The organism is Streptomyces sp. NPDC026522 (assembly GCF_055567555.1).
The window spans coordinates 449,803-507,117 of record NZ_JBVHQF010000003.1 but is presented as its reverse complement, the minus strand read 5'-3'; the positions used below and the strand labels follow the sequence as shown (position 1 = coordinate 507,117).

Here is a 57,315-nt window from a genome sequence, read left to right as displayed (position 1 = left end):
ACCAGCACATCTCGCAACCGGCTCTGACCGGCTGCCCTATCGAGTGGAAGGAAGTGCCCAGTGAACGAACTGGGTGAACTGAACGAAGCGTCGCGCTGGCTCAACGTCGTGGTGTGGCTCGGCCTCGGCCTGATCGCCCTGTGGGCCGTCGTGTGGGTGGTCCGCTACCTCAGAGCTTCGCCGATGAAGCGGGTCAGCATCCGACAGGCGGTCAGGATCCGGCGGAGCTGGAAGCGGCTGGCGCAGATGTGCGGGCTGTCGGTCACGGACAAGATGCCCACCGCTCTTGCCTCGCTCGCCAACACTGACGGCAAGAACCCGCCCAAGCCGCGGATCCTGGTCCCGGCGCTCAAGGTCACTCCGGACGACTTCGGGGTGATGGCGTGGGCGAACTGCCTGCCGAAGGTGGGTCTGGCGGAGTTCCAGAAGGCCGCCCCCTACCTCGCGGACGCCTGGCGCATGACGCGCGTGTCGGTACTGCCGGGTGACAAGCCCGGGCAGGTCATGCTGCGCGGGGTCCGGGTGGACCCGCTCGTCACCCCCACCGCGCACGTTCCCAGCGGTCATCCGCCGGAGGAGTCGGCGATGTGGGAGTTGGGGGTGGATGAGTTCGGCATGCCGGTCTCCGTGCACCTGAAGGACGTGCCCGGGGTCGCGATCGGCGGCCTGCCCGGGTTCGGGAAGACCTCGTGCGTGAACAAGCTGGTGTGCGACTGGGCCCCCTCGCCGGCCACCCAGTTCGTCTTCTTCGACGGGAAGGTCTCCCACGCCTACGAGGGCGACTACGCCGACCTTGTACAGCGGGCGTTCGACTTCTGCGGGGACGACCTGGAAGAGGCGAACAAGAAGCTGAAGGACCTGGTGCAGCTGCGCCGCGCCCGCTCGGCGTCCATCCGCCGGGTGCTGGGCGTGAAGAACATGTGGCATGTCGGGCCCTCGGCGGACTGGCCGCTGGTCGTCGTCATCATCGACGAAGCCCACACCTACTTCCGCGACCACAAGGGCTCCGACGCGGCCACCAAGAACCTGGCCGCACTCGCGGCGGAGAACGCCCGGCTGGTGGAGGACCTGGTGAAAAAGGGACGCTCGGTCGGCATGCTGACCCTGCTGACCACGCAGAAGACCACCGGTGACGCCATCCCCACCTTCATCCGCGACGTCTGCCCGGTCGGCCTGTCCTTCGCGCAGAAGACCGCCGATGCCGCCGTGGCCGCCCTCGGCGACGACATCCGCGAGTGGCCCGACGCAAGCCCCGTCACCCTCCAGGACCCCGCATACGTCGGCGTGGCGGTCATGTCCCAGCACGGCCGCCCCGGCTTCATCCGCATACGCACCCCCTTCGTCGCCGACGAGCACGCCGCCCACGTCGCCGAAGCCACCACCCACCTGGTCCGCCACCCCGCCCGGCTCCTGGAAGACCTCACCACCCGCACGGTCGTGGACCTGGGCAAGGAGAACGACGACCCTGAGCCCCCGGCAATGGCGGCCTGATATGCGCCCCCACATGAGAAGGATCTACATCCGGGCCATGCGCCGGGTGATCACCGCCGGGGACCTCGACCTGGCCCGTCGGATTGGAATCGCCGCGTACCGGGTCGCCAACGCCGACGAACGCCGAGTCCTTGAGACCTACCTCGGGCCGAATGCCGCCCGTCTGGCCGGCTTCGCACCCGACAGCTGACCGGCCGCTCCTCTGCCCCGACTCGACCTGTGGAAGGAGGTGAAACCTCTCATGTCAGAAGACCGGATCACTCAGCGCACGGTCACCGTGGTCATGGCGGTCATCGCCCTGCTGGCCTTCGTGTTCTCCTTCGGCAACGTCTGGAGCCTGGCCCTACGCCTGGGCATCCCCGACCCGATCGCACCCCTGATCGCGCCCATGGTGGACCTGTCCGTCCTCGGCCTCCTGGTCGCCCTGCGGTACCTCTCCCTGCGCGGCGTACCCGCCGAAGACCTCACCGCGGCAACGCGCCTGATGCACGCCTCCGGCCTCTTCACCCTCGCCCTCAACGTCGCCGAACCCATCATCGCCGGGCACTACGGCCGCGCCTGCGTGGACGCCGTGGCCCCGCTGCTCCTGCTCGGATGGGGCGCCGTCGGCCCCGCGCTCCTCCGCCACTTCCACGCCGTCACCACCCCGGCCCCTGCTCCGGCCGTACCCCTGGCCCCCGCTCCCGAGCCCGCCCCGGAAGCACTGCCACAGGACACCCCAGCCGAAGCCGCACCCGAGTCCGTCCGGGAGCCCGAACCCATCCCGGAGCCCGCTGCCGAACCGACGGCACACCCGGCGCCCGCCCCGGCACAGGCCCCGGCTCCCGTCTCGGCTCCGGCCGTCAAGGTGGCACCGGCCCTGCTAGACGCCGCCCGCGAAATCGCCGACGCCCACCACTCGGCAAACGGTCAGGCGATCACCGTGCCCCAGCTCAAGGCCCGCCTCGGCGTCAGCCTCCCGCTGGCCGCCGCCGCGCACGCCGCGCTGTCGGCCTGACCCACTCTCCGCCGGCCTTCCGGCTCCCCCCTCCTGGCCCCTGGGCCTGGCCCGTCATGCCCTCGGGCAGCACCACACCCACCTGCTGGTGCTGCCCGGGGCCCTCCACCAGCGGAAAGGGTCCTCCTGCCGATGCCCCGCAACCTCGACCTGCGGCACGTGATCAGCCCCGCTGTCCGGGACCTGATCGAACTGGCCAACCTCGACAACTTCGACCGCACCCGCGAACAGGTCACCCGTCTGCGCGGCTGCACCCGCCCCGTCAACCTCGTCGGCCACACCCACACCCGCAACGCCGCAACCGGCGAAACGATCCGCTCGTACTCCACCAGCGACGAACCCACCGGACGGCTCCTGACCACCTGCGGCAACCGCCGCGCCTCCCGCTGCCCCGCCTGCTCCCGCACCTACGCCGCCGACACCTTCCACCTCGTCCGCGCCGGACTCTGCGGCGGCAAGAACGTCCCCGAGACTGTCCGCACCCACCCCCGCGTCTTCCTCACCCTCACCGCCCCCTCCTTCGGCCCCGTCCACAACCGCCCCACCAACAAGGACGGCAAGCCCCGCGCCTGCCGCTGCGGCGACCACCACCCCGACAGCGCCCCCGAACTCGGCACGCCCCTGGCCCCCAAGACGTACGACTACACCGGCGCCGTGCTGTGGAACGCCCATGCCGGAGCCCTGTGGGCACGCTTCACCCTCAACCTCCGCCGCGCTCTGGCCGCTCGCTTCGGCATCACGCAGAAGGACATGAAGCAGCTCCTGCGCGTGTCCTTCGCCAAGGTCGCCGAGTACCAAAAGCGCGGCCTGGTCCACTTCCACGCCGTCGTCCGCATCGACGGCCCTGACGGCCACACCAGCGCCCCTCCAGCCTGGGCGACCGTGGACGACCTCACCCACACCATCCGCACCGCCGTACCCCGCACCGCCCTCACCGTCACCTCCGACACCGTCGGAGACCACGAGATCCGCTGGGGTGACATGCTCGACGTTCGCGAGATCACCGCACTCGGGGACGGCGAACTCACAGACGCGGCCGTGGCCGGGTACGTCGCCAAGTACGCCACCAAGAGCGCCGAGGACTCCGGCACCGTGGACCGCTCCTTGGTCTGCCGGACCTGCTCCGGCCGGGGCACTGTCGGAGGACGCGTGAAGGATCTCTGCCCCGACTGCGAAGGCACCCGCCAGGCCGAACCTCTGCGGGAACTGCCCGTGCACCGGCACGTCCGGCAGATGATCCGCACCGCCTGGGACCTCGGCGGCCTGTCCGAATTCGCAGACCTCAAGCTCTGCAAGTGGGCACACATGCTCGGCTTCCGCGGCCACTTCTCCACCAAGTCCCGCGCCTACTCCACCACCCTCGGAGTCCTCCGCGACGTACGCCGCGCCTGGCGCCTCGCCCAGGCCGACGCCGCCCGCGCCGGCCACCCCACGCCCAGCCCGGACACCGCGCTCGTCACCGAGTCCTCCTGGGCCTACCTCGCCTCCGGCTACCGCCCCGGCGAAGAACTCCTCGCCGCCCAGACCCTCCACGACATCAACCAGACCCGTGCCGACAAGGAACGGGCCGAGACCGAAGGGGAGGTCTGGCAGTGACCGCCGCACCGACCACCCGCATGCTGACCATGGTCGAAGCGCTGGCCGAGCTGCGCATGTCGCGGGCCGCCTTCTACCGGCTCCGCGCTCGCGGGAATGCGCCCCGCTGCCTCAAGCTCCCCAACGGGCAGATCCGCATCCGCCGGGCCGACCTCGACGCGTGGTTCGAGGGCTGCGAGGTGCCCGCGTGCTGACCTTTGACGTGCAGATCTGGGGCATCCGCAAGCGCCCCGACCGCGCTGCGGCCTATCAGCTGCGCTGGCGAGTCGGCGTTCAGCCGTTCTCGAAGAGCTACAAGATCAAGGCTCAGGCGGACGGCCGCCGCTCCGAACTGCTGGCCGCGCTGCGCAAGCGCGAACAGTTCGACACCGAGACCGGCCTGCCGGCCTCCGAGGTGCAGGCGGCCCAGTCCCCAACCTGGTTCACCCACGCACGGGAGTACGTGGCGATGAAGTGGCCGAACGCTTCGGCCAAGCACCGCGCGAGCATCGCGGACGCCCTCGCCACGGTCACCCCGCGCCTGGTGAAGGACAACCGCGGTGCCCCCGCTCCCCGGGTTCTGCGGACCGCCCTCTACTCCTGGGCCTTCCGCCTCGTCCTCGACCAGGACGGCGATCTCGTAGCCCGGATCGATGCCGAGGAAGCACCCGAAGCCATCGTGGCGGCCCTCGACTGGATCGGCCGGAAGTCCGTGGACATCTCGGCCCTGAACACGCCGACGGTCGTGCGGTCCGCCCTGGAAGCGCTGGCCCGCAAGATGGACGGGACTGCTGCGGCGGACAACACGGTGAACCGCAAGGTGCCCGTGTTCAGCAACTGCCTACGCTACGCCGTCGAGCTGGACCGCCTGCCCTCCCTGCCCCTGACCAAGGTGGACTGGACGGCACCCGAAACGGACGACGAGATCGACTTCCGTTACGTCCCCGGTCCGGCGCTGGCCCGCAAGCTCATCAATGCCGTGGGCGAGCAGGGAGACCGTGGCCGCCACCTCAAGGCGTTCTTCGGGTGCCTCTACTACGCGGCCACCCGCCCCGGCGAAGCCGTCGGCCTCCGTGAGTCGGACTTCACGCTTCCCGAGGAAGGCTGGGGCCAAGTCATCCTGTCCTCCAGCTCACCGCGCGTCGGTTCCGGCTGGACCGACTCGGGGGAGTCCTACGACTCCCGGGGCCTCAAGAAGCGCGCCCGGAAGGCCACCCGCGAGGTACCGATCCCGCCGGTCCTGGTACGTCTGATCTGCGGCCACATCGCGGAGTTCGGCACGGCCGAGGACGGCCGACTCTTCCGCGCCGCACGCGGCGGCGGCCTCCTGAGCAAGGAGTATGGCGACATCTGGAAGGCTGCTCGCCGGGCCGTCCTCACCAAGCAGGAAGTCAAGACGCCCCTGGCCGAGGTCCCATACGGACTTCGCGCCGCGTGCGTCTCGCTCTGGCTGGAGTCCGGCGTCTCCCCGGCCGAGGTCGCCCGCCGCGCCGGCCACAGCATCGCCGTTCTGTTCCGCTTCTACGCCAAGGCCATCCGCCGCAACCAGCAGCACGCGAACAGTCAGATCGAAAGGGCACTTGAAGCTGAGTAGATCGCACTCCTCTCTGCGCCGGCACCGACTCTAAGGAATCAGCCATTGGCTACGTACTGCTCGTCCCCGCGGTGGGGAAGAGATACGGTGATGGAACTTTCCTGGAAACTTGGAGCTTGGATGCTGTTGCTGCCTGACCCTCCGCGCTACGCCATGGGGCGAGCACCGCTTGCTCAGGTGATCATTCAGGTGAGCTTCCCAGTACTGGCCCGCCTTCAGACACTTGACGGCATCGCACCCCTGCAAGACGCGCTCTTTGACCTGTTCCCCTACATGAATCGGAACCGGGTTCAACAGGTATCCATGCTGGTAGGACCTACGGGCCCCGCCGCATCGGACTCAAACGAGATTTGGATCAACGAGTTCACCAACGACGACGGGTGGACGCTGACGGTGACGGAGAGTAGCGCCAGCTTGAGCGTGGGCGGCAGTGACTACCCGGGCCTGCAGGACATAGAGGACATGTTCGAACAGGTTTGCACGGCGCTCACCGAGGCCATGAACGTTCGTAGGTGCGACAGGATCGGGACGCGTTACATGAACGTCGTCCGAACCGACCGCCTCGGCTGGTCAACATGGTTCAAGCCACAGATCATCGGATTCGCGGATCCCGAGCTCACACCACCGGAGCACCTCGTGGCGACGATCACTGAGACTCGGCTACGGCGGCCTCCTACGGGCAACTTCGCCTGGGCCTTGGACAAGCCAGTTGAGGGGATCACTCGATACGGAGTGGTGCCAGCCGGTAGCGTCATCGCTGGGGTGCCGCCCCGCCCGCTCGATGCGCCGTCTCTAGTCCTGGACATCGACATGTTCATCGCAGCTCCGCAAAAATTCGACCCCAAGGCATTGGCCGAACAGTTCCATGAACTGCACACCGAAATCGAGAAGATTTTTTTCTGGGCGGTCACAGATGCCGGCAAGGAAGAGTTCGAAGTAACGGTCCGAGGGGAGGAAGGAAATGAGTAGCACCACCTGGCCCTCGCAAGGGCTTGGGAAGTCAGGCTACAGCGACCCAGACTCATTCGGGATCTCTGCCGAAGTGCTGGGGAACGCCACAAACTCCAACCCGTGGGTCCGACTCGCCCCCCAGCAGAGCACGGGGCGAAACTTCCTGAGCGATTTCACCCGGTGGGTGGAGATTCCAGAGAGTGCGGATGAGGTCGCCTCACCTCTCCCACAAATGATCCGCGAGATTAGAAGCTGGACAGGCTGGTCCCAGCGCTATCTCGGCGAGGTTCTAGGAACCTCTCATACAACTGTGCGAAAACTGGAGACAGACGGCACCGTCTCCCCGAAGTCACGCCCAGCCGCAACACGCGTCCCCGCGCTACACAATCTCATGCGCCGTCTTTATCAAGCGGCCGGCGCGAATCCCAATCGCCTTTCCGTTGCACTAGAAATACGCGGGAACGATGGGCAAACGGCCATTGCGCTCCTCGTCTCGGAAAACTTCCCCCGCGCTTACAGCCGCGCGCTTGAGGCACTACACGGCCCCCGAGAGGACATGCTCACCTCTGGCAGAAACACTCCTCTGCCCGATGCGACCGTGGAGATGATCTGAGCGCCATCGACGTGCACCGCGAAGACGAGCCAGAGTGCGCTCCGACTTCCCTTCGTTCCAGGGGTTGGCGACAGGGGTGCCAACTGCGCCTCCCCCTGCCCCTGTCCTGGGTTTCCGTAGCAGATGGTCGGCCACAAGAGCGCCGAGAAGTGTACGACGAGTGGGTCGTGGTGGCTCAGGATTGCGAGCTTGCCTGGAAGGCAACCCTCGAAGAGGCATGCCCAGTGCTGGTTGAGCTGCGCCCTGTACTGCGCGAAAACCCCCCATCTGATTGGGGAATCCGCAGCCAGTTTTTTCGGCTCGACAGTTCCGGCGCCCATATCGATAACAATCTACCGCGCCTTCTAGTACACCCATTGACTCTGGCTGCGGCGGAACATCTAACGTGTACACCCAATCCGCGCCGCCTCAAGACTTGGCTCGGACTGAGGTACGATCGACCGGCCATTCCTCAGCAATATGTGAAGCTGGCCGACTCGCTCATCAAGAAAGTCAAAGCGAAGCGGACCAGAAAAATTGCAGCAGAGGCCCGAGATATTCTTGCAACTTTCGGGACCACGCCTACAGGTGTCAGCTACGAAATAGTTGCAGTGCTACCATCCGGCAGCCCCGAGGAGAGTCGCCTTGAAATCCTAGATTGGATTTCGCAAGTCGCCCTTGAAATCCCTCCGGAGCTGGGAATAGCCACCCGCATCGACGCGCGCCCAGACACTCAAATCTCGCTCGAATTCATCGAGAGATCGTTCGCGCTCGATGCCAGTTCTCTCAGTTGGCCCGTCAATAGTCCCGACCTGACGGGCAACTTTCGCCCGTAGGGCGCTTGCCTGACCTTCTGGCTCGGTCGCCGGCCTTCACCTCCCGCGTCCGCGCGCCCGACTCGTCGCGCCCTGTGTCGCATCTGCGCTCAGCCTCGCACTGGCCACCAACTCGTGGTTCTGCTGAGGCGTCAGTGCCTCCTGCGCCCGCTCCTGCCGAGGCCACCTCCAGCGAGAGGCTCAGCTGGCGGGATACGACCCGGGTCCTGGTCCACGCCTGGTCCACACACGATGATCCAAAGCGGTACAGGGGCGGGTCAGGGTGAGACAAGCCCGCATGACGAAGGGGTGCCCCTGGTCGGGACACCCCTTCTGATCAGCGCGTTGCCTGATCTGGTGCGGTGGGTGTGGGATTTGAACCCACGGTGACTCGCGCCACGACGGTTTTCAAGACCGTTCCCTTAGGCCGCTCGGGCAACCCACCTGGCCGGTACAGAGTACCGGGCGGTGGGGGCCGGTGGGGGCGGGGTCAGGCCGCTTGGGCCTGGTCGTAGGCCGCCTTGGCCTCGTCGCCGAAGTACGGGCCGAACATCGTGTTCGGCAGGAAGTTGTAACCGAAGCTGTTCACCGAGACCTGGGTGCCGAGGCCGGTGGCCTCGTTGAAGTCCTGGAACCAGGGGCCGCCGCTGGAGCCGCCCGTCATGTTGCAGGCCAGGCTGTGGTCCTTGGTCAGCAGGAAGTCCTTGCCGGTGTTCGCGCTGCAGTAGGCCAGCTTGGTTCCGTCATAGGGCGCGGCCGCGGGGAAGCCGAACGAGTACATCTTCTTGTTGTAGCCACCGTTGAACTGGATGCCCTGGGCGCCGACGACCTGGCTGAGCTTCTGGCCGTTCAGGGGTGCGACGACGGCCAGGCCGACGTCCATGTTCATGTCCTCGCTCGCCGCCCACTGGGTGGTCGCGAAGGTCTTGGTCGCCGCCCACTGACCGTACGGTGCGTTGCCGTTGTCGTACGCCGGGACGAAGATCCAGTTGGTGTGCCAGGCGCCCTGGTACTTCACGCAGTGCCCGGCCGTGATGACCGTGCTGCCGTTGGCGCTGGTGATGGAGTCGCCGGAGCAGGAAGCGGTCCGGCCGTTGAAGGTGAAGAACACCCGGCCCGAAGTCTTCACGACCGCGCCGCCGCCCGTCCAGGCGCCGCCCGGCTGCGGGAAGGAGGCGGGGGAGGCTGCCACCGGCGTGGCGGGGACCGAGGTGGGGCGGGTCGTGTGGGACGGCGAGCGGCGGGACCCGGATACCCGGGCCGCCGTGACGTCCAGCGGGGTGGCCGCCCGCATGCGCTCGGCGGTCCAGAAGCCGGGCGTCTGCTGCTGCCGGAAGGAGGACGGGGCGGGCGGGGTCTCCATTGCGGCCGAGGGGGTGGCGGCCGTCAGGGCACCGGCGAGCAGGGCGCTCGCCGCGAGGAGAACGGATGCGACCGTGCGGTGTCGATTCACGCAGGACTCCTTCTGCCGTGCCCGGTCCGGTCGGAACCGGGCAGGGTGGGGGTGAAGAGTGGTCGGTGCGGATCGGGTGCAGGGTGGCACGGCAAGGGTGAGATGTCAGGCCGCAGTCGGAACGTTCGGTCGGTTCCGGCCAGGAAATGGCCAACTCCCTTCACTGCACCCCTCATACGGTGAGCAGTACGCCTCCGTAGGAGACCCCGGCGACCACCACCCAGGCACCGAGGCCGAGCACCGCCGCGCGGCCTCCGGTCCGGGCCAGGGAGGGCAGGTGCACCGCGGTGCCCAGACCGAACAGGGCGGCGGCGAGCAGCGCCTCCTGGGCGGTATGCGCCCCGTCGAGCGCCGGGCCGGGCAGTACCCCGGTGGCCCGCACCGCGGCCGCCAGTAGGAAGCCGGCCACGAAGAGCGGCACCGGGGCGGGCCGCCGTCCCGAGGCCGTACGCACTCCGCGCCGCCGGGCCCGTACCGAGAACGCCACAGCCGCGACGAGCGGGGCCAGGAGCGCCACCCGCATGAGCTTGACCAGGACCGCCTCGCCGAGTGCGCCGGGTCCCGCGGTCTGCGCGGTCGCCACCACCTGGCCGACGTCGTGGACGCTCGCGCCCACCCATCGGCCGAACTCCAGGTCGGAGAGGCCCAAAGGATCCTGGAGGAGCGGAAGTACAGCAATGGCCAACGTTCCACACAGAGTCACCAAGGCGACGGAGGAGGCCACGTCCTCCTCATCGCTGCCGGACACCTCGCTCACCGCGCCGATCGCTGAGGCCCCGCAGATCGAGTACCCGGTGGCGATCAACAACGGCTGGTCCCCCGGCAATCCCAGGCGCCGACCCAGCCACAGGGTGCCGAAGAAGGTAGCGGCGACCACCGCGCTGACCATCGCCACCGTCGACCAGCCCAGCCGGAGCACCTGGCCCAAGCCGAGCGTCAGGCCGAGCAGGACGATGCCGATCCGCATCAGCCTGCGGCCCGCCAGGGACAGTCCTGGGCGCGCTGGCCCTCGTACGAGGGCCCGGGTGACCGGGAGATGCGCGACGCAGATGCCAAGCACCACCGACGCAGTCAGCATCGGTACGGCCGGTACCACCAGGTGCAGGCACCAGGCGAGGAATGCACCGAAGGCGGCGAGCGCCAGCCCGGGCCACGGGGAAGGCGAAGTTTCACGTGAAACAGGAGCGGTCGGCGTCGTTTCACGTGAAACATGGCGCAGCCGGTCCCATACCGGGCGGTGGGTGGGCCGGTTCAGCAGAGCCATCAGCCGGCCGGAATCGCGTAGACGCGGCGGACGCTACTGCCCAGGCGGGACACGTCGGCGCCGTAGACGTGGATGGATATCGCCGTCGTACGACAGGAGTTGCGGACCTTGTGGATGTCACCGGGCGGGGCGAACCCGCAGACGTCGCCAGGTCCGTTCACGACCTCCTCCGTCGCTACCAGGCGCGCGCCCGCCGTCGACGTGGCCGGGGCCAGCCGGTAGCGGAGCTCGCTCTCGGCCCCTTCGTAGACGCCGGCCACGCACCATGCGACGTGGTCATGGATGGCGGTCTCCTGGCCCGGTAACCAGACCAGCGCCACCACCGAGAAGCTGCCGTCCGGCTCGGCGTGCAGCACGTGCTGCCGGTACCGGTCCGCGTGCCCCTCGCGCTGCTCGGGGGTGAGCAGATCATCCCCGCGCAGGTACGGGGCGAGCCGCTCACCGACCAGGTGGGCGGTCAGGTCGGGGACGAGCCCACGCTCTACGACTACGCGGATCTCATGGATGAGGGCGGCCATCCTCGTGGTCGTACGGGCCGGTGTGGTGGTGGTCATACAGGGAGCGTCCGGCAGCCCATCCATCACGTCCAACGACAGTTCTGACCTGAAATTCCAAGCTGCGCTTATGGATCTGGGTGGCCGTAGCCCGCCGGCGTCAGCAGCCGATGCGGTTCTCCGCCACCCGTTTCAACTCGTCCAGGACCACCGCCGTCGCCGGGATCCGCAGATGGTCCCGGTACACGTACGCGGCGATGTGGCGGCGCGCGGCCGGCTGGAGCGGTCGGCCGCAGACCTTGGTCAGCGACAGCGAGGGCAGCACCAGGGCGGGCATCATCGCCACCCCCAGGCCCTGCGCCACGAGGCTCTGCACCACGAGGTTGTCGTCGGTCGCGAACCGGATGTCGGGGACGAACCCGAGTTCCGCGCACTCGTGCAACAGGTTGGCGCGGCAGCGCGGGCAGCCGGCGATCCATCGTTCCCCGGCGAGGTCGGCCAGGTGGACGGCCCGGCGCCGGGCGAGTGGATGTCCGGTCGGCAGGAGCACCGTCAGCTGGTCCTCCAGCAGTTTGACCTCGGCTACCTCCTCAGGAACTTCCTCGTGCAGCCCGGGGTAGGTGAAGGCCAGTGTGATGTCGCATTCACCTCGCTGAAGCCGCCGCAAGGACTCCGGCGGCTCCCCCTCCAGCAGCTCGACCTGAATGCCCGGGTGTTCCTTCGCCAGCCCGCTGAGCGCCTCGGGGACGAGTGTGACGTTGGCGCTGGGGAACCCGCAGACCCGCACCCGCCCGGTGCGCAGCCGCGCGTACGCCTTGAGCTGCGCTTCAGCGGCGGAGAGGCTGCCGAGGATGGATTCGGCGTGCCGGGCCAGGGACTCCCCGGCTTCGGTGAGCTGCATCGTCCGGCCGACCCGGGTGAAGAGCGGGGTGCCGACGGCGCGTTCCAGCGCCTTCATCTGCTGGGTGATCGCGGGCTGGGTGTACCCCAGGACGCGTGCGGCCGCCGAGTAGGACCCGGAGGCGACCACTTCGTGGAATGTCCGTATGTGCCGAGAATCGAACACGGAGGAAGCATAAGCGGACGTTGGGAGGGGCCGTAGGCGGAATCCCGCCCACGGCCCCTCTCCATCAAGCCATTGCCCAGCGGACGTTGAGCGCTCGCCCGGGCCGCCACTCGGTCAGGGCTTGTCCCCCACCCGCGAGCCGAGCGTGATGTCCACCGTGTTCGGCTTGCCGTCGCGCACGTAGGTGAGCTTCACCGTGTCACCCGGCTTGTACGTCCAGATCTCGCTGATCAGGGTCGGACCGCTGTCGATCGGCTTGTCGCCGAACTGGGTGATGACGTCCCCGGGCTTGAGGCCCGCCTTGCCGGCCGGACCGTTGGGGTCGACCAGCTCGTTGGCGGAAGCGCCCTGCTCGGAGATCTTGGCGCCTTCGACCTTGGACTGGAGGTCCACCGAGACCGAGATGATCGGGTACACCGGCTTGCCCGTCTTGATCAGCGACTGGGCGACGTTCTTGGCCTGGTTGATCGGGATGGCGAAACCGAGGCCGATCGAACCGGCCTGGCCGCCGCCGAAGCTGCCGTTCCCGGCGGACTGGATCGCCGAGTTGATGCCGATGACCGCGCCATGGCCGTCGAGGAGCGGGCCACCGGAGTTGCCCGGGTTGATCGAGGCGTCCGTCTGCAGCGCGCTCATGTACGAGTTCTTGCCCCCGGAGCCGTCACCGGAGGCCACCGGGCGGCTCTTGGCGCTGATGATGCCGGTGGTGACCGTGTTGGACAGGCCGAAGGGGGCGCCGATCGCGATCGTCGAATCGCCGACGGCGACCTTGTCGGAGTCGCCGAGCGCCAGCGGCTTGAGCCCGGCCGGCGCGTTCTTGAGCTTGATCACGGCCACGTCGTAGCCCTGGGCCCGGCCCACCACCTCGGCGTCGTACTTCTTGCCGTTGGAGAACGTCGCGGTCAGCTTGCCGCCGTTGGCGGCGGAGGCGACGACGTGGTTGTTGGTGAGGATGTGGCCCTCTTCGTCGTAGACGAACCCGGTGCCCGTGCCGCCCTCGCCGTCTCCGGCCGAGGCCTCGATGGTGACCACGCTCGGAAGCGCGCCGGCCGCCAGGCCCGCGACCGAGCCGGGCTCGCGCTTGAGGTCCTTGGGGGTGCTGGCGGTGATCGTGGTCGAGACGGAGCCGTCGTTGTTGCGCTCCGCCGCCCAGTAGCCGACGCCACCGCCGACGCCGCCGGCCAGGAGGGCCGCGACGAGCACGGCCGCGATCAGGCCGCCCCTGCCCTTGGGCTTCGGGTCCGGGGCCCCGTGCGCGGTCAGCGGGGCACCCCAGGTACCACCGCCGTGTCCGCCGTCGGTGCTGTACGCCGGGACGGCGGGCGGCGGCGGGGGCCAGCCCTCCGCGCCGTGCGCCCCCGGGGCGGGGGCCTGGCCGTGCGGTGCCTGAGCGTGCGGGGCGTGCCCGTACGGGTCCTGCGCACCCGGGGCCGGCTGCCCGTAGCCCGGAGCGGCAGGCGGCGCGGCCGGAGCGGTGTGCGGAAGCTGCTGGGTCGGCTCGGCACCGGCCGCGTGCGCCGGAGGCTGCACCGCGGGTGCGTCGAAGGGCGCGGCCCCGGGCTCGGCGGGCGACGAGGGCTCGGGGGTGGACGAAGCGGCCAAGGGCACAGGGGGTGCGGGCGGGGCCGCGGGGGGCGTCGGGGCCGCGGTGCCCTCGTTCTCGGTGCTCACAGCGCTCTCTCCTCGTTCACACACACGGCTACTGGTGCTGGATATCTGGTGATACCGGTCCGACAGAACGTTCGACGTGCCGCACAAGTTCCAGTACAGAGCCTTTCCCATGACCCGTCAGAGCACTGTAAGCCGGACCTGTGCATCTCCGTCCATTCTTTATATCCGACATTTCACCCGCATCAGCAGGACTCACCCCGACGCGTGAGGGCCCCTCGGTGGCACCATGACCCGGTGACCCATGCAATGCCGCACCCCATCCAGGTCGTCGCCCACCGCGGCGCATCGGAGGATGCCCCCGAGCACACCCTGGCCGCCTACCGGAAAGCCATCGAAGACGGCGCCGACGGCCTCGAATGCGATATCCGGCTCACCGCGGACGGCCACCTCGTACTCGTCCACGACCGGCGGGTCAACCGCACCTCGAACGGCCGCGGCGCCGTCTCCGCCCTGGAACTGGCCGACCTCGCAGCCCTCGACTTCGGCTCCTGGAAGGACCGCGACGAGTCCCCCGACTGGGACGCCGACCCCGATCGCACCTCCGTGCTCACTCTGGAGCGGCTGCTGGAGCTGGTGTCCAACGCCGGCCGCCCGGTACAGCTGGCGATCGAGACGAAGCACCCCACCCGCTGGGCCGGACAGGTGGAAGAGCGGCTCCTGTTCCTCCTCAAGCGCTTCGGACTGGACGCCCCGGCCGCCGAGGGACCGCACCCCGTCCGGGTCATGAGCTTCTCCCCCCGCTCCCTGCACCGGGTACGGGCGGCCGCTCCGACGATCCCCACCGTCTACCTCATGCAGTTCATCTCGCCGCGGATGCGGGACGGGCGGCTGCCGGCCGGGGCGAGCATCGCCGGGCCGGGGCTGCGGATCGTACGCAACCACCCCGCATACATCCGCCGACTCCATGCAGCGGGCCACCCCGTGCACGTATGGACCGTAAACGAAGCCGATGACGTTCAGCTCTGCGCTGATTTGGGCGTAGAAGCCATCATCACGAACAGACCCCGTCAGGTTCTGTCACAGCTGGGGCGCTGACGTCCCGATTTGCACACCCGCCCCCACCACCCCTTCCGTAACAGGGTGTGCACCGGCGCATCCGCTCCGCATCCGTCCGTCGTGAATGCGTCAGAGGGCCCATCCGTGGCGGTTTCCGGTCCAGGCCATTGGGGCATCCAGATCATGGCGTGGGGCTAAGGAGGTTCCGGGGGTGGCGTTGGTGATGGCACAGGAAGTGCCCACGTCGTCGTGCATGGGCGTACGCCATGGTCCTGCGGGCGTGGGCGAGGCGAGGCGCCGGATGCGCAGAGAACTGCGGATCAGCGGGGTGTCCGAATCGGTCGTGGACGACGCCGTTCTGATCCTTTCCGAACTGCTCAGCAACGCTTGCCGACACGGCCGGCCACTGGGCGCGCGGGAAGTCGGGGACGGGGAGATACGCGCCGCATGGGGCGTCGACAAGGCAGGACGACTGACGGTCGAGGTCACTGACGGCGGCGGACCCACCCGCCCGATTCCGTCCACACCATCGGTCACCGCGCGGGGCGGCCGGGGGCTGAACATCATCAGCGCCTTGGCCCAGGACTGGGGTGTCCGGGACGGAGCTTCGGGTGAGGTCACCGTATGGGTGATCGTCGCCTGTGGGACCCGGCACGAGGATTTCGCTACGCGCGTCGCATCCCCGGCGATCGACTTCACCTCGGCCTTCGACGACCTCGATACCTGAGGAGGGTCCGCGCGCGAAGGAGGTTCCCGCGAAGAGACACCGGAATACGGCTCGCAGGATCCGGCAGAGCAGCCGGCGGCCGTCCGGGAGCGCACGCCGACCGTGCTCCCGGCCGCACCCCACCGGTTCCGGCGGTACCAACGGCTAGGCTCGCGCCCAGAACCCGCCGTACCGCCGCAACCGGGAGACACCCACGATGGCAAAGAAGCGCCCCGCCGCGAAGACCGCGAAGCCGCAGCTCCACAACGGGGAAATCCCAGTGGTGGGCGCCCGCGAGCCCTGTCCCTGCGGATCCGGGCGCCGCTACAAGGCCTGCCACGGCGCCGCGGCCGCGCACGCCGTCACCGAACACGTACAGCGCCCGTTCGAGGGCCTGCCCGGCGAATGCGACTGGGTGGCGCTGCGCGAGCTCGTCCCCGCGGCCACCGTGCCGCTGACCCTCAAGAACGGCCTGCCCGAAGGCGTCCCGTCCGTCACGCTGGTCACCGTACTGCCGATGGCATGGCCGGCCCTGCGCCGCGAGGACGGTTCCGTCCTGCTCGGCCTCCAGAACGACTCGAGCACCGGGGACCTCGCCCGGGACATGGCGGACACCCTGGAGCGCGCACTGACCGCGGAGCCGGGATCTCCGGTTCCGGCGCGCCGGGTTCCGGCCGAGGGTCCCCGACTTCAGGATCTCCTGGACACCGACGGCGTTTTCGAGCCGGTTGTGCACAGTGGCTTCGAATTCTGGATTCCGGATGCGGAGAGCGCTCAGAACGCCTCCCCGGAGGTCGCCGCCTCGCTGGAACGCGCCAACGCCGCCGCCATCCCGACGGTCAAGCTGACCGGCGTGGACGCCGCCTACTGGTGCGAGACCCCGGAGAAGAACCACCTGCGCTGGGTCATGCCGCACCCGGAGGAGAAGCTGCTCGACGCCCTGGCGCGGCTGCACGCGGCCGGTACCTCCTCGCTCGGCGAGGGCACCAAGCTCGTCGGGTCGTTCCGCGCCCACGGTCTGATGGTCCCCGTGTGGGACCTGCCCACCGGGGTCTCGGCTGACGACGTGGAGAAGCCCGCCGCGGAGCTCGCGGAGCGCCTGGCAGCGGCCCTGGCGACGACCGCCCCGCTGACCCCCGAGGAGCGCCGGGCGCGCGGCGGCCTCACGAACCGTCAGGTGACGCTCAGCTGACCCTGCCGCACCCCTGCGGTTCCGGTGACCGGGGTCACAACTCCCGCTAATCGCCTGCAAATCGGTGTCTGAATATCAGAGATCGAATTTGCGTACAGGCGATCTCTTGTTACCGTTCTTGTAGCCCGGTCGCTGGTGCATCCCCCGTCGCCAGCGACCGGGCCCTTCCATTTCCGGTGGTGCTCAACCACCCTTCGGTGCCGGTGCGTTGCTCCCGGACCGCAGTAGCAGTGCCCCTTCATCATCCGGAACTGCAAACTCCGCTACGGCCGAGTAACCGTTCGCGGTGCCCGCCGACGCCTCCCTCGGCGTCTCGCACAGTCCCGGCTCGTCCCCCGCGCCCACCGCGCAGCGGATCTGCACCGTGCGCCCCGCAGGCCCCATCACGGTCAGTACGGCGTCCAGCGCGCGGCCGCTGGTGTTGCGGTAGTAGCTGCGGCCCCAGGTGCTGCCTTCGCTCACCAGGACGCAGGTCTGGGCCTCCAGGCCGTGCGGCGAAGTGAGTTCGGGACCGCACCGCGCATCCGTCCGGGGCTGTTCCGGTGGGCCCGGATGAGCCGGGCGGGCGGCGGCCCGCGCCTTGTCCGACGTACGGGAAGCGTCGGAAAGGCCGAGCGACGAGAGCAGCCCGCCCGCCTTCCCGTCACCCTGACCGGCGAAATCCGGTCCGGCGATCGCTCCTGCAAGCGGAAGCGACAAGATGATCAGCACACCGGCGCCGATACCGATCAGGCGGAGATTCATTCGCCGAAGATAGCGATGCCGGAATGGGGCACGGAGATCCCCGCGCCCAATTCCCCTGCAAACCGCGCTCGCCGACACCCGTAAGAGTGATACGGCAGGCGCGCGGCGTCAGTACGCGAGCCGGCTTCCGCCTCCGGGCGCCCCGCTGCTCGCCTCCACCAACGCGTGGACGAGTTCCTCGACCTCGGGCAGCCAGAGGCCCTCCGGACCGGTCGACGGCTCGCGCTCCCAGTGGACCTGCCCGCCACCGGACGCCGGAGAGGGCGGCAGCAGCAGGTAGCCGCCTTCGCCGTGGAAGCGCAGGGAGGAGGGCACGTGGTCCTTGGCGTAGAGGAGTTCGCCGAGCCGCTCCAGCGAGTAGGGCGCCACCAGGAGCGACCAGCGGGTGGGCGACGCGACGATCGGGCCCAGCCGCATGCCCTGCGCGTCCAGCCGTCCGACGGCGCGCGCGGCCGCGACGGCGGGGAGGCTGACCGCGCACGGCGCCGGGCCACCGGTGGCCATGAGGACCGGGGCGGCCGGCCGCCTGGCCCACCACCAGCCCACCATCCGGGGGTCGGTGGTCGCCGCGAGCAGGCCCGGATCGAAGGGATGCGCGCCGGGCACCACGCAGTCGGGGTCGGGGCAGGCGCACCGGGCGCTGTCGGCGCCGGCCCGGCCCACGCCGGGCAGTACGGGCCACCGCCATACGGTGGCGCAGGTCAGGGCCGCGTCGAGCAGGAAAGCGGCGCCGCCGTCCGGGTTCCGGGCGGCGGGAGAGGTCGGGAAACGGGATTTCAAGCGATCGCGGAGCCGCTGGAGACGCCTTCCGAGGATCTCGCGCATGAGCGCTCGTTCCTTTCCGTTGAACGCCGAGGGCCACATCACACCACGTAAGCGGTGTTTCACCACACGTACACGTTTCGCGTCACTGTCCACCGGAAGCAGGTTCACACGGTTCGTGCAGTTTTCTTACGGGTCCATCCAACGTACGGCGGGGCCGAGCGCAACACCCGCCGGATGCCGAGACCGGCTGCCGCCGCTAAGGACGACGGCACGCGCCGGGCGGTTCCCGGCAGATGCCGGGAGGCGTCAACTGGCCCCGAGCACCACCGTTTACGTACCCGGACCCGCTGGGACGCCCGCTCAGTCGATCGCAAAAACCGTTCGCTTCCGGCTTTTTCCGGCCAAGTTTTGCCCTTGGCCGGACAGCGAGTTGTGGACCTGCGGACACCAGGATTCCCACCTGGGCAATGCTGGACATCGCTCCTCGTGTGCGTGTAGATGTGGATCCATTGATGGCGGCGCAGCACGATCTGGGGGTTTGCGATGCTATATGGCGAATCGCACCAGGTGGAAAGGCGGACGCCATGAGCGCCTCGCATCTGCCGAAAGTGGCTGGAATCGATCCGGCAGTTACCGCGTCACCGCACACTGCGGCGCCCACCGCGGCCGCTCCCGCACGTACCGCCGCCCCCGTTCCGACCGTGCCGCCTGCCGCGAGCACCGTCATCCAGGACCGGCTGGCGGGCATGGTCTCCGACCTGACCACCCTCCACGAACTGACCGAACGCCTCGCACGGGCCGTCGATCTCGACGCCTCCCTGCGTGAATTCGTGCGGGCCGGCGCGGCGCTCGTCGGAGCCCGCCGCGGCCTGGTGGTCCTCGAACCGTCCGACGGGCTCGGTCCGGCCACCACCATCGGCCTCGGGCTCGGCCGCGCGGACCTCGGCCACATCGAAACGGTGCCCCGCAGCGCCACCTCGTACGGCCGCATCCTCGACGGACTCCCGGACGCGCAGGGCGGCAGCGACGTGCTCCCGGAGCCCGGCGCCGCAGCGGCCGGGGCGGGCGCGTTCGCCGCTCCCGTCGACCCCCGCCACCGCGAGGTCGCCGCCCGGCTGGGGTACGCCGCCAGCTACGCGCTGCCCCTGACCGCGGAGGCGACCGGCCGGCTCGGCGCGGCCGTCTGGCTCTACGACGAGCAGGCCGAACCGAGTGAACGCCAGCGCGACCTGGCCGGGCTCTACGTCCGCCACGCCGCCGAGCACCTCGCGCGGATGATGGAGGTGGAGCGCTCCCGCTCCCGGCTCGCCACGATCGCCGAGGAACTGCTGCCCAGCCGGCTGCCCCGGATCGCCGGGGTGCAGCTCGCCGCCCGGCACCACACCGGACCGCGCGGCGGCGGTGACTGGTACGACGCGCTGCCGCTGCCCGAGGGAGCCATGGGGCTGGCCGTCGGCTCCGTCAGCGGCTCGGGGCCGAGCGCGGTCGCGGCGATGGGACGCATGCGGGCCTCGCTGCGCGCGTACGCGGTCATGGAGGGCGAGGACCCCGTCGCAGTCCTGTCCGACCTCGAACTCCTGCTTCGGCTGACCGAGCCCGCGCGCTCGGCGACGGCCCTGTTCGCCTACTGCGAGCCTGCCTCCCGCAAGGTGATCCTGGCCGGGGCCGGTCACGCCCCGCCGCTGCTCATCGGCGAGCGGCGCACCGAGTACGTGGAGACCTCCCTGTCCGCGCCCCTGGGGATGCTGGCCTGCTGGGAGGCGCCGAGCGTGGAGTTCGAACCCGCACCCGGAGAAACGGTGCTGCTGTACACCGACGGGCTGCTGCGGCGTACGGGCGACCCCATGGACCGGGCCTACGCGCGGCTGCACGCCGCGGCCGCGGGGGTTCCCCGCAGCGCCCGGGACGACCCGGCGGCGATCTGCGACCACATCCTGCGCACGGTGTTCCCGCCCCAGGACGGGGGCCCGGCGAACGGCGCCGCCGGGGCGGACCCGGCCGAGGACATCGTGCTGCTCGCAGCCCGGTTTGACTGATTTGTCACATGACCCGACGTGGGTCTTCCGCTCACCCATACGATGGATGAGGTCCACACCCGGTCCGTTCTGTCGTAGCTGAGGAGAAGACGTGGCTGACGAGCTCACCCCGGAGACCCCGGAAGAAGAGCAGCCCCAGAAGAAGCACAAGCAGCGCAAGAACGGGCTGTACCCGGGCGTCAGCGAGGAACTCGCGGAGAACATGCGTACCGGCTGGGCCGACACCGAGCTCCGCGGGCTGGAGCCGATCGCCCAGGCCGCGCACACCGCCGCGCGCCGGGCCGCCCTGTCCGCACGCTTCCCCGGCGAGCGGCTGGTCGTCCCCGCGGGCCGGCTGAAGACCCGCTCGAACGACACCGAGTACCCCTTCCGGGCGTCGACCGAGTACGCGTACCTCACGGGCGACCAGGCCGAGAACGGCGTCCTGGTGCTGGAGCCCACGGGCGAGAGCGGCCACACCGCCACCGTCTACCTGCTGCCGCGCTCCAACCGTGAGAACGGCGAGTTCTGGCTGTCCGGCCAGGGCGAGCTGTGGGTCGGCCGCCGCCACTCCCTCGCCGAGGCCGAGCAGCTCCTGGGCCTGCCCGCCAAGGACGTGCGCGAGCTGCCCGAGGCGCTCGCCGAGGCCACCGGCCCGGTCCGCTTCCTGCGCGGTCACGACACCGTCATCGAGAAGGCGCTGACCGACAAGGTCACCGCCGAGCGTGACGAGGAACTGCGCGTCTACCTCTCCGAGGCCCGCGCCGTGAAGGACGACTTCGAGATCGGCGAGCTGCAGAAGGCCGTCGACTCCACCGTCCGCGGCTTCGAGGACGTGGTGAAGGTCCTCGACAAGGCGGAGGCCACCTCCGAGCGCTACATCGAGGGCACCTTCTTCCTGCGCGCCCGCGTCGAGGGCAACGACGTCGGCTACGGCTCCATCTGCGCCGCCGGTCCGCACGCCTGCACCCTGCACTGGGTCCGCAACGACGGCGACGTGCGCTCCGGTGACCTGCTGCTGCTCGACGCCGGCGTGGAGACCCACTCCCTCTACACCGCCGACGTCACGCGCACGCTGCCGATCAACGGCACCTACACCGACATCCAGCGCAAGATCTACGACGCGGTCTACGAGTCCCAGGAAGCCGGCATCGCCGCCGTGAAGCCGGGCGCCAAGTTCCGCGACTTCCACGACGCCTCGCAGCGCGTGCTGGCGGAGAAGCTCGTCGAGTGGGGCCTGGTGGAGGGGCCGGTCGAGCGGGTGCTGGAGCTCGGCCTCCAGCGCCGCTGGACGCTGCACGGCACCGGCCACATGCTCGGCATGGACGTCCACGACTGCGCCGCCGCGCGGACCGAGGCGTACGTCGACGGCACGCTGGAGCCGGGCATGTGCCTGACCGTCGAGCCCGGCCTGTACTTCCAGGCCGACGACCTGACCGTGCCGGAGGAGTACCGCGGCATCGGCGTGCGGATCGAGGACGACATCCTCGTCACCGAGGACGGCAACCGGAACCTGTCGGCCGGCCTGCCCCGCGCATCGGCCGAGGTCGAGGCCTGGATGGCGCGCCTCAAGGGCTGATCGGCTGCCGCACCGCGCCGGTGGGCGGGTTCCCGTTGGGGGCCCGCCCACCGGCGTACCCGGGTGCCTTCCGGCCGGTCCGGCCCCGCCGGGAGGACGCGGCTACGAAACCCTGAGCAGCGCGCCCTCGCGCCACTTGAGGACCTTGTCGAAGCTGACCACCGCGCCCCGGCCCGGCCGGTTGCGGAGGCGGACGTGGTCGGAGAGCTCCGCGATCAGTCCCAGGCCCCGGCCGTGCTCCTTCTCCGACGGCTCCGCGGGCCGGGGTCTGTGCCCGGCGACCGTCGAGGCCGGAAAGCCCGGACCCGAGTCGGTCACCTCGATGCGGCAGTGGTCGCCGTCCAGATAGGCCGTGACGCGGTACTCGGCGCAGACCGCGGGGTCGGGCTTCCCGGCGCAGGACGGGCCGGCGGCCGGCCCGCCGTGCTCGACCGCGTTCGCGCACGCCTCGCTCAGTGCCACCGACAGGTCGAAACAGATGTCCGGGTCCACCCCCGCGGTCTCCATCGTCCCGAGCAGCAGTCGCCTGGCGAGCGGCACGCTCGCGGCTTCGCGCCTCAAGTGGAGAGACCACCAGATGCTCATACGGTTACCTATTGCCGCCCTCGGTCACCCGTAAGCCCCCGGCGGCTGCCGGAGCCCTCATTCGGCCGATGCGGCTCTGCGGGCGCCGGTGTATGCGGCCGTTCGCGAGCGACAGGCGGTGGGGTCAGTCCGGACAGTCGGCCGGGGCAGTCGGCCGGGGCGGTTCTCCGGAGCGGGCGCCGCTCGAAGGCGCGTGCTCGAACCCCGCTCGGGCTCCCATGGGGACGGATGGGATGTTCCGGACCTGCCGCATGGCTGTCCTGGGGGCAGTGCGATGATGGCCCGGCCATGACTGCCCCCCACACGACGCATGCCGGAGCAGGCCTCCGGACGATACGGGCCGCGGTGTTCACCGCGGTCTGCGTCGTGTTGTCCGCGGTCGGGCACGCCTTGGCGTCCTGCGCCACCGTGCCGTGGTGGGCCCTCGGCCTCGGCTTCCTCACCCTCTTCGCGGTCACCGCGCCGCTGGCGGGGCGTCGGCGTTCGCTGCCCGGCATCGCCGCCTCGCTCGCAGCCGGCCAGCTGGCCCTGCACACGGTGTTCGGCCTCGGTCAGCACGGTGCCGCGGCGCCGGTCGACACCGCCTCCTCGGACTCCTCGATCGCCGCGCTCGCCGCGCAGCTGATCTGCGGGGGCAACTCCGTACCGCCGAGTCCGGAAGATGCCCGGCTGATCCTGGAGACCGCCGGGCTGGACCCCGCCGTCATGGCCGCGCAAGGACACATGGCCCACGCGCACATGGCCCACGCCCCGCAGACCGGCCTGTTCAGCCCCGCCATGCTGATCGGTCACCTGTTGGCCGCGCTCGCCGGCGGCTGGCTGCTCGGGCGCGGCGACGCCGCGCTGTTCCGGCTCCTCGCGCTGTCCCGGCTGTCCACCGAGGCGGATCCGGTACGTCCGCTGCGTACGGCCCTGACGCTGGTACGAGCCCTCGTGTCCGGCCTGCCCGGCGCGCCGGAGCGTGCGGTGCGGGCGCCCAGGGGCGAGGCGTCGGCCGAAGTCTCCACCGGCCGTGGAGCGCTCCAGCACACGGTGATCAGGCGCGGGCCGCCGACGGCGGCGCTCACCCTCGCAGCCTGACGCGGCACCTCCACTACCCGGGACGTCACGGGAGCACCGGTGCCGTGAACCCCGCGCGCGCCCGCACGCGGAGCCATGTCACCCCTGTTACCCGTGGAGTGTTCCTGCCATGAAGACCTCTCGTGTCTCCTTCGCCGCCGCCCTCGCCGCCGGCGCCGTCCTCGTCCTCTCCGGTCCCGCCTTCGCCCACGTCGGCGTCCAGCCGGGCGAAGCCGCCAAGGGCGGCTACGCGGTGATCAACTTCAAGGTCCCGAACGAGCGGGACAACGCGTCGACCACGCAGCTGGAGGTCAACTTCCCGATCGACCAGCCGCTCACCTCCGTCATGCCGCAGGACATCCCCGGCTGGACCGTGAGCGTCGAGAAGAGCAAGCTCGACAAGCCGCTGACCGTGCACGGCAAGCAGGTCAACGAGGCCGTCACCAAGGTGACCTGGAGCGGCGGCAAGATCGAGCCCGGCAAGTTCCAGCAGTTCCCCGTCTCCATCGGCAAGCTGCCCGACAACGCCGACCAGATGGTCTTCAAGGCGATCCAGACCTACGACAACAACGAGGTCGTGCGCTGGATCGAAGAGACCAAGGCGGGAGCTCCGGAGCCGCAGAACCCGGCGCCCGTCCTGAAGCTGACCGCGGCTGCGGCGGGCGACGACGACCACCACGACGACGCCGCCGCCGCCGCCGCGAAGAAGACCGACGACGCCAAGGGCCACGAGGACGGCCACGCTGAGGCCGCCACGAGCGGCTCCGACACGACCGCGCGCGCCCTCGGCATCGCCGGCATCGTGCTGGGCCTCGGTGGCGTCGCCTTCGGCATCGCCTCGCGTCGCCGCGCCTCCTGACCGACGGGCCCCGCGGGCTCTGTCATTGAGAGACCATCCGAAACCCCGATCCCAGGGATCCCACCCCATGCGCACCACACGTGTGACGGTCGCCGCGTTCGTCGCGGCGGCCGCGCTCGCCCTCACCGCCTGCGGCGGTGAGCCGGCCAAGTCCAGCGGTTCGGTCACCCAGATCACCGGCACGAACAAGGCCGGATCGGCGACCGTCCTGGACCGCCCCTTCGACAAGCCGGACCTCGTCCTCACGGACACCACCGGCAAGCCGTGGAACCTGCGCGAGCAGACCAAGGGCCGTCCGACGCTCATCTACTTCGGCTACACCAACTGCCCCGACGTGTGCCCCCTGACCATGAGCAACATCGCGGTCGCCAGGAAGGCACTGCCCAAGGCGGACCAGGAAAAGCTCCAGGTCGTCTTCGTCACCACCGACCCGGAACGGGACACCCCCGAATCCCTCGGCACGTGGCTCAAGGCCCAGGACCCGTCCTTCATCGGGCTGACCGGGGACTTCGCCACCATCCAGACCGCGGCGCGGTCACTCGGCATCGGTATCGAGGCCGCCAAGAAGGAGGCCGACGGCAGCGTCGTCTCCATGCACGGCGCCCAGGTCATCGCGTTCTCGCCCAAGACCGACGAGGGGTACCTCCTCTACGGCGAGAGCACCACCGTCGATGACTACACCAAGGACCTGCCGAAGATCGTCAAGGGGGAGAACCCGTGAACGCCCGCACCACCCGCACCATCGCCGCCGCGCTCTCCCTGACCGCAGCGCTCGCGATATCCGGCTGCTCCTCCGAGTCGGAGGGCAAGACCCAGGACGCCACTCCGAAGCTGACGGTCGGCGGCGCTTTCATGCCCGAGCCCGTCGACGACAAGATGGCCGGCGCCTTCATGGTCATCACCAACGACTCGAAGACGCCCGACAAGCTCACCGGCATGACCAGCCCGCTCTCGGACGATCTGCAGATCCACGAGACCAAGGACCAGAAGATGCGGCAGGTCTCCTCGCTGGACGTGCCCGCGAACGGCCGCCTCAGCCTGGAGCGCGGAGGCAGCCACGTCATGTTCATGGGGCTCAAGAGCAAGCCGAAGGTCGGCGACAAGGTCAAGGTCGAGCTCAAGTTCGAGAAGGCCGACCCGGTCACGATCGAGCTGGACGTGAAGGACCGTACGTACACCGGGCAGAGCTCCAACGCCCACTGACGGACCGAGGAACTGACACGCCATGACGGCCACCGCCCCCACCCCGGCCCGCGCTCACGCCACGGCACTCCTGCCGCGGTTCGCGCTGGTCCTCGCAGCCCTGCTGGCAACCCTGTTCACCGCGGCCGGTCCGGCCGCGGCACACGCCGCACTCACCGCGAGCGACCCGAAGGACGGGGCGGTGGTCGCCACGGTGCCCGCCCAGGTCACCCTCTCCTTCTCGGAGCAGGTCGCCATGGGTGACGACTCCATCCGCGTGATGGACCCGCAGGGCAAGCGGGTCGACACCGGCGAACTGCGCGACATGTGCAGCGGCTCCACCGTCCGCTACGGCACCGCCCTGCACTCCGGTCTGCCCAACGGCACCTACACGGTCGCCTGGCAGGCCGTCTCCGCCGACAGCCATCCGGTCTCCGGCGCCTTCACCTTCTCCGTCGGCGCCCCGTCGGCCACTCAGGTCGCCCTCCCCACCCAGAAGGCGGGCGGCGGACCCGTCGGCACCGCGTACGGAATCGCCCGGTACGCCGCCTACATCGGTTTCACCGTCCTCGTCGGCGGCGCCGCCTTCATCCTGCTGTGCTGGCGGCGGGGCTCTGCCGAGCGGCCATTGCAGAAGCTGGTCCTGCGCGGCTGGGTGCTGCTGACCGCATCCACCCTGGCCATGCTGGTGCTCCGCAGCCCGTACACCGGATCGGGCAAGTTCACCGACGCCTTCGACCTCGACGGACTCAAGGCCGTCCTCGATACCAAGGCCGGCGCCTCGCTCGTGTCGAGGCTGCTGCTCCTGGGGGCAGCAGCGCTCTTCGTGGCCGTGCTCTTCGGCGCCTACGCGCGCCGGCAGCAGGGCGCCGGACCGGAGGCGGGGGGCACCGAGGCGCATGCCACCGCCGGAGCAGCCGGGGCCGACGACACGGTGGACGCCCGCAAGGACACGAGCGACCTCGCCTTCGGGCTCGGTGTCGGCGGGGCTGTCGTGGCCGGCGGTATCGCCGCCACCTGGGCCCTGTCCGAGCACGCCTCCACGGGTCTCCAGCCCGGCATCGCCATGCCGGTCGACATCCTGCACCTGCTCGCGGTCGCCACCTGGCTCGGCGGCCTGACCGCGCTGCTCGTCGCCCTGTACAAGGTCCCCGGCATCGAGCGCGAGGCCGTCCGGCGCTTCTCCAAGGTTGCGTTCATCAGCGTCCTGGTGCTGGTCGTCACCGGCGTCTACCAGTCCTGGCGGCAGCTGGGCAGCTGGTCCGCCCTGACCGGCACGAGTTACGGGCAGCTCCTGCTGATCAAGGTCGCCCTCGTCGGCGTCCTCGTCGGCATCGCCTACTTCTCCCGGTCCTGGACCGCACGGCTCTCCGCCAGTTCTGCGGAGCCGGTCCAGGTGGCTGTTTCACGTGAAACATCAGAGCGCGAAACGTCGAAGGGCGTGATCTCGCAGCGCGTGACGTCGCCGGAGGAGCCGGCGCTGGTGACGGTGCCGGCTGACCCCCGGCGTGCCGCTCAGCTGGCCCGGCAGCGTGCCGCCAAGGACAACGCCCGCTCCAAGCAGGTGCGGGACGCAGACCCGGCGCGGGCGGGCCTGCGCCGCTCGGTCCTGGCGGAGGCCGCGGTCGCGGTCGCACTGCTGGCCGTGACCACGGTGCTGACCAGTACCGAGCCGGGGCGCACCGCCGAACTGGAGACCGGGCGCGGCTCGGCGGCGACCACCGCCGTCCCGAACCGGCCGGTCAAGATCACCCTGCCCTTCGACACGGGCGGCCCCCAGGGCAAGGGCACCGTCCGGCTGGAGCTCGCTCCGGGGCGGGTCGGCGCCAACGGCCTCCACGTGTGGGCCGAAACCCCCGAGGGACAGCCCCTTGACCTCCCCGAGGTCAAGGTCTCCTTCACACTCCCGGCCAAGGAGATCGGTCCGCTGCCGGTCCTCCCGGAGCACGCGGCTCCCGGACACTGGAGCGCGGACGGCGTACAGCTGCCGCTCGCGGGCGAATGGCGCATCGACGTCACCGTACGGACCTCCGACATCGACCAGACGACCGTCCAGAAGAACGTGAAGATCGGCTGACCAGCGTGACCGAGAGCACCGAGAGCAACCCCGACATCGAGATCTCGCGGCGCCGTCTGCTGGGCACGGTGGGCGCCGCGGGCGCCGCCGGCCTGGCCCTCGGCGCCACCGGCGGCGCCCTGCTGAACTCCGCGCTCGCCGAAGCCCCGGAAGCCACGGCGAAGGGCAGCGGCGGAACCCTCGCCTCCCTCGGCGCCACCCAGGTCGCGTTCCACGGAGACCACCAGGCCGGCATCACCACCCCGCTCCAGGCCAAGGGGCACGTCCTGGCCCTCGACCTCGCGCCCGGCGCCGGACGTACGGAAGCTGCCGCCCTGATGCGCCGCTGGTCCGAGACCGCGCGGCGGCTGATGGCCGGGGAGACCGCCCCCACCGCCGACACCGGGATCGCCCTTGATGCCGGGCCCTCGTCCCTGACCGTCACCTTCGGGTTCGGGCACTCCTTCTTCGAGCGCACCGGACTCGTCTCGCGCCGCCCGGCCGCCCTCGATCCGCTGCCGGACTTCTCCTCCGACCGGCTCGACCTCCAGCGCAGCAACGGTGACCTCTGGATCCAGATCGGAGCCGACGACGGGCTCGTCGCCTTCCACGCCCTGCGGGCCCTGCAGAAGGACGCCGGGGAAGCCGCCCGGGTCCGATGGCAGATGAACGGCTTCAACCGGTCCCCCGGAGCCACCGGCGCCCCGATGACCGCCCGGAACCTGATGGGCCAAGTGGACGGCACCGCCAACCCGAAGCCGGCGGACCCCGACTTCGACAAGCGGATCTTCGTGTCGGCCGCGGGCCCCGGCCCTGCCGAGCACTCCTGGATGGCGGGAGGTTCGTACGCCGTCGTACGCCGCATCCGGATGCTGCTCGACGAGTGGGACAAGCAGTCCACCACCCAGCAGGAGCAGGTCATCGGCCGTACGAAGGCGACGGGCGCCCCCCTGAGCGGCGGAAGCGAGACCACGAAGATGGATCTTGCCAAGCTGGGCGCCGACGGCAAGCCGGTGATCCCGTCGAACGCGCACGCACGGATCTCGGCCCCCGAACAGAACGGCGGGGCCGCCATGCTCCGGCGGCCCTTCTCCTTCCACGACGGCATCGCCCCCGACGGCTCCCCCGATGCCGGGCTGCTGTTCATCTGCTGGCAGGCCGATCCGCTGCGCGGCTTCGTACCCGTCCAGCGCAAGCTCGACCGGGGTGATGCCCTGTCCGAGTTCATCCGGCACGAGTCCAGTGGGCTGTACGCGGTCCCGCCCGGGCCGCGGCCCGGGGAGTACGTCGGGCAGCGGCTGCTCGAAGGGTGAACATCCCGCCGGGCGCGGCCGCCCCGGCATTAGGCTGATCGCATGTCGGCCACTCGCTTCACCTATCTCGGTCCCGAGGGCACCTTCACCGAAGCCGCCCTGCGTACGCTTCCGGAAGCCGCCACCCGGGAGCTCGTCCCGATGGTGTCGGTCCCGGCCGCTCTGGACGCCGTACGCAACGGCGAAGCGGCCGCCGCGCTGGTGCCGATCGAGAACTCGGTGGAGGGCGGGGTGACCGCCACCCTGGACGAGCTGGCATCAGGCGAACCGCTGATGATCTACCGCGAGGTCCTGCTGCCGATCGCGTTCGCGCTGCTCGTGCGGCCCGGCACCAAGCTGTCGGACGTCAAGACCGTCACCGGCCACCCGGTGGCGCAGCCGCAGGTCCGCAACTGGCTGCGTGCGCACCTGCCCGATGCGGTCTGGGAGTCGGCCGCCTCGAACGCCGACGGCGCGCGGCTGGTCCAGGAAGGCCGCTTCGACGCGGCCTTCGCCGGTGAGTTCGCCGCCGCCACGTACGGGCTGGTGCCGCTCGTCACCGAGATCCATGACGCGGAGAACGCCGAGACCCGCTTCGTGCTCGTCGGCCGCCCCGCCCGGCCGGCCGCCCCGACGGGTGCCGACAAGACCTCGGTCGTGCTGTGGCTCGGGGACGACCACCCTGGTGCGCTGCTGGAGCTCCTCCAGGAATTCGCCGTTCGCGGTGTCAACCTCATGCTGATCCAGTCCCGGCCGACCGGCGCGGGCATCGGCAACTACTGTTTCGCGGTCGACGCCGAGGGCCACATCTCCGACCGTCGGGTCAGCGAGGCGCTGATGGGTCTCAAGCGCACCTGTCCCCAGGTCCGTTTCCTCGGTTCCTACCCGCGGGCCGGCGTTGCCGTGAGTGAGGTACGGGACGCGCGGCCGGGTACCTCGGACAGCGACTTCACCGACGCCTCCGACTGGTTGGCGCGCTGTCTCGACGGCCGGCCGTAGCTTTCCTCCACTGTCCACAGAGTTATCCACAGGTCGAGATGCGGGCCTGGGGACAAGTCGACAGGGCGGCGCGACAAGGTCGACATATCGGCCGGGGCTCTCAGGTTTCCCGCAAGGGAGCGCAGGGTGAACGGCGTCACCCGCGCATCGCCGATCAACTCTTTGGAGCGAGGCATTCCCACCCGAATGAGTGTGTGAGGGCGGTTTGAGCCCTGATTTCCAGGGGGCATCCACCGGTCGCTAATGATCTATTTCCGTGTCCACAGATCCGGCGCACAGCCTGTGGATAAGAGGGCCCTGTGGTGAATTCCTGTGGACAAGGAGCACCCTCTGCCCTGCTCAGGGCCTGGCCCATGTCTGAGCTTGCGGTCACTTTTCCCGGAAAACCTGGTGCTTTTGCCGGCGGAAGGGCGGCACTTCTACATTCGCCTCAATTGGGACATAGCGCCACGCAACGTGTTATCGATGTGATCCCCGGAACCCCAGCCCGGTAGCCTGGAGGGGTGATTGACCTCCGGCTGCTCCGTGAAGACCCTGACCGTGTCCGCGCCTCGCAGCGCGCCCGTGGAGAGGACGTCGGCCTCGTCGACGCGCTGCTCTCCGCCGACGAGCGCCGCAGGTCCTCCGGCATGCGCTTCGACGAACTGCGCAATGAGCAGAAGTCGCTCGGCAAGCTGATCCCCAAGGCCTCTCCGGAGGAGCGGGCGGAGCTGCTGAAGAAGGCCGAACAGCTCAAGGCGGACGTCAAGGCGGCCGAGGCCGAGCAGAACGAGGCGGACGAGGCGGCCAAGCAGCTCCTCCTCCAGCTCGGCAACATCGTCCACAGCGATGTGCCGGTCGGCGGCGAAGAGGACTTCACCGTCCTGGAAACGCACGGCACGATCCGCGATTTCGCAGCTGAGGGCTTCGAGCCCAAGGACCACCTCGAACTCGGCGAGTCCCTCGGCGCCATCGACGTCGAGCGCGGCGCCAAGGTGTCGGGCTCCCGCTTCTACTACCTCACCGGCGTCGGCGCCCTGCTGGAGCTGGCCCTGGTCAACGCGGCGATCGCCCAGGCCACCGAGGCCGGCTTCATCCCGATGCTGACGCCCGCGCTGGTCCGCCCGCGCGCCATGGAGGGCACCGGCTTCCTCGGCCAGGCCGCGGAGAACGTCTACCACCTGGAGAAGGACGACTACTACCTGGTCGGCACCTCCGAGGTACCGCTCGCCGCGTACCACATGGACGAGATCATCGATGCGGACAAGCTCCCGCTGCGCTACGCCGGCTTCTCGCCGTGCTTCCGCCGCGAGGCCGGGACGTACGGCAAGGACACCCGCGGCATCTTCCGCGTCCACCAGTTCGACAAGGTCGAGATGTTCTCCTACGTCGCACCGGAGGAGGCCGAGGCCGAGCACAAGCGGCTCCTGGAATGGGAGAAGCAGTGGCTGACCAGCCTGGAGCTCCCCTTCCAGGTGATCGACGTCGCCACCGGTGACCTGGGCGCCTCCGCGTCCCGCAAGTTCGACTGCGAGGCGTGGATCCCGACCCAGGGCAAGTACCGCGAGCTGACCTCCGCCTCGAACTGCGACGGATTCCAGGCGCGCCGCCTGTCGATCCGTTACCGCGACGGCAAGAAGACCCAGCCCCTGTCCACGCTCAACGGCACCCTGTGTGCGGTCCCGCGCACGATCGTGGCCATCCTGGAGAACCACCAGCTGGCCGACGGTTCGGTGCGGGTGCCCCCGGTGCTCCGCCCCTACCTGGGCGGTCGTGAAGTCCTGGAGCCGATCACCAAGTGAGCCCGGTCCCGTTCCCGTACAAGCTCGTCGCGACGGACCTCGACGGCACTCTGCTCCGTAGTGACGACACCGTCTCGGAACGCACCCGTGAAGCGCTCGCCGCGGTGACCGCGGCGGGCGCGGCGCACATCATCGTCACCGGCCGGGCCGTGCCCTGGACCCGGAGCGTCCTGGACGATCTCGGCTACCAGGGGATCGCCGTGTGCGGGCAGGGCGCTCAGGTCTATGACGCCGGCGCGCACCGCCTGCTGACCTCGGTGACCCTGGACCGGCAACTGGCGGGACTGGCACTTTCCAAGATCGAAGCCGAGGTGGGCCCGCTGGCGCTCGCGGCCAGCCGGGACGGAGTGGACGGCGAAGTTCTGTTCGGGCCGGGTTACCAGGTACAAGAGGGCCTGCCGGCGCTCTACCTGGAGGACACCTCCGCCGTGTGGAGCGCGCCGCTGAACAAGCTGTACATCCAGCACCCCGGAATGGACGACGACACGCTCGTCAAGACGGCCCGGGAGATCGTGGGCAGCCTGGTGGACGTGGTGATGGCCGGGCCCGGGATAGTCGAAATCCTGCCCCTGGGGCTGACGAAGGCCACCGGCCTCTCGTTGGCCGCACGCCGGCTGGGTGTGAAGGCGGCGGAGACCATTGCTTTCGGTGACATGCCCAACGACATCCCGATGTTCGCGTGGGCGGCGCACGGCGTGGCGATGGCCAACGCCCATCCTGAGCTGAAGGCCGTGGCCGACGAGGTCACGACGTCCCACCAGGAGGACGGGATCGCCGTAGTCCTGGAACGTCTGCTGGGCGCCGCCTGACGGCGGTCCCGCGAAGCCGGGAAGGTCCGGAACGGCCCGCGCCGTCAGGCGCGCTCGAAGTGGCCGTTCCGGACCTTTTGTTACTCCCCGCACGCCTCACTCTGCCGCGCACCCATGCCGCGTACCAGCGAATTTCGGTACGGCTCGGGGTCATGTTTCACGTGAAACACGTATGAGGGACTGCTGCGCGGTTCCGTGCGGATGCCGGGTCAGCGGCCAGGCGAGAAGGCCGACGGCAAGCGAGATCGCGTGCCCTAGGTCGGTGAAGGTGCCGCCCGTGATGAGCGGGACCCCGAAAAAGGCGACCGTTCCGACGAGGTAGAGCCATCTCCAAGGGCCGGGCAGCCGGTACGTGAGGACCCCGGCGGCGGCCGCGAGCCCGTAACTCACCCCGATGTCGACGACATGGACCATGCTGCGGGGTGCCCGGTGGTCCTGGATGGCCATGAGGACCACCCGCTGGCTGATCAGGGTGGCGGTGATGTGAGCGGTCGCCACGATCACCAGCCAGCGCAGCGTGCCCAGCCAGCGCTCGACGGAGGCGTGGAAGACCTCGAAGAGCACGGCGTACTGGGCCAGCGAGGCCGGGTTCTCGATCCAGAAGGCGCTGGAAACCAGGGCCCGTACCGGGTGCCGGGTGAGCTCGTGGATGTTGCTGCTGTTGCGGTGCAGCAGGACGTGCTCCAGGCGGTCGGGTGCGATCACGACGATGACGCTGGTGATGGCGATGATCAGCAGCCAGATGTGCGTACCGGGTGCGGAGCGTATCCAGGACCACAAGGGTCTGGACGGCTCGGCCTCGGGGCGGGGCGTCATGTCCCGATGATGCCCGGCGCGCCTGTGCCCCGCCTGGCCGGTGGGCCGGGCGGGGCACAAGAGGGCCGGAGTCGGGCCTGAGGTTACTCCTCGCCGGCCAAGGTCAGCCTGCGCAGCTTCTGACCCGCGTAAACGGTGGCCCCCACGGTGACCACGGTGAGCAGGACGGCGGCCGTCGGCAGGGCCACGGTGGCGTCCACGTACCCCTCTCCGGCGATCTTCTCCGCCAGGGACAGGGCCCACTGCTGCACGCTCAGCGTCTTCGCACCGGAGACCAGGCTGCCGAAGAGCGACTCCCAGATCAGGGCGTAGACCAGGCCGAAGACGACCGCGTGCCGGCTGACGGTGCCCAGGAGCAGGAACAGGGCACTGTAGGCGATCGAGGCCACCAGGGCGGCAACGGTGTAGGCGACGGCGATCTGCTGGCCGTTGCCGTTGAGGATGAAGCCGGCGATCAGCGTGGGGATCGCGGAGAACGCCATGGTGACGGCGATCGCGACGGTCAGCTTGGTCATGATGATCGTCGGTCGCTTCACCGGCTTGGAGAGCAGATAGACGATCGAGCCGTCGTCGATCTCGGGGCCGATGGCACCGGTTCCGGCGATGACGCCGATCAGCGGGACCATCGTCGCGAGGGCGAAGCCGCCGAGCAGATCGGCCGCCACCTTGTCGTCCACGCCGGTGAGGGCGCGGACGGCGACGGAGATGAGGATCAGCAGGGCGGGCAGCGCGAAAAGGATCAACGCGCGCCGCCGGCCGAGCAGAGCACGGTAGGTGAGCCGGGCAACAGTGGGGTTGTACATCTAAGCCAGCTCCTCAGGCCGTGACGAGGTAGGAGAAGACCGACTCGAGGGACTCGTCGGAGGGAGAGACCGTCAGCAGCCGGATGCCGTGCGCACGGGCGACCCGCGGCAGCAGTTCGGTGAAACGGCCGAAGTCGACGGCCTGGATGCGCAGGGCGCCTTCCTTGAGGTCGACCTCGATACCGGCGGTGGAGGGATCGGCGATGAGCGCGGCTGCGAGCGCCCGGTCGTCGGAGGAGCGGACGAGGTAGCGGTGCGGGCGGTCCGTCATCAGGCGCCGGATCTTGCGGAAGTCCCCGGAGGCGGCGTGCCGGCCGGCGACGACCACCTCGATGTGCGAGGCGAGCTGTTCGACTTCCTCAAGGATGTGGGAGGAGAACAGCACGGTGCGGCCTTCGTCGCCCATGCGCCGCAGCAGTTCCATCAGCTGCATGCGCTGACGCGGGTCCATGCCGTTGAACGGCTCGTCGAGGAGCAGTACGGACGGCTCGTGGACGAGGGCGGAGGCCATCTTCACGCGCTGGCGCATGCCCTTGGAGTACGTGGAGATCTTGCGGTCCTGGGCGTACTCCATCTCGACCGTGGCGAGCGCCCGCTGGGCGGCCGCGTCGTCGAGCCCGTGGAGTTCGGCGTTGGCGACGACGAACTCGCGACCGGTCAGGAAGTCGTACATGGCTTCGCGTTCGGGCACCACACCGACCTGCTTGTAGACCTGCTCGTTGCGCCAGATCGGAGTGCCGTCGAGGGTGACGCTGCCCGTGGAGGGCGCGAGGAAGCCGCCCATCATGTTGATGAGGGTGGACTTCCCGGCGCCGTTGGGGCCGAGAAGTCCGGTGACGCCCGGGCCGATCCGCATGGTCACGTCGTTGACGGCGACGACGTTCCCGAACCAGCGGGAGGTGTGGTCGATGTCGATGATGGTCACAGCCCGGCCTTCCGGTAGCGGGCCATCAGAGCGGCGTAGGAGCCGGCGATGAGGGCGAGGATGACGAGGAGGTAGACGGTGCCGACGCCGGCGGTGGGGCCCTCGCCGCCGGGGAAGGCGGAGGTCGCGTCGAGGAAGGCCGTCTGGAAGCCGCCGATGAGGGTGATCGGGGAGAACAGGCCCATCCACTCGATGGCGCCCGCGGAGCCGGTGTTGTAGGCGATGCCCTGTACGGCGGTCACCGCACCGTAGGGGATCAGGAGCACGGCGATGATCGCGGCGACACCGAACCCGCGGCGCGGGGTCAGCGCGGCCATGACCAGCCCCACACCGGCGAACAGCAGCGACAGCAGAAGTACGGACACCAGTCCCTGCCCGAATCCCTTGGTCTGGTCCCCGAAGTCGAACTTCGCCAGCAGCGAGCCGACGTACATGATCACCAACGGGGTGGCGGTGAGGATGAACAGCGCCGAGGCCATGGCGGCGTACTTGGCCACGACGTAGTCGACGCGCTCGATGGGCCGCGAGAAGTAGAGCGGCACCGTTTTGAAGCGCAGGTCCCGGGAGACCGACTGCGGCGCCTGGGAGGCGAGGTAGAGGCCGATCACCACCTGCGTGGTCAGGGCGTACGTCGTGTACTTGACCGGAAGATCGGTGGAGCCGGGCACCGCGATGGCGACGGCGACGATGATCAGCGCGGGTACGCACATCACCGCGAAGAGGATCATCGGCAGCACTTTGGACTTGGCCGACCGGCCGAGCCCGTAGGCGCCGCGCAGGGACTGCGAGAACAGCGACTTGCGGGCGTAGGCGCGGCCGAGCCGGGGGCCGTCGTAGGACCGGTAACCGATGTTGTGGATCTGGGTCGAGGTGTCAGGCGCCATCGGAACCGGCTCCCTTCCGCTGGTCGGTGGCCTGCTGGCCGTTGTCGCGGAAGACCTCCGCGATGTGGTGGCGGCGCTGCTCCATGCGGACCAGGCCGATACCGAGGTCGGCGACGGTGTCGCGGACCTGGTCGTACGTCTCCTCGCCCGTCGCCTCCACGAGCAGGATGTGGCCCGCTCCCGGCAGGCCCTGTTCGTCGGCCGCGTGCAGGGTGAGGCCCGCCTCGCTGAGCGCCTTGCGCAGGGCGGCGCTGCCGTCCGGGTGGGCGTCGGAATCCGTGACTTCGACCGCCAGCGTCGTGGTGCTCTGCGTGAAGTCGCTGGTGGAGCTGGAGCGCAGCAGCTTGCCCCCGTCGACCACCACGACGTGGTCGCAGGTCCGCTCCAGTTCCCCGAGGAGGTGGGAGGTGACGAGGACGGAGATGCCGAAGTCGGTGTGGATGCGGCGGATCAGGCCGAGCATCTCGTCGCGGCCGACCGGGTCGAGGCCGTTGGTGGGCTCGTCCAGGAGGACCAGCTGGGGGTCGTGGACGAGCGCTTGGGCGAGCTTGACCCGCTGCTTCATGCCCGTGGAGTAACCGCCGATGGGGCGGTAGCGCTCCTCGTAGAGGCCCACGTGGCGCAGGGTGTCGGCGGTCCGCTCGCGTGCGGCGGTGGGCGGCAGCCCGGACATACGCGCCATGTGCACCACGAACTCGGTGGCCGAGACGTCGGGTGGGAGGCAGTCGTGTTCGGGCATGTAGCCGACGCGTTCGCGGATGGCGCTGCCGTGCGTGGCGACGTCCAGTCCGAGTACGGCGGCGCGGCCCTCCGTGGCGGGGGACAGTCCCAGCAGAATCTTGATCAGCGTGGACTTGCCGGCTCCGTTGGCACCAACCAGGCCGGTAACGCCGGGCCCGATGTCCAGGGAGAGCCGGTCGAGAGCGGTCACTCGGGGGTACCGCTTGCTCAGGCTTTCGGTCGCGATGACAGTCACGGCTTCGACGTTAGTGGCGCGGGGCGGCTCGATCGTCAGACCTGGAGCGGGATCCCGTCTCCGCCTTGAGGACTACGGCCCCTGACAGAAGGCTTACGCGGGCAAGGCCTCGGCTCCGCAGGGCACCGCCGCGGCCGGCGAACTTTATCCACAGGCCCATGCACGGCCCTTGACGTGACCGCCGGTCATTGTCACATTCATCAGTGTCAGGTTACGGGCGCGTACGGCTATACGGACGGACGGCTGGCATGACTGGGGACACCACGCAACGCACGAGGCAGGGCACCACGCTCGCCGCACCCTCGTCGCTCACCGGGCGCTCCGCCGAACTGCGCGGGTTCCGGGAGGTGCAGCGCCTCGCCTACGAGTGCGCCGAGGCGGTGGCGGCGCAGCTGCGCGCCGGGGTGACCGAGCGCGAGGCGGCGCGCATGCAGCGCGACTGGCTGCGCGAGCGCGGGGTGCGGGACTGGTTCCACCTGCCGTTCGCCTGGTTCGGGGACCGCACCGCCTTCGTCAACTTCAAGATCCCCCTCCAGTTCTTCCCGACGAACCGGAAGCTGGAGCCGGGGATGCCGTTCATCCTCGACATGGCCCCGGTCTACGAGGGATACGCGGCCGACATCGGCTACTCGGGCAGCCTCGGGCTCAACCCCGTCCAGGACCGGCTGATGTCCGATCTCCGGCCGCACCGCGAGCTGATCCTGGAGCAGGTGCGCGAGCGCCGCCCGCTGCGCGAGATCTACGAGAACGTGGAACGGCTCATGACCCGCCAGGGGTACGCCAACCGGCACCGCGCCTATCCCTTCGGCGTGATCGCGCACAAGGTGGGCCGGGTCAAGGAGCGGCGCTGGTCGCCCACCGCCTTCGGGTTCGGCACCCAGTCGCTCAAGGGCCTGGCGAGCGACGCCCTGCACGGACACCGCGAGGGCTGGTCGCCGCTGTGGAGCCCGTACCACTTCTCCGACCACCCACCGCAGCCCGGGCTGTGGGCGGTGGAGCCGCATCTGGGCTTCCGGGGCACCGGCGCCAAATTCGAGGAGATCCTGGTCGTCACCGACTCCCGGGACCCCGAGGAGAGCGCCTTCTGGCTGGACGACGATCTGCCGCACGTGCGGCGCTGGGCAGAGGAGAAAGCGGCATGATCGGTATGGGCGGAGCGGATTCGGCGGGCGCGCGCGAGCGGCGGGTGCGCACCGGCGGCATCGACCTGTGCGTCGTGGAACTCGGCGAGACGGACCGGCCGACCGTGGTCCTCGTGCACGGCTATCCGGACAGCAAGGAGGTCTGGTCGCAGGTCGCCGAACGGCTGGCCACCCGCTTCCACGTGGTCCTGTACGACGTACGGGGCCACGGGCACTCGTCGGCTCCGGTTCCGCTGCGCGGCGGCTTCACCCTGGAGAAGCTGACGGACGACTTCCTGGCTGTGGCGGACGCGGTCAGTCCGGACCGGCCGGTACACCTGGTGGGGCACGACTGGGGCTCGGTCCAGGGCTGGGAGTTCGCGACGGTCGCCCGTACGGAGGGCCGGATCGCCTCCTTCACCTCCATGTCGGGGCCGTCCCTCGACCACTTCGGGCATTGGATCAAGAAGCGGATGGCGCGTCCCACCCCGCGCCGGGCCGCCCAACTGCTCAACCAGGGCCGCAAGTCCTGGTACGTGTACATGCTGCTCACTCCGGCACTGCCGGAGCTCGCCTGGCGCGGGCCCCTCGGCAAGCGGTGGCCCGGAATGTTGCAGCGCGCCGAGGAGGTCCCGGCCGGCGACTACCCGACCGCCTCACTGCCCTCGGACGCGGCACACGGGGCCTGGCTCTACCGCGACAACGTACGGCCGCGTCTGCGCCGCCCGCGCGCCGACGCGTACGCGCACGTACCGGTCCAGCTGATCGTCCCGACCGGGGACGCGTTCCTCTCCGAACGGCTCTATGACGAGCTGGAACTGTGGGCTCCGGATCTCGTACGCCGGTCGCTGCCCGCGAGGCACTGGGTGCCCCAGACCCGGCCGGACCAGGTGGCCGCCTGGATCGGCGAATTCGTCGACGCGACGGAGGAGCCCGCGACGCGAGCACCGGAGCGGAAGGCCCCGGGGAAGTACGCCGACCGGTTCGGCGGCCAGTTGGTGCTGGTCACCGGCGCTGCCAGCGGTATCGGTCGGGCCACCGCCTTCGCGTTCGCCGAGGCCGGGGCGCGGGTGGTGTGCGTGGACCGGGACGGCGAGGGGGCGGTGCGCACCGCCGAGATGGCCCGCCTGGTCGGCGCTCCACAGGCCTGGGGCGAGTGCGTCGACGTCAGCGACGAGCAGGCGATGGAGAAGTTCGCGGAGAAGGCCGCCGCCGAGTACGGAGTCGTGGACGTCCTGGTCAACAACGCCGGGATCGGGCTCTCGGGCCCCTTCCTCGAAACGACCTCGGAGGACTGGAAGAAGGTCCTCGACGTCAACCTGTGGGGCGTCATCCACGGCTGCCGGATCTTCGGGAAGCAGATGGCCGACCGGGGCCAGGGCGGTCACATCGTCAACACCGCCTCCGCCGCCGCCTACCTGCCGTCCAAGACCCTGCCCGCCTACAGCACTTCGAAGGCGGCGGTGCTGATGCTGAGCGAGTGCCTGCGCGCCGAGCTGGCGTCGAAGTCGATCGGTGTCTCGGCGATCTGTCCGGGCATCGTCAACACCAACATCACCGCCACCTCGCGGTTCGCCGGAGTGGACGCGGCCGAGGAGAAGCGCCGCCAGCAGCGTTCGTCCCGGCTGTACGGACTGCGCAACTTCCCGCCGGAGAAGGTCGCCGAGGCCATCCTGCTCGCCGTGGTCAAGAACCAGGCCGTGGTACCGGTGACCCCGGAGTCCAAGGGCGCGCTGTGGATGTCCCGCTTCGCGCCGCGCACCCTGCGGCGGATCGCGAAGCTGGAGCCCAGGCTGTGAGCCGGACCGGCCCCCGTGGCCGGAGTCGGCCCGGCACGGCCATACCCGGCTACCTGCGGCGGTCGTACCATCCCTCGCAGGAGGGCTCGCCGCGCACGGCGGTCGAGCACCTGGCGGCTTCACCTGCCGCGCGGGCCGCTACGGGCGCGGCCGGCCGAGCCGCCATGTCGTAGGGAGCCGGGATTGTCCGATCAGGCGCTGGCCGAGTACCGGATCGAGGATCTGGCGCACCACAGCGGGGCGACGGTGCGCACGATCCGCGCCTACCAGGACCGCGGACTGCTGCCGAAGCCGGAGCGGCGCGGCCGGTCCAACGTCTACCGGGAGACCCATCTGGCGCGGCTGCGTCAGATCGCGGATCTGCTGGACCGCGGCTACACCCTGGCCTCCATCAAGGAGTTGCTGGAGGCTTGGGACGCGGGGCGCGGACTGGGCGGCGTACTGGGTCTGGTCGCCGAGGTGCACGGGCCGTGGACCGACGAGGAGGCGGCGCGGATCAGCCGGGCCGAGCTCAACGAGCGGTTCGGGGGTAGGCCCGACGACGACGCGGTGGGGGAAGCGTGCGAGCTGGGGGTGCTGGAGCGGATCCCGGGGCGGCCCGACGAGTTCCTCGTCCCTTCCCCGCAGGAGCTGGCGGTGGCCGCCGAGCTGTACGCGGCCGGAGTGCCGCTGCCGGCGATCACCGGGCACTTGCGGGAGCTGCGCGGTCAGGTGGAGCACATCGCCTCACGGTTCCTGGAGTTCACCACCGAGCACGTTTTCGCCCGCTACCTGGGGCCCGTCCCGCCCACGGACGCGGACGCCGCCGAGGCGGCGACGATGGTGCGCAGGCTGCGACCGCTGGCGCAGCAGACGGTGGACGCCGAGCTCGCGCGCGCGATGCGGCTGTTCGCGACCCGGCACCTGCAGCGGCACCTGGGCGCCGCGGGAACAGCCCAGGCATCGGGACCCTCGGCGGTGCCGCTGCCGGCCGAAACGGTGCGGGCGGTGCAGGAGCTGGTGGGTCCCGAACACGTGGCGGAGTTCGTCCGGGCCGCCACGGAGCGGGAGCTCCAGGCTCGCACGATGAACGAGCTGGCCAGCCGGGGCAGCGGCCGGTAGTGCTCGACCAGTAGTCCACAGGGCGAATCACGCTCTTGGCGCCAAAACCTGCCGAACCGGTTGTGGACAACCCGGCCTTCCCTGTGGGCAACAGGGCCGGAGTCTCACATCGCGAACGATTCCGGGGCGTTCGGGCGGGGGATATCGGCCATCAGCGTGGCCGGTTCGGCGGTACGCGACGGATCGGGGCCGGCTGCTGGGAGGTGCGGGGCGGCATGGGGAAGGAGTGGGCCGCCCGCTGGCGGGAGGTGGGGGACGGCTTCCGGGAGCGCCGCTTTGGCACCTGTGCGCCGGGTTCCGCGCTCGGCGCCGTAGAGCAGTCCGGCGAGCGCGAGTCCGAGCGCCCCTCCGAGCAGCTGGGCTCCGACGAACCCGGGCAGCGACTGCGGCGCGATCCCGGTGAACGAGTCGCTGAAGGCGCGCCCGACGGTGCCGGCCGGGTTGGCGAAAGATCCAGAAGAGGTGAACCAGATCGCTGCGGCGATGTAGGCGGCCACCGCCGCCGGTATCAGCCGCGGGCGACCGATGCGGCCGAGACCTTGGATGACCAGGACCAGTCCGGCGGTGGCGACGATCTCACCGATCAGGAGGTGGCTGCCGCCCCGCACCTGGGTGGCGAAGGTACCCGGAACACGACCGAACATGACCTCGGCGAGGACGGCGCCGCCGATGGCACCGGCCGTCTGTGCCACGGCGTAGACGAAGACGTCCCGGCCGCCCACCCCGTCGCCACCGGACCGCCGTGCCCACCAGGAGGTCAGGGTGACCACCGGATTGAGGTGGGCGCCGGACAGCGGGCCGAACAGGGTGATGATCAGGCCGAGGCCGATGGCGGAGGCGAGCGAGTTGGCGATGAGTGCGACACCGGTGTCACGGCTGAGCGCCGTGGCCTGAATCCCGGAGCCGATCACCACCACGAGCAGCGCGGCGGTGCCGATGAGTTCGGCGGCGGCACGGCGCGGCAGTGAAGCATCGATTGTCATGGTTCCTCCCCTTGGGAAGCAGTCAATCGGAAAATGTATTCCGTATCTTGGAAACACGATAGGGGTGGCGGCGCTCAACGGACCGGCGGAAAAGCGCTGCTCCTACCGGCCGGCAGGCGGCACCCTGGGACGATGGACGACAGACGCACCGTGAAGGTGTCCAAATACGTCTCGAAACACCTGCGGCATCAGCCGGAACGGATCGGACTGGCGCTCGATCCGCAGGGCTGGGTGGAGATCGACGATCTGCTCCGCGCCGCGGCGGCCCACGGATTCCCGGTCAGCCGGGCCGAGCTCGACCACGTCGTCGCCGCGAACGACAAACAGCGCTTCGCCGTCGAGGGGACCAGGATCAGGGCCAATCAGGGCCACACCATCGCCGTGGACCTCGGACTTCCGGAGGCCGAACCGCCCGCATACCTCTACCACGGCACCGTGGCCACCGCCCTGGACGCGATCCGCTCCGAGGGCCTGCGGCCGATGGCCCGCCACCACGTACACCTCTCCGCGGACCGGGAGACCGCGACCCGGGTGGGCGCCCGGCGCGGACGACCGGTCGTGCTCGCCGTGGACGCCGCCGCGATGCGCGCGGCCGGGCACGTCTTCCGGATCAGCGCCAACGGGGTCTGGCTGGTCGACGCGGTGCCCCCACGGTTCCTGCGCTTCCAGTAGCCGGTAGCCAGTAGCTGTCCGCGGCAGCCGACTGCCTACAGCCGCGGAATTCACGCGGAGATTGTCAGATCATCCCCCTACCCTGTTCCTCAATTCCGGGATCGGTGAGGGGGGCACCTCGCGATCGCCGAACCACCCACGCGACCCCACGAGGTGACGCCGCATGACGTCCGCAACCCCACAGGAATCGACGGCCCCGCCGCCCGGGCCGGCCACCAACAGCTTCCAGGTCGACCTGCGCGGGCTGGTGGACCTCCTCTCCCACCACCTCTACTCCAGCCCGCGCGTCTACGTGCGCGAGCTCATGCAGAACGCCGTGGACGCCATCACCGCACGCCACGCCATCGAACCGGCCGCGGAGGCGCGCATCCGGCTGTGGGCGTCGGACGCGGCGGTGGGCATCTCGGACAACGGCATCGGGCTGACCGCCGCCGAGGCCCACTCCCTGCTCGCCACGATCGGCAGGAGCTCCAAGCGCGGCGGCGAACACGGCCTGGAGACGGCGCGCAAAGAGTTCCTCGGGCAGTTCGGCATCGGCCTGCTCGCCTGCTTCGTGGTGGCCACCGAGATCCGCGTCATCACCCGGTCCGCCCGCGACCTCACCGCACGCCCCGTCGAGTGGCTCGCCACGGACGACGGCTCGTACACCGTCCGCGAGCTGGACCACGAAGCCATGCCCGAGCCCGGTACCACCGTCGTGCTGCGGGCCCGGCACGGCGCCGAGGAATGGGTGGTCCCGGCCAAGGTCGAACAGCTCGCCCGTGACTACGGCTCCCTGCTGCCCTACGACATCACCTTCCAGGCGGCGCCCGACGACGAGCCACGGTCCGTCACCGACCGGCCGGCCGTGTGGGACCGTCCCCATCCCACCCCCGCGGCCCGCCGCGTCGCGCTGGCGGCCCACTGCGCACAGGTCTTCGGATTCACCCCGCTCGACAGCATCGACCTCGACCTGCCCGTCGCCGGGGTGCGCGGCGTCGCGTACGTCCTGCCCGAACCGACCAGCCCCGCGCACCGGTCCGGCCACCGCGTCCACCTCAAGGGCATGCTGCTCACCGACCAGGCGAGCAACCTGCTCCCCGACTGGGCGTTCTTCGTCCGCGTCGTCCTGGACACCGACACACTGCGTCCCACCGCCTCACGCGAGAACCTGTACGACGACGAGACCCTGGCCGCCGTCCGGGAAGCGCTGGGCTCCCGCATCCGGGCCTGGCTCGCCGAGCTGGCCGCCGGCGAACCCGAGCGGCTGGCCGCGTTCCTGAGCGTCCACCACCTCGGGGTGAAGTCCCTGGCCCGGCACGACGCCGAACTGCTCGGCCTGATGCTGCCGTGGCTGCCGTTCGAGACCAGCGACGGCTCGATGAGCCTGGAGGAGTTCGCGGCTGCGCACCGCGACATCCACTTCACGCGCACGGTCGAGGAGTTCCGCCAGATCGCCCCGATCGCGGCGGCCCACGGTCTCGGCGTCATCAACGCCGGCTACACGTACGACGCCGACCTGCTGGCACTGCTGCCCGCCGTACGGCCCGAGCTCAAGGTGACCGAGCTGGACGCCGGAGCCGTCACCGAGCGCCTCGACCCCGTTCCGACTGCTGTCGAACTCGCCCTCGCCACCTTCCTCTCCACCGCGCGCACCCGGCTCGAACCGCAGGGCTGCGACGTGGTGCTGCGTGCCTTCCAGCCCGTCGCCGTCCCGGCGCTCTATCTGGACGACCGCCAGGCCCGCCAGGAGCGCGACCGCAGCGCGGCCCTGGACAGCGCCGATTCCCTGTGGACCGGGATCCTCGGCGCCCTGCGCGGCTCCGCGCCACGTGCCCGCCTGGTCCTGAACCACAACAATCCACTGATCCGTCGGATCGCCGGCCTTCCCGACGAGACGCTCACCGGCACCGCCGTCGAGTCCCTGTACGGGCAGGCGCTCCTGATGTCCCAGCGGCCGCTGCGCCCCGCCGACTCGGCCCTGCTCAACCGGGCGTTCCTTGGCCTCCTGGAATGGGCCACCCACTCCCACGACGCCCAGGAGGGCCAGAAGTGACGACGCTGACCCGCGAGGAAATCGCGCACGGCCTGGCGGAGAACCGCCGCTCACCCGGTGGCGCCGCCCGCAACGCACACGCCGAGGCACTGGCCGCAGCGGCCGAGGTGAGCGGGGACACGGACCTGTTCCGGGAGGCGCTGGACAACCTCATCAACGCCTACCTGTACAGCGCCGAGTCCCCCAAGCTGCTGATCCCCTTCGCCCGGCTGCTCCAGGAGTACGACAAGGACCCCGGTTCGTTCTCGGAGAGCGCCACCCACTCGCTCTTCTGGCAGTTCAAGTGGGTGGCCACGGCCATCGGCAACTCTCCCGACATTCCCTTGGAGTCCGCGGCCGGCTGGCTGGACGACATGGAGCGCCGCTACCGGATCGCGGGCTACAGCGAGCGGCCGGTACGCGAGGCCGAGATGTGGCTCGCCGATGTGACCGGTGACGACGAGCGGGCCGAGCGCGCCTTCCGGGCCTGGCGCGGCGCCGAACGCGACCGGATGAGCGACTGCCACGCCTGCGAGGACAACAGCCAGGGGCAGTACGCGGCGCTGCGCGGTGACGACGCCCAAGCCCTGGACGTCTGGAAGCCCGTGCTGGAGGGGCAGCGCGTCTGCGCCGAGGAGCCCCACCGGGTCCTGGCCGCCTCCCTGCTGCCGCTGCTGCGCCTCGGCCGGTTGGATGAGGCCCGCTCCAACCACTTGCGCGGCTACCGCCTGGTCCGGGGCAACGAGAGCCTGCTGCCCTCGATCGGCAAGCACATCGAGTTCTGCGCATTGACCGGCAACGAGTCGCGGGGCCTGGAGATCCTCGCCGAACACGCCCCCCACATGAGCCCGCTCGCCAACGACCGCGACCAGCTGGTCTTCCACGGCGGTGTCCTCGTCCTGCTGCGACGGCTTGCGGAACTGGGCCACGGTGACAGCCCGGCCGTCCCCTACAACGGCGTACTGCACAGCGTCTCCGAACTGTACGAGGTGCTCCTCACCGGCTCGCTCGACAGCGCCCGGCGCTTCGATTCACGCAACGGCACGACCCGGATCTCCGACCGGTTCCTCGCCCGGATCGGGCAGGAGCCACTGGCCGGGGCGGTTCCGCTGGGCGTGCGCAGCACTCCTCTGCCGTCCACGGCCGCTACCCACCCCGCACCCGTCGCCGCGTCGGCCGGGGCCCTGCGGGGTGACCTCACCGAGCTCGTCTGCCGGGCCCGGGCGGCGCGCGACCGGGGGCACCCGGCCGGCGACGCGCTCTGGGCCGAGCTGGCGGTACGGGTGGACGCGCACCCGGCGGACGAAGTGGACCCGCTGGTTTCGGCCGACGTCGCCGACCACCGGGCGCTCACGGCCGCGCGCGGCGGAGCCGACGACGCGCCGCAGCTGCTGACGGCCGTCCGGGACACGTACCGGGCCCTTGGGCAGGCGGAGCGGGCCGCGCTCGCGCAGCTGCGGCTGGCGACGGTGGCCGCGCAGTCGGAGGCCGAGCCCGCGGAGGTCCGCGGGCTGCTGGGCGCGGCTCTTCGGGCCGCCGAAGCACTCGACCCGGCGGACCCCGTGCGTACCCGCCGGATCGCGCTCGCGGAGCTGGCATCGATCCGCCTGGACTTCTACCTGCGCTCGGTCGAGGAGCCCGGCCGGGGCTCCGGGCACCGGCACGCATCCGGGGAGGACCACGGGCACGGTGAGCTGTCGGCAGAGCTGACGGCCTTCGTCGCCGCCTACGCGCAGACGGTCCCCGACGTGGTGGCGGAGGCGGAGGAGGTACTGGGCCGGATCGCTCTGTCGCAGGGCGACCCGGAACGTGCCCTGCCCCTGCTGGCCTCCGCAGCGACGCGGGGGACAGCTGCGGGCCGTCCGTGGATCGCCGTGGATCCGCTGGTCCTGCGGGCCGGTGTGCTGTCGTCACTCGGCCGGCCCGAGGAAGCCGAGGAGGCGGCGCGTTCCGCACAGGAGCACGCCGCGGAGGTGACCGACGCGGAGACCCAGGGCGTCGTACGGCTCACGCTCGCCGACATCCTGCTGCGCCGCGCGGAGGCACCGCAAGACGCCGCGCAAGGCGTAGAACACGACCCGGCGCAGGAGGCCGCCGACCTCGCGCTCACGGCGGCCCACTGGTTCGACCAGGCGGGTCTGAGCGCCGACGGCGGTGCCCAGGCCCGGCTGCTGCTCTCCCGCGCCTACGCCCGCACCGGCCGCACTGCCGAGGCGGCCGAGGTACTGCAGTCGGCGCTGCCGGAGCTGCTGGAGCACGGCGAGGGACAGGCCGTCGCCGCCCACGAGTTCCTGGGTGATCTCCTGCGCGAGCTGCGGGAGTGGCGCGCCTCGGCGGAGCAGTACTTGCAGGCGGCAGAGATCACCAAGGACTGGGAGGACCCGCTCCCGCAGGCGAACCTCGCCCAGGCGGCGGCCGACCAGCTCTCCAACGCGGACATGGTGCCCGAAGCGGTCGCCGCCTACGAGCGGGCCCTGCTGCTGCACCGGCGGGCCGGCCGCGCACCGGTCGCCGAGGTGCGCATCCTGCGCTCACTGGCCTGGCTCGGGCTGCGTCCCGGCGTGACCGAGGAAGCCGTGACGCTGGCGCGGACCCGGATGGACGAGGCCGCCGACGTGCTGGCCTCCGCGCTCGCCCACGATCCCCAGTCCCGGGAGCTGCGGTCCGAGCTCGCCCAGACCTGGCACCAGCTGGCGCAGGTGCTGGACCGGTGGGTGACCTCGCGGGAGGAGGCGGCCAGAGAAGCGGCCGGCCCCGGGGTAGCCCCGGGGCCCGGCGAGCTGGGAGCGGACGCGGCCGAGGCATTGCGGGGGGAGGAGATCCTGCTGTGGGAACGGGCGGCCGGTCTCTACGCCGAGCTCGGCCCCGCGCACATCCAGGACCGCCTCCAGTGCCTGAACAACGCCGCCTGGACCGAGCACGAGCTGGACCGCGCCCACGCGGGCGCCGCTCGGATCTCGGCCCTGATCGAGGAGGTGCGGGCCCTACCCGAGGGGGCCGTACCGGAGTGGGTGCTGCCGCAGGCTGAACGGATCGTGGCCGGCCTGCTGTCCTGACCTGTGGCCCCATCCGTCGGCCCCCGCCACTCACAACGGTGGCGGGGGCCGAGAGGGCGGTGGACGGCCGGGCGCGGCTCCCTCGCTCAGCCGTTCAGCTGGGCCGGCGCCTCGGTGGCGATCCGTTCGAAGACGGCCTCGTCGGCGGCGAAGTCGGAGTGCGGGATCGGCGCGTGGATGACCAGTTCGGTGAAGCCGAGCTCCTGGTGGCGGCCCGCGAAGTCCACGAACGCGTCGACGGATTCCAGTACGGCGCTGCCTTCCGGGGTGAAACCGGTGAGCAGGATCTTCTCCATCGACACGGGGTCCCGGCCGACGTCGGCGAACTCCTTGTCCAGCTTCTCCAACTGCTCTCGCATAGCCTCACGCGACTGCTCCGGCGTACCGTTCTTCTCCAGTTTCGGGTCACCGGTCGTGACCCAGGCCTGGCCGTGCCGGGCGGCGAGCTTCATGCCCCGCGGACCGGTCGCAGCGACCGCGAAGGGCAGGCGCGGCCGCTGCACGCAGCCCGGAACGTTGCGAGCTTCCTCGGCGGAGTAGAACGCGCCGTGGTGGGTGACGGCGCCCTCGGTGAGCAGCCGGTCGAGGAGCGGCACGAACTCGGCCAGCCGGTCGGCGCGCTCCCGCGGTGTCCAGGGTTCCTGGCCCAGCGCGGTCGCGTCGAAGCCGTTTCCGCCGGCTCCGATACCGAGGGTGATCCGGCCGCCGGAGATGTCGTCCAGCGACATGAGGTCCTTGGCGAGAGTCACGGGGTGCCGGAAATTCGGCGAGGTGACGAGCGTGCCGAGGCGCAGCCGGTCGGTGACGGCGGCGGCCGCGGTCAAAGTGGGGACCGCGCCGAACCACGGGCCGTCACGGAAGGTCCGCCAGGACAGGTGGTCGTAGGTGTAGGCGGTGTGGAACCCGAGCCGCTCGGCCCGTACCCACTGGTCACGGCCTCCCTCGTGCCAAGGACGTACCGGAAGGATCACAGTGCTCAGACGCAGACTCATGCGTTCGAGCGTACGGCGCCCCACGCGACAACCGCGCATCCCGACACCCACCAGCCCCGCAGGTGTTTCACGTGAAACATCGGGCGCGGTGGTGTTTCACGTGAAACACCACCGGCGACGCAGCGTGGCTGATCTTGGTCCGGCCGCCGGGCACCATGGGCGAAGATGGAGCGGTGACCTCGGCTCCCCAGCGCCCGGACGGGCCAATCTCCGCTCCCCGGCTCATCGCCACCGACCTCGACGGCACCCTGCTGCGCGACGACAAGACCGTGTCCTCCCGCACGGTCGCCGCGCTCGCCGCCGCCGAGCAGGCCGGTATCGAGGTCTTCTTCGTCACCGGCCGCCCGGCGCGCTGGATGGGCGTGGTCAGCGATCATGTCCACGGACACGGCCTGGCGATCTGCGCCAACGGCGCCGCCGTGGTCGACCTCCACGCCGACGGCGAGTTCGTCCAGGTGCGGCCCCTGCCCAGGGCCACCGCACTGACGGTCGTGGACACGCTACGGGCGGCCGCTCCCGGTACGTCGTTCGCCGTCGAACTGACCACCGGTATCAATTACGAGCCGACGTATCCGCCGTTCTTCCAGGACCCCGGTGCCGCGGTCGCCATCGCGGAGAAGCTGCTGAGCGAGGAGCTCGACGACAGCGCGCCCCCGGTGCTCAAGCTGCTCGCCCACCACTCCGACCTGGCGCCGGACGATTTCCTCGCTCTGGCTCGTTCCGCCGCGGGCGCGTACGCCTCCATCACGCGCTCCAGCCCGACGTCCCTCTTGGAGATCAGCGGGCTCGGCGTGTCCAAGGCGAGCACGCTGGCGCTGTGCTGTGCCGAGCGCGGCATTTCCCCCGCGGAGGTCGTCGCCTTCGGGGACATGCCGAACGACCTGGAGATGTTGACCTGGGCGGGCACCTCGTACGCGATGGGCAATGCCCACCCGGACGTACTCGCGAGCGCCTCGGACCATACGGTCGCCAACAACGAGGACGGGGTCGCCCTCGTGATCGAACGCATCCTGGCCGAAGGCGCCGCCCGCGGGCCGGGGCTGTGACCAGCACGACGAAGTCGACGAAGTCCTAGAGCGGGACCTCCCACACGACGGTGGTCCCGCCTCCGTTCTCGGCGATGCCCGGGCCGTGCCAGCTCGCGCCGCCCAGCGACTCGGCCCGTCGGTGAAGGTTCCGCAGACCACTGCGCCGACCGCCCTCGGCGATGCCCACGCCGTCGTCGGCGACCTCGAGCCGCACACCCGGCCGGCCATCGGCCAGGTGAACCGTGGAATCCACCAGGACTTCGATCCGGGATGCCTCCGCGTGGCGGAACGCATTCGACAGGGCCTCGCGCAGGGCCGCGATCAGGTTCTTGCCCACCGTTTCGCCGACGGCCGCGTCGATCGGCCCGATGAACCGGTGCGCGGGTTTGAATCCCAGCGGTACGGCGGCCATGTTGATCTCGCGCAGCACCCGGGTACGCAGGCCCGACGGGGCCTCGGCCGGTCCCTGCTGGAGCGCGAAGATCGCTGTGCGGATCTCCTGGATCGTCACGTCCAGCTCGTCCACCGCCTTGCCGACGCCGTCACGGACCTCGGGGACAATGGACCGGCGCTGAGCCCCCTCCAGCATCATTCCGGTCGCGAACAGCCGTTGGATCACGAGGTCGTGCAGGTCACGGGCGATCCGGTCGCGGTCCTCGAAGACCGCGAGCCGTTCCCGGTCGCGCTGGGCCTCCGCCATCATCAGCGCGAGTGCCGCCTGCGAGGCGAACTGCGTGGCCAGGGTACGTTCGGCCTCGCTGAAGGGCCGACCGCCGCGCGCTCTGGGGGTGACCAACGCACCCAGCACCCGGCCGCCGCTCTGCAGGGGCACCAGCATGCAGGGCCCGTACTGGCTGGTGAGCCGGCTGATCATGCGGGAGTCCGCGGCGGCGTCCTCGACGAAGACCGGTTCGCCCCGCAGCAGCTCGTTGACGACGGGGCTTTCGGGAGGGATCACCACGCCGAGCGAGGTGGCCGGGTTGTCGGAGGAGACGGCGACGATCTCCATTCCGCCGTCCTCGGCGGGCAGCATCACGATCCCGGCGGCGGAGTCGGCCAGCCTGCGAGCCTGCTCGGCCACGACGGCGAGCGCGTCGTCCGCATCCCCTCCGGAGAGCAGGGCCGTGGTGACGGCCACCGAACCGTCGATCCAGCGCTCGCGCTGGGTGGCGGCCTCGTACAGCCGGGCATTGCCGATGGCGATGCCCGCTTCCGTGGCCAGGACGCGGACCATATGGACGTCGTAGTCGTTGAACTCGACGCCACCGTCCTTTTCGGCCAGGTACAAGTTGCCGAAGATCTCTCCCTGCACCCGGATGGGAACGCCGAGGAAGCTCTTCATCGGTGGGTGGTGAGCCGGAAAGCCCGCCGCACGCGGATCCTTCGTCAGGTCCCGGAGCCGCACCGTGTCGGCGTGTGAGATGAGCGCCCCGAGCAGGCCCCGCTTACCGTCCGGGCGGTGCCCGATCTTCCGGGCCAACTCATCGCTCAAGCCGAAGGTGACGAAATCGGACAGACCGCGACGGTCGGTGTCGACGACTCCGATCGCCGCGTAGCGGGCGTTGGCGAGCTCAGCGGCCGTCTCACAGATGCGGTCGAGCGTGGAGTGAAGTTCCAGGCCGGTACCGACCGAGCGCATCGCCTCCAGCAGTTGCGGCACTCGGGCGGTGAGTTCGGTGGACAGCCCCTGCAGACCGCGAGTGGTGCAAGCGGCCGCCTCCAGCGGGTCCGGTGCTGCCCGTGATGGTTGCGACGATTCCTGAGACTGCTCCGCTGACATGCCCTTGAGCCTAGTTAGTCCCAATTAGCTGTGAAAGTCGGCGAACGTACCATCGGTCTCGCGTTCGCGCTCCAGAAGCCGTCGCAGCGGCCCCTCGATCGTGGCCAGTTCCTCGTACGCACCGCGCTGCACGACGCGCCCCCGGTCCAGCACGAGCACCTCGTCCACCGCCTCCAGGCCCGCCAGCCGGTGCGTGATCAAAACGGTGGTGCGCCCTTCGGTGGCGGCCAGCAGGTCCGCCGTCAGCGCGTCCGCGGTGGGCAGGTCCAGGTGCTCGGCCGGCTCGTCCAGAACGAGTACGGGGAAGTCCGCGAGCAGCGCCCGGGCCAGTGCCAGCCGTTGGCGCTGACCACCGGACATCCGCTCCCCGTGCTCACCCACCAGGGTGTCCAGCCCCTCCGGGAGGCTGTCGACCCATTCCAGCAGCCTGGCCGATGCGAGCGCGTCCCGCAGCCGGGCCTCACTGGCATCGGTCCGGGCCAGTCGCAGGTTCTCCCGCACCGAGCTGTCGAAGAGGTGTGCGTCCTGGGCACACAGACCGACGAGGCTCCGTACGTCGTCGCTGTCCAGGGTGCGCGCTTCGGTACCGCCGAGGGTGTACGCGCCTTCCCGCGGGTCCAGGAACCGCAGCAGAACCTGCGCCAGCGTCGTCTTGCCCGAGCCGGACGGGCCCACAACGGCGATGCGGCGGCCCGCTTCCAGGGTCAGGTCCAGCCCGTGCAAGGCGTCCGTCTCCTGCCCGGCGTGCCGGGCCGCGATGCCCGTGAGCCGCAGCGGGAACGGCGAGGCGGGGCGCCCGGCGGCCTGATCCGGCTCGATGACCGGCACGGGCGCGTCGATGACCTCGTAGATCCGCTCGGCGCTGCGGCGGACCCGCTGCCGGTACTGGACGGCCTGCGGCAAGCCGGTGACGGCCTCGAAGGCGGCGAGCGGGGTCAGCACGACCACGGCCATCGCCACTCCCGCCAGCCGGCCGTCGGCCACCGCGTTCGCACCGAGTGCGGCAGCGCACACCACGGTCAGCCCGCAGACCAGGGCGGACAGGCCACTGCCCAGTCCGGTCGCGGCGGCTCCCCGCGAGGCGATCGCGGTCAGGCTCCGGTCGCTCTGCTCAGCGGCGTCCTTGCGCCCTTCCAGCGCGCCGGCCACGGTCAGCTCGGCAGTGCCGGTGAGCAGATCGGCCACCCGGGTGGCGAGTTCACCCCGGGCCGGAGCGAGCCGGCGCTCCGCGCGGCGGGCCACCGCCCCGCTCACCAGCGGCACTCCCACTCCAGCCGCGAGCAGTCCGACGGCGAGCGCGGCCCCCGCCTCGGGCAGCAGCCAGGCGGTGAAGGCGACCGAACCGAAACCGACGAGCACGGCGGTACCGACCGGCAGGAGCCAGCGCAGCCAGTAGTCCTGAAGGGTGTCGGCGTCGGCCACCAGCCGTGACAGGAGATCTCCTCGCCGCTGCTCGCGCAGTCCGGCGGGGGCGATCCGCTCCAGTCGGCGGTATACGGAAACCCGCAGGTCGGCCAGCATCCGCAGCACCGCGTCATGCGAGACGAGCCGCTCGGCGTAGCGGAAGACGGCCCGTCCGATGCCGAAGGTACGGGTGGCGGTGACGGCCACCATCAGATAGAGCACGGGCGGCTGTTCGGAGGCCCGGGAGATCAGCCATCCGGACACGGCCATCAGCCCGACGCTGCACCCGACCGCCAACGCCCCGAGCAGCAGGCCGAGACGGAACCGCCCCTGCCAGGCCTTGGCCACCGCCCTGACCCGGGTCAGCGGATGCACGCCACTCGTACTCCGCCCGAGCCCCTTCCCGGACCGTTCGGGCGCCTTGCCGAGGATCCATTCGCCGGGGCCCGCCGGTTCGCCCGCGGAGCGCACGGCCGCCCGCCCGGTCGATTCGGCGGAACCCGGGGCCGGAGCACCGACGGCCCCCGCCCCCGGTCCGGCCGCCGCAAGCTCGACCACCCGGTCCGCGACCGCGAGCAGGGCCGGCCGGTGCACGACCAGCAGTACGGTCCGGCCCACCGCGAGACGCCGGACCGCGTCGACGACGGCCGCTTCGGTCTCCCCGTCCAGCGCTGCGGTCGGCTCGTCCAGCAGCAGTACCGGCCGGTCCGCCAGGAACGCCCGCGCCAGCGCCAGCCGCTGGCGCTGGCCGGCCGAGAGCCCGGTCCCGCCCTCACCCAGCGGTGTGTCCAGGCCCCCGGGAAGCTCGGCCACGAACTCCCATGCCCCGGCGTCGCGCAGCGCCTCGGACACCGCCTCGTCCGAAGCGGCGGGCCGGGCCAGCCGTACGTTCTCGGCGATCGTCCCCGCGAACAGGTGCGGCCGCTGCGGCACCCAGGCGATCCGCTCCCGCCACTGTTCCAGCGCCAGTGCAGGCAGGTCCGTGCCGCCGATCCGCACCCTGCCCGAGGTGGGCTGGACGAAGCCCATCAGGACGTGGAGCAGGGTGGACTTCCCGGCCCCGCTCGGTCCGGTGAGGGCGACGCATTCTCCCGGTTCGACGGCCAGCGAGACGGGGCCCGGGGAATCCTCACCCCGTCCGGGGTATCGGACCGCCACCGCGTCGAGCTCGATCCGCAGGCCTCCGGCCGGCACCCGGCCGGTCCCGCCCGAAGCGGTCACCGGCGTTTCCAGGACGTCGAAGATCTCCTCCGCGGCGGACAGGCCCTCCGCGGCCGCGTGGTACTGGGCCCCCACCTGGCGCAGTGGCAGGTAGGCCTCGGGGGCCAGGATCAGGATGACGAGCCCGGTGTACAGGTCCAGGTCACCGTGGACGAGCCGCATGCCGATGGTCACCGCCACCAGCGCCACCGACAGCGTTGCCAGCAACTCCAGGGCGAACGAGGACAGGAACGCGATGCGCAGCGTCCGCATCGTGGCCTGGCGGTAATCGTCGGTGATCTTTCGGATCGATTCGGCCTGGGCCTTGGCCCGACCGAAGACCTTGAGCGTCGGGAGCCCGGCCACCACGTCCAGGAAATGCCCGGACAGCCGGGACAGCAGCCGCCACTGGCGGTCCATCCGGGACTGTGTCGCCATGCCGATCAGGACCATGAACAGCGGAATCAGCGGCAGCGTGACCACGATGATGGCCGCCGAGACCCAGTCCTCAGTGACGATGCGGGCGAGCACCGCCACGGGCACGACCACCGCGAGCCCCAGCTGGGGCAGGTAGCGCGAGAAGTAGTCGTCCAGCGCGTCCACACCGCGGGTGGCGAGCGCCACCAGCGAGCCGGTGCGCTGACCGCTCAGCCAGCCCGGTCCGAGCTCCGCGGCCCGGTCCAGCAGCCGCCCTCGTAGCTCCGACTTGACCGCCGCGCCGGCCCGGTGCGCGGCGCGTTCCGTGAGCCAGGCGATCAGGGCTCGCCCCAGAGCCACCGCCGCGAGCAGCAGCAGTGGCGTCCGGAGCGTCTCCGCGTTCAGCCCCTTCTCGAAGGCGCCGACCACGATCTCGGCGATGAGCATCGCCTGTCCGACGACCAGCCCCGCCCCGGCAAGCCCGAGGGCCACCACCGCAGCCAGGAAGAGGCGGGTGGAACGGGCGTAGCGCAGCAGGCGCGGGTCGATCGGTTTCACGTGAAACATCCCCTCGGGAGGGTCAAGCGGGAGAGTCGGTCAGCGCGCGCCGGGTCAGTGCGCGTCGACGATGTGCTGGGTGCCGATCCGCTTGCGGAACACCCAGTAGGTCCAGCCCTGGTAGAGCAGCACGACCGGGGTGGCCACCCCTGCGCACCAGGTCATGATCTTGAGCGTGTACGGGCTGGACGATGCGTTGGTGACCGTGAGGTTCCAGGCGTCGTTCAGCGAGGAGGGCATGACGTTCGGGAAGAGCGTCAGGAAGAGCATCGCGACGGCTGCCGCGATGGTGATCCCGGACAGCGCGAACGACCAGCCTTCACGGCCGGCCATGTTGCAGGCCAGGGCCGCGACGAGTGCCGCGACCGCGATGGCCATGGCGATCAGGCTCTTGCCGTCACCGTGAGAGAGCTGGGTCCAGAGCAGGAAGACCAGCGCGAGGACGGCGGTGACGATGCCCAGCCGGGTCGCGAGCCGGCGCGACCGCTCCCGGATGTCCCCGACCGTCTTGAGTGAGGCGAACACGGCGCCGTGGAAGGTGAACAGGCTGAGCGTGACGAGACCGCCGAGGAGCGAGTACACATTGAGCAGGTCGAGGAAGGTGCCGACGTACTCCTTGTGCTGGTCGATCTTTACGCCTCGGACGATGTTGGCGAACGCCACGCCCCACAGGAACGCGGGGATCAGCGAGGTCCAGAAGATCGCGTGTTCCCAGTTGGTCTGCCACTTGTCCTCGGGACGCTTGTGCCGGTATTCGAAGGCGACACCTCTGACGATGAGGCAGACCAGAATGATCAGCAGCGGCAGGTAGAAGCCGGAGAAGAGGGTGGCGTACCACTCGGGGAAGGCGGCGAAGGTGGCGCCGCCGGCGGTGAGCAGCCAGACCTCATTGCCGTCCCAGACGGGCCCGATCGTATTGATCAGGACCCGCTTCTCCCGCCGGTCACGGGCGAGCAGCTTGGTGAGTACGCCGATCCCGAAGTCGAAGCCCTCCAGGAAGAAGTAGCCGATCCACAGGACGGCGATGAGCACGAACCAGACGTCGTGGAGTTGCATGGTGTGGTCTCCTCAGCCTCAGTACGAGAAGGCCATCGGCCGGTCGGAATTCTGGTCGTCCCCGCCGATCTTGGTGGGCGGGTTGAGGTCGGCCTCGGTGAGCTCCGGAGGCCCGGCCTTCACGTACTTCACGAGCAGCCGGACCTCGATCACGGCGAGCACGGCGTAGAGGGCGGTGAACACGAGCATCGACGTGAACACCTCGCCCTGCGTGACGCTGGGCGAAACCGCGTCACGGGTGCGCAGGACTCCGTAGACGACCCACGGCTGGCGACCCATCTCGGTGAAGATCCAGCCCCAGGAGTTGGCGATCAGCGGGAAGCCGAGCGTCCCGATGGCGGTGAGCCAGTACAGCCGGGTGAGGCGCGGATTCAGAGCGGTCCTGAACAGGACGAGGTGTGGCCGTTCGTCGTCGCTGGTGCGCAGGGCGGCCGGGAGCAGGAACTTGCGGCGGGTCAGCCAGAGCCCCAGGGCGCCGATGCCGAAGGACGCCATGCCGAAGCCGATCATCCACCGGAAGCCCCAGTAGGCGACGGGGATCGCCGGCCTGTAGTCACCGGGCCCGTACTTCGCCTGCTCGGACTTGTTGACGTCGTTGATGCCGGGCACGAAGGAGCCGAAGTCACTGTCCGCGAGGAAGGACAGCAGGCCGGGCAGTTCGACGGCGACCTTGTTGTGGCCCTTGTCGACGTCGCCGACTGCGAAGACCGAGAAGGGCGCGCTCTTCTCACCGTCCCAGAGCGCCTCGGCCGCCGCCATCTTCATCGGCTGCTGCTTGAACATGACCTTGGCGAGCGTGTCGCCGCTGATCGCCGTCAGCAAGCCGCCGATGACCACGGCGACGAGGCCGAGCCGCAGCGAGGTGCGCATCACGGGGATGTGCTTCTTGCGCAGCAGGTGGTAGGAGGCGATGCCCACCATGAAGGCACCGCCGGTGAGCACGGCCGCTGTAAGGGTGTGGAAGACCTGTGCGACGGCCGTGTTCTGGGTCAGGACCTGGAGGAAGTCGGTCAGCTCGGCGCGTCCGGTCTCCTTGTTCATCCGGTACCCGACCGGGTGCTGCATCCAGGAATTGGCGGCGAGGATGAAGTACGCAGAGAGGATGGTGCCGATCGAGACCATCCACATGCAGGCGAGGTGGATCTTCT

At 70.3% G+C, this 57,315-nt stretch carries 48 protein-coding genes and 1 tRNA gene (1 of these 49 only partly in view); 29 read left to right on the top strand and 20 right to left on the bottom strand.

Annotation, left to right across the window (positions count from 1 at the left end; genetic code table 11):
- Positions 1 to 60 precede the first annotated feature (60 nt).
- The 8 genes from ACZ4M3_RS10715 (at position 61) to ACZ4M3_RS10680 (ending at position 8,036) form a co-directional block, all read left to right on the top strand.
- The gene (locus ACZ4M3_RS10715) at positions 61 to 1,491 is read left to right on the top strand and encodes an FtsK/SpoIIIE domain-containing protein (protein ID WP_467731228.1); all 1,431 of its coding nucleotides are present in this window, start codon (positions 61 to 63) and stop codon (positions 1,489 to 1,491) included.
- Positions 1,492 to 1,504: 13 nt separating this feature from the next.
- The gene (locus ACZ4M3_RS10710) at positions 1,505 to 1,681 is read left to right on the top strand and encodes a hypothetical protein (RefSeq protein WP_467731227.1); all 177 of its coding nucleotides are present in this window, start codon (positions 1,505 to 1,507) and stop codon (positions 1,679 to 1,681) included.
- Between the two features lie 51 nt (positions 1,682 to 1,732).
- Positions 1,733 to 2,488 carry a DUF2637 domain-containing protein gene (locus ACZ4M3_RS10705; RefSeq protein ID WP_467731226.1) on the top strand — a complete coding sequence of 252 codons (756 nt, stop codon included), beginning with the start codon at positions 1,733 to 1,735 and terminating at the stop codon, positions 2,486 to 2,488.
- A gap of 132 nt (positions 2,489 to 2,620) precedes the next feature.
- On the top strand, positions 2,621 to 4,084 hold the full coding sequence (locus tag ACZ4M3_RS10700) for a replication initiator (RefSeq protein ID WP_467731225.1): 1,464 nt from the start codon (positions 2,621 to 2,623) through the stop codon (positions 4,082 to 4,084).
- Positions 4,085 to 4,104: 20 nt separating this feature from the next.
- On the top strand, positions 4,105 to 4,278 hold the full coding sequence (locus ACZ4M3_RS10695; protein ID WP_150261958.1) for a helix-turn-helix transcriptional regulator: 174 nt from the start codon (positions 4,105 to 4,107) through the stop codon (positions 4,276 to 4,278).
- Positions 4,272 to 5,657, top strand: a complete 1,386-nt coding sequence (locus ACZ4M3_RS10690; RefSeq protein ID WP_467731224.1) for a tyrosine-type recombinase/integrase — start codon at positions 4,272 to 4,274, stop codon at positions 5,655 to 5,657. The genes ACZ4M3_RS10695 and ACZ4M3_RS10690 overlap by 7 nt, the downstream gene beginning before the upstream one ends.
- 120 nt (positions 5,658 to 5,777) lie before the next feature.
- Positions 5,778 to 6,626 carry a TIGR04255 family protein gene (locus ACZ4M3_RS10685; RefSeq protein WP_281207513.1) on the top strand — a complete coding sequence of 283 codons (849 nt, stop codon included), beginning with the start codon at positions 5,778 to 5,780 and terminating at the stop codon, positions 6,624 to 6,626.
- A gap of 744 nt (positions 6,627 to 7,370) precedes the next feature.
- Positions 7,371 to 8,036 (top strand): hypothetical protein, encoded by a 666-nt coding sequence (locus tag ACZ4M3_RS10680; RefSeq protein ID WP_467731223.1) that lies wholly within the window; start codon positions 7,371 to 7,373, stop codon positions 8,034 to 8,036.
- A gap of 339 nt (positions 8,037 to 8,375) precedes the next feature.
- On the opposite strand, the gene ACZ4M3_RS10675 is transcribed toward ACZ4M3_RS10680, so the two are convergent.
- From ACZ4M3_RS10675 to ACZ4M3_RS10650, 6 genes are all read right to left on the bottom strand, one after another.
- Positions 8,376 to 8,460, bottom strand: a tRNA-Ser gene (locus ACZ4M3_RS10675).
- 45 nt (positions 8,461 to 8,505) lie between these two features.
- Positions 8,506 to 9,468 (bottom strand): trypsin-like serine peptidase, encoded by a 963-nt coding sequence (locus ACZ4M3_RS10670; protein WP_467731222.1) that lies wholly within the window; start codon positions 9,466 to 9,468, stop codon positions 8,506 to 8,508.
- Positions 9,469 to 9,640: 172 nt separating this feature from the next.
- A complete protein-coding gene (locus tag ACZ4M3_RS10665) occupies positions 9,641 to 10,732 on the bottom strand; it encodes a YeiH family protein (RefSeq protein WP_467731221.1) in 1,092 nt (363 codons plus the stop codon).
- Positions 10,732 to 11,286, bottom strand: coding sequence for a cysteine dioxygenase family protein (locus ACZ4M3_RS10660; RefSeq protein ID WP_467731220.1), 555 nt, complete (start codon positions 11,284 to 11,286; stop codon positions 10,732 to 10,734). The genes ACZ4M3_RS10665 and ACZ4M3_RS10660 overlap by 1 nt, the downstream gene beginning before the upstream one ends.
- 100 nt (positions 11,287 to 11,386) lie before the next feature.
- Positions 11,387 to 12,292, bottom strand: a complete 906-nt coding sequence (locus ACZ4M3_RS10655) for a LysR family transcriptional regulator (protein ID WP_467731219.1) — start codon at positions 12,290 to 12,292, stop codon at positions 11,387 to 11,389.
- Between the two features lie 114 nt (positions 12,293 to 12,406).
- Positions 12,407 to 13,963: a S1C family serine protease gene (locus tag ACZ4M3_RS10650; protein WP_467731218.1), complete on the bottom strand. Its 1,557-nt coding sequence runs from the start codon at positions 13,961 to 13,963 to the stop codon at positions 12,407 to 12,409.
- A 246-nt stretch (positions 13,964 to 14,209) separates the two neighbouring features.
- On the opposite strand from ACZ4M3_RS10650, the gene ACZ4M3_RS10645 reads away from it, so the two are divergent.
- From ACZ4M3_RS10645 to ACZ4M3_RS10635, 3 genes are all read left to right on the top strand, one after another.
- On the top strand, positions 14,210 to 14,998 hold the full coding sequence (locus ACZ4M3_RS10645) for a glycerophosphodiester phosphodiesterase (RefSeq protein WP_467731350.1): 789 nt from the start codon (positions 14,210 to 14,212) through the stop codon (positions 14,996 to 14,998).
- 85 nt (positions 14,999 to 15,083) lie between these two features.
- Positions 15,084 to 15,686, top strand: a complete 603-nt coding sequence (locus ACZ4M3_RS10640; protein ID WP_467731217.1) for an ATP-binding protein — start codon at positions 15,084 to 15,086, stop codon at positions 15,684 to 15,686.
- Between the two features lie 196 nt (positions 15,687 to 15,882).
- Positions 15,883 to 16,857 carry a DUF5926 family protein gene (locus ACZ4M3_RS10635; RefSeq protein ID WP_467731216.1) on the top strand — a complete coding sequence of 325 codons (975 nt, stop codon included), beginning with the start codon at positions 15,883 to 15,885 and terminating at the stop codon, positions 16,855 to 16,857.
- A gap of 183 nt (positions 16,858 to 17,040) precedes the next feature.
- On the opposite strand, the gene ACZ4M3_RS10630 is transcribed toward ACZ4M3_RS10635, so the two are convergent.
- On the bottom strand, positions 17,041 to 17,601 hold the full coding sequence (locus ACZ4M3_RS10630; RefSeq protein WP_467731215.1) for a hypothetical protein: 561 nt from the start codon (positions 17,599 to 17,601) through the stop codon (positions 17,041 to 17,043).
- Positions 17,602 to 17,709: 108 nt separating this feature from the next.
- Positions 17,710 to 18,426: a bifunctional DNA primase/polymerase gene (locus ACZ4M3_RS10625; RefSeq protein ID WP_467731214.1), complete on the bottom strand. Its 717-nt coding sequence runs from the start codon at positions 18,424 to 18,426 to the stop codon at positions 17,710 to 17,712.
- A 407-nt stretch (positions 18,427 to 18,833) separates the two neighbouring features.
- Between ACZ4M3_RS10625 and ACZ4M3_RS10620 the strand changes: the two genes are divergently transcribed.
- Both ACZ4M3_RS10620 and ACZ4M3_RS10615 read left to right on the top strand, forming a co-directional pair.
- Positions 18,834 to 20,402 carry a PP2C family protein-serine/threonine phosphatase gene (locus tag ACZ4M3_RS10620; protein ID WP_467731213.1) on the top strand — a complete coding sequence of 523 codons (1,569 nt, stop codon included), beginning with the start codon at positions 18,834 to 18,836 and terminating at the stop codon, positions 20,400 to 20,402.
- Between the two features lie 91 nt (positions 20,403 to 20,493).
- A complete protein-coding gene (locus tag ACZ4M3_RS10615) occupies positions 20,494 to 21,960 on the top strand; it encodes an aminopeptidase P family protein (RefSeq protein ID WP_467731212.1) in 1,467 nt (488 codons plus the stop codon).
- 102 nt (positions 21,961 to 22,062) lie between these two features.
- Here ACZ4M3_RS10615 and ACZ4M3_RS10610 read toward each other — a convergent pair whose 3' ends face one another.
- Positions 22,063 to 22,545 carry an ATP-binding protein gene (locus tag ACZ4M3_RS10610; RefSeq protein WP_467731211.1) on the bottom strand — a complete coding sequence of 161 codons (483 nt, stop codon included), beginning with the start codon at positions 22,543 to 22,545 and terminating at the stop codon, positions 22,063 to 22,065.
- A 288-nt stretch (positions 22,546 to 22,833) separates the two neighbouring features.
- On the opposite strand from ACZ4M3_RS10610, the gene ACZ4M3_RS10605 reads away from it, so the two are divergent.
- The 9 genes from ACZ4M3_RS10605 (at position 22,834) to ACZ4M3_RS10565 (ending at position 32,582) form a co-directional block, all read left to right on the top strand.
- Entirely contained in the window at positions 22,834 to 23,625 is a 792-nt protein-coding gene (locus ACZ4M3_RS10605; protein WP_467731210.1) for a hypothetical protein, read from the top strand.
- A 109-nt stretch (positions 23,626 to 23,734) separates the two neighbouring features.
- Positions 23,735 to 24,463: a YcnI family copper-binding membrane protein gene (locus tag ACZ4M3_RS10600; protein WP_467731209.1), complete on the top strand. Its 729-nt coding sequence runs from the start codon at positions 23,735 to 23,737 to the stop codon at positions 24,461 to 24,463.
- Between the two features lie 67 nt (positions 24,464 to 24,530).
- A complete protein-coding gene (locus tag ACZ4M3_RS10595) occupies positions 24,531 to 25,184 on the top strand; it encodes an SCO family protein (protein ID WP_467731208.1) in 654 nt (217 codons plus the stop codon).
- Positions 25,181 to 25,666, top strand: a complete 486-nt coding sequence (locus ACZ4M3_RS10590; RefSeq protein WP_467731207.1) for a copper chaperone PCu(A)C — start codon at positions 25,181 to 25,183, stop codon at positions 25,664 to 25,666. The genes ACZ4M3_RS10595 and ACZ4M3_RS10590 overlap by 4 nt, the downstream gene beginning before the upstream one ends.
- 22 nt (positions 25,667 to 25,688) lie before the next feature.
- Positions 25,689 to 27,722 (top strand): copper resistance CopC/CopD family protein, encoded by a 2,034-nt coding sequence (locus tag ACZ4M3_RS10585; protein WP_467731206.1) that lies wholly within the window; start codon positions 25,689 to 25,691, stop codon positions 27,720 to 27,722.
- A 5-nt stretch (positions 27,723 to 27,727) separates the two neighbouring features.
- Positions 27,728 to 29,014 (top strand): iron uptake transporter deferrochelatase/peroxidase subunit, encoded by a 1,287-nt coding sequence (gene efeB / locus ACZ4M3_RS10580; RefSeq protein WP_467731205.1) that lies wholly within the window; start codon positions 27,728 to 27,730, stop codon positions 29,012 to 29,014.
- Positions 29,015 to 29,056: 42 nt separating this feature from the next.
- Positions 29,057 to 29,992, top strand: a complete 936-nt coding sequence (gene pheA / locus ACZ4M3_RS10575; RefSeq protein WP_467731204.1) for a prephenate dehydratase — start codon at positions 29,057 to 29,059, stop codon at positions 29,990 to 29,992.
- A gap of 503 nt (positions 29,993 to 30,495) precedes the next feature.
- Positions 30,496 to 31,773 (top strand): serine--tRNA ligase, encoded by a 1,278-nt coding sequence (gene serS / locus ACZ4M3_RS10570; RefSeq protein WP_467731203.1) that lies wholly within the window; start codon positions 30,496 to 30,498, stop codon positions 31,771 to 31,773.
- Positions 31,770 to 32,582, top strand: coding sequence for an HAD family hydrolase (locus ACZ4M3_RS10565; RefSeq protein WP_453408669.1), 813 nt, complete (start codon positions 31,770 to 31,772; stop codon positions 32,580 to 32,582). Before serS ends, ACZ4M3_RS10565 begins: the two co-directional genes overlap by 4 nt.
- 150 nt (positions 32,583 to 32,732) lie before the next feature.
- Here ACZ4M3_RS10565 and ACZ4M3_RS10560 read toward each other — a convergent pair whose 3' ends face one another.
- The 5 genes from ACZ4M3_RS10560 to ACZ4M3_RS10540 form a co-directional block, all read right to left on the bottom strand.
- Positions 32,733 to 33,398: a rhomboid-like protein gene (locus ACZ4M3_RS10560; RefSeq protein WP_467731202.1), complete on the bottom strand. Its 666-nt coding sequence runs from the start codon at positions 33,396 to 33,398 to the stop codon at positions 32,733 to 32,735.
- Between the two features lie 83 nt (positions 33,399 to 33,481).
- On the bottom strand, positions 33,482 to 34,201 hold the full coding sequence (locus ACZ4M3_RS10555) for an ABC transporter permease (RefSeq protein WP_467731201.1): 720 nt from the start codon (positions 34,199 to 34,201) through the stop codon (positions 33,482 to 33,484).
- A gap of 13 nt (positions 34,202 to 34,214) precedes the next feature.
- Positions 34,215 to 35,126: an ABC transporter ATP-binding protein gene (locus ACZ4M3_RS10550; RefSeq protein ID WP_467731200.1), complete on the bottom strand. Its 912-nt coding sequence runs from the start codon at positions 35,124 to 35,126 to the stop codon at positions 34,215 to 34,217.
- The gene (locus ACZ4M3_RS10545) at positions 35,123 to 36,010 is read right to left on the bottom strand and encodes an ABC transporter permease subunit (protein ID WP_467731199.1); all 888 of its coding nucleotides are present in this window, start codon (positions 36,008 to 36,010) and stop codon (positions 35,123 to 35,125) included. Before ACZ4M3_RS10545 ends, ACZ4M3_RS10550 begins: the two co-directional genes overlap by 4 nt.
- A complete protein-coding gene (locus ACZ4M3_RS10540) occupies positions 36,000 to 36,986 on the bottom strand; it encodes an ABC transporter ATP-binding protein (RefSeq protein WP_467731198.1) in 987 nt (328 codons plus the stop codon). The genes ACZ4M3_RS10545 and ACZ4M3_RS10540 overlap by 11 nt, the downstream gene beginning before the upstream one ends.
- 248 nt (positions 36,987 to 37,234) lie before the next feature.
- Here ACZ4M3_RS10540 and ACZ4M3_RS10535 point away from each other — a divergent pair, with 248 nt between their 5' ends.
- The 3 genes from ACZ4M3_RS10535 (at position 37,235) to ACZ4M3_RS10525 (ending at position 41,007) form a co-directional block, all read left to right on the top strand.
- Positions 37,235 to 38,128, top strand: coding sequence for a M24 family metallopeptidase (locus tag ACZ4M3_RS10535; RefSeq protein WP_467731197.1), 894 nt, complete (start codon positions 37,235 to 37,237; stop codon positions 38,126 to 38,128).
- Entirely contained in the window at positions 38,125 to 39,906 is a 1,782-nt protein-coding gene (locus ACZ4M3_RS10530; RefSeq protein WP_467731196.1) for an SDR family oxidoreductase, read from the top strand. Before ACZ4M3_RS10535 ends, ACZ4M3_RS10530 begins: the two co-directional genes overlap by 4 nt.
- A 183-nt stretch (positions 39,907 to 40,089) precedes the next feature.
- Complete coding sequence (locus ACZ4M3_RS10525; RefSeq protein ID WP_467731195.1) at positions 40,090 to 41,007, top strand: MerR family transcriptional regulator; 918 nt, start codon at positions 40,090 to 40,092, stop codon at positions 41,005 to 41,007.
- A 104-nt stretch (positions 41,008 to 41,111) separates the two neighbouring features.
- On the opposite strand, the gene ACZ4M3_RS10520 is transcribed toward ACZ4M3_RS10525, so the two are convergent.
- Positions 41,112 to 41,990 (bottom strand): aquaporin, encoded by an 879-nt coding sequence (locus ACZ4M3_RS10520; protein ID WP_467731194.1) that lies wholly within the window; start codon positions 41,988 to 41,990, stop codon positions 41,112 to 41,114.
- Positions 41,991 to 42,122: 132 nt separating this feature from the next.
- On the opposite strand from ACZ4M3_RS10520, the gene ACZ4M3_RS10515 reads away from it, so the two are divergent.
- The 3 genes from ACZ4M3_RS10515 (at position 42,123) to ACZ4M3_RS10505 (ending at position 47,732) form a co-directional block, all read left to right on the top strand.
- The gene (locus tag ACZ4M3_RS10515) at positions 42,123 to 42,662 is read left to right on the top strand and encodes an RNA 2'-phosphotransferase (RefSeq protein ID WP_467731193.1); all 540 of its coding nucleotides are present in this window, start codon (positions 42,123 to 42,125) and stop codon (positions 42,660 to 42,662) included.
- A 163-nt stretch (positions 42,663 to 42,825) separates the two neighbouring features.
- On the top strand, positions 42,826 to 44,697 hold the full coding sequence (locus ACZ4M3_RS10510) for an HSP90 family protein (protein WP_467731192.1): 1,872 nt from the start codon (positions 42,826 to 42,828) through the stop codon (positions 44,695 to 44,697).
- Positions 44,694 to 47,732 carry a tetratricopeptide repeat protein gene (locus ACZ4M3_RS10505; protein ID WP_467731191.1) on the top strand — a complete coding sequence of 1,013 codons (3,039 nt, stop codon included), beginning with the start codon at positions 44,694 to 44,696 and terminating at the stop codon, positions 47,730 to 47,732. The genes ACZ4M3_RS10510 and ACZ4M3_RS10505 overlap by 4 nt, the downstream gene beginning before the upstream one ends.
- A gap of 86 nt (positions 47,733 to 47,818) precedes the next feature.
- Here ACZ4M3_RS10505 and ACZ4M3_RS10500 read toward each other — a convergent pair whose 3' ends face one another.
- Complete coding sequence (locus tag ACZ4M3_RS10500; protein WP_467731190.1) at positions 47,819 to 48,724, bottom strand: LLM class flavin-dependent oxidoreductase; 906 nt, start codon at positions 48,722 to 48,724, stop codon at positions 47,819 to 47,821.
- Positions 48,725 to 48,879: 155 nt separating this feature from the next.
- On the opposite strand from ACZ4M3_RS10500, the gene ACZ4M3_RS10495 reads away from it, so the two are divergent.
- Positions 48,880 to 49,770, top strand: coding sequence for a Cof-type HAD-IIB family hydrolase (locus ACZ4M3_RS10495; RefSeq protein WP_467731189.1), 891 nt, complete (start codon positions 48,880 to 48,882; stop codon positions 49,768 to 49,770).
- A gap of 25 nt (positions 49,771 to 49,795) precedes the next feature.
- On the opposite strand, the gene ACZ4M3_RS10490 is transcribed toward ACZ4M3_RS10495, so the two are convergent.
- The 4 genes in view from ACZ4M3_RS10490 to ACZ4M3_RS10475 are tightly spaced (at most 54 nt apart) and all read right to left on the bottom strand, a layout consistent with a single transcriptional unit that may run on beyond the window.
- Positions 49,796 to 51,532: a GAF domain-containing sensor histidine kinase gene (locus ACZ4M3_RS10490; RefSeq protein WP_467731188.1), complete on the bottom strand. Its 1,737-nt coding sequence runs from the start codon at positions 51,530 to 51,532 to the stop codon at positions 49,796 to 49,798.
- Positions 51,533 to 51,556: 24 nt separating this feature from the next.
- On the bottom strand, positions 51,557 to 55,111 hold the full coding sequence (gene cydD, locus ACZ4M3_RS10485; RefSeq protein WP_467731187.1) for a thiol reductant ABC exporter subunit CydD: 3,555 nt from the start codon (positions 55,109 to 55,111) through the stop codon (positions 51,557 to 51,559).
- Positions 55,112 to 55,165: 54 nt separating this feature from the next.
- Complete coding sequence (gene cydB / locus ACZ4M3_RS10480) at positions 55,166 to 56,167, bottom strand: cytochrome d ubiquinol oxidase subunit II (RefSeq protein WP_467731186.1); 1,002 nt, start codon at positions 56,165 to 56,167, stop codon at positions 55,166 to 55,168.
- Between the two features lie 18 nt (positions 56,168 to 56,185).
- On the bottom strand, positions 56,186 to 57,315 hold the 3' portion of the coding sequence (locus tag ACZ4M3_RS10475) for a cytochrome ubiquinol oxidase subunit I (RefSeq protein WP_467731185.1). The gene runs 376 nt beyond the window's last position; the window shows 1,130 of its 1,506 coding nt (coding positions 377-1,506); its start codon lies off the right edge, out of view — the gene reads right to left on this strand; it ends in the stop codon at positions 56,186 to 56,188.

Bases quoted from the DNA above. Each gene is read 5' to 3' on its own strand.
- ACZ4M3_RS10545 (WP_467731199.1), bottom strand. From the start codon at position 36,010: ATGGCGCCTGACACCTCGACCCAGATCCACAACATCGGTTACCGGTCC.
- ACZ4M3_RS10530 (WP_467731196.1), top strand. From the start codon at position 38,125: ATGATCGGTATGGGCGGAGCGGATTCGGCGGGCGCGCGCGAGCGGCGG.
- ACZ4M3_RS10610 (WP_467731211.1), bottom strand. From the start codon at position 22,545: ATGAGCATCTGGTGGTCTCTCCACTTGAGGCGCGAAGCCGCGAGCGTG.
- ACZ4M3_RS10665 (WP_467731221.1), bottom strand. From the start codon at position 10,732: ATGGCTCTGCTGAACCGGCCCACCCACCGCCCGGTATGGGACCGGCTG.
- ACZ4M3_RS10700 (WP_467731225.1), top strand. From the start codon at position 2,621: ATGCCCCGCAACCTCGACCTGCGGCACGTGATCAGCCCCGCTGTCCGG.
- cydB (WP_467731186.1), bottom strand. From the start codon at position 56,167: ATGCAACTCCACGACGTCTGGTTCGTGCTCATCGCCGTCCTGTGGATC.
- ACZ4M3_RS10585 (WP_467731206.1), top strand. From the start codon at position 25,689: ATGACGGCCACCGCCCCCACCCCGGCCCGCGCTCACGCCACGGCACTC.
- ACZ4M3_RS10645 (WP_467731350.1), top strand. From the start codon at position 14,210: ATGCCGCACCCCATCCAGGTCGTCGCCCACCGCGGCGCATCGGAGGAT.
- ACZ4M3_RS10490 (WP_467731188.1), bottom strand. From the start codon at position 51,532: ATGTCAGCGGAGCAGTCTCAGGAATCGTCGCAACCATCACGGGCAGCA.
- ACZ4M3_RS10630 (WP_467731215.1), bottom strand. From the start codon at position 17,601: ATGAATCTCCGCCTGATCGGTATCGGCGCCGGTGTGCTGATCATCTTG.
- ACZ4M3_RS10625 (WP_467731214.1), bottom strand. From the start codon at position 18,426: ATGCGCGAGATCCTCGGAAGGCGTCTCCAGCGGCTCCGCGATCGCTTG.
- ACZ4M3_RS10705 (WP_467731226.1), top strand. From the start codon at position 1,733: ATGTCAGAAGACCGGATCACTCAGCGCACGGTCACCGTGGTCATGGCG.
- ACZ4M3_RS10685 (WP_281207513.1), top strand. From the start codon at position 5,778: ATGCTGTTGCTGCCTGACCCTCCGCGCTACGCCATGGGGCGAGCACCG.
- ACZ4M3_RS10555 (WP_467731201.1), bottom strand. From the start codon at position 34,201: ATGTACAACCCCACTGTTGCCCGGCTCACCTACCGTGCTCTGCTCGGC.
- ACZ4M3_RS10520 (WP_467731194.1), bottom strand. From the start codon at position 41,990: ATGACAATCGATGCTTCACTGCCGCGCCGTGCCGCCGCCGAACTCATC.
- ACZ4M3_RS10535 (WP_467731197.1), top strand. From the start codon at position 37,235: ATGACTGGGGACACCACGCAACGCACGAGGCAGGGCACCACGCTCGCC.
- pheA (WP_467731204.1), top strand. From the start codon at position 29,057: ATGTCGGCCACTCGCTTCACCTATCTCGGTCCCGAGGGCACCTTCACC.
- ACZ4M3_RS10515 (WP_467731193.1), top strand. From the start codon at position 42,123: ATGGACGACAGACGCACCGTGAAGGTGTCCAAATACGTCTCGAAACAC.
- ACZ4M3_RS10560 (WP_467731202.1), bottom strand. From the start codon at position 33,398: ATGACGCCCCGCCCCGAGGCCGAGCCGTCCAGACCCTTGTGGTCCTGG.
- ACZ4M3_RS10635 (WP_467731216.1), top strand. From the start codon at position 15,883: ATGGCAAAGAAGCGCCCCGCCGCGAAGACCGCGAAGCCGCAGCTCCAC.
- ACZ4M3_RS10500 (WP_467731190.1), bottom strand. From the start codon at position 48,724: ATGAGTCTGCGTCTGAGCACTGTGATCCTTCCGGTACGTCCTTGGCAC.
- ACZ4M3_RS10695 (WP_150261958.1), top strand. From the start codon at position 4,105: ATGCTGACCATGGTCGAAGCGCTGGCCGAGCTGCGCATGTCGCGGGCC.
- ACZ4M3_RS10620 (WP_467731213.1), top strand. From the start codon at position 18,834: ATGCTGGACATCGCTCCTCGTGTGCGTGTAGATGTGGATCCATTGATG.
- ACZ4M3_RS10640 (WP_467731217.1), top strand. From the start codon at position 15,084: ATGCGTCAGAGGGCCCATCCGTGGCGGTTTCCGGTCCAGGCCATTGGG.
- ACZ4M3_RS10660 (WP_467731220.1), bottom strand. From the start codon at position 11,286: ATGACCACCACCACACCGGCCCGTACGACCACGAGGATGGCCGCCCTC.
- ACZ4M3_RS10605 (WP_467731210.1), top strand. From the start codon at position 22,834: ATGACTGCCCCCCACACGACGCATGCCGGAGCAGGCCTCCGGACGATA.
- ACZ4M3_RS10595 (WP_467731208.1), top strand. From the start codon at position 24,531: ATGCGCACCACACGTGTGACGGTCGCCGCGTTCGTCGCGGCGGCCGCG.
- ACZ4M3_RS10710 (WP_467731227.1), top strand. From the start codon at position 1,505: ATGAGAAGGATCTACATCCGGGCCATGCGCCGGGTGATCACCGCCGGG.
- ACZ4M3_RS10495 (WP_467731189.1), top strand. From the start codon at position 48,880: ATGGGCGAAGATGGAGCGGTGACCTCGGCTCCCCAGCGCCCGGACGGG.
- ACZ4M3_RS10510 (WP_467731192.1), top strand. From the start codon at position 42,826: ATGACGTCCGCAACCCCACAGGAATCGACGGCCCCGCCGCCCGGGCCG.
- ACZ4M3_RS10600 (WP_467731209.1), top strand. From the start codon at position 23,735: ATGAAGACCTCTCGTGTCTCCTTCGCCGCCGCCCTCGCCGCCGGCGCC.